The organism is Pantoea sp. SGAir0430, from assembly GCF_043549295.1.
In genome coordinates this window covers 565,258-622,495 of sequence record NZ_CP039428.1, presented here as the reverse complement: position 1 = coordinate 622,495, position 57,238 = coordinate 565,258, and the positions used below count along the sequence as shown (strand labels likewise).

The window sequence follows — 57,238 nt, the reverse complement described above, 5'->3', positions numbered from 1 at the left end:
GGCGATACGGCTGGTGCTGGAAAATGCCGGACATCGTATTTCAGCAGAGGCTGGCGACGGCGACAATATATTTAGCCTGGTCAAAGAGTATGGTGCCGATGCGGCAATTATTGATATTGATCTGCCCGGCATTGGCGGTATTGAAGCGGTCAGGAACCTTCGCACCGCCGGATCGTTAATCCCTGTGATTGTCATGAGCGGGAAAAACGCTGAGTTTTATGCTTATGAGAGTAAAAAAGCCGGTGCCAATGGCTTTATCAGTAAAAAGAACAATCTCAATGATCTGGCCCACGCCGTCGACGCGGTGCTTTCCGGCTACGGCTATTTTCCACTGCGCCTGAGTCATCAGGCGGAGGGCGATCAGCTGGTGCAGGACAGCGACAAGCTGCTGCTGCTGTCGCATCGCGAATACGAAGTGCTGCGCTACCTCGGTGAAGGCACCGAGATTGTCAAAATCGCCAACCGCATGAAGCTCAGCAATAAAACGGTCAGCACCTATAAAGCCAGACTGATGGAAAAGTTATCGCTGAAAAATCAAAAGGATTTACTCGATTTCACTCGCCGGAACCAGATTAACTGATGCGACTTTTTTCCCTGTGCACGCTGTGCTGCGCGCTGCTGCTGGTCGCCCCACTGCGCGCGGCGGTGCAGCAGCTTAACTATCAGCCCAACGATTTGCCGGCGATGCCCGCGCCGATGCTCAATGACGCCGACTGGCACTGGCTGGGGCAAAAGCGCGACAGCATGATTGGCATCTATGGGCCGGATCGGCCACCGATGCTGCGCACCAATCCTGAGGGCAGAGTGTTTGGCTACATTCCCGATGCGGCTTACGCTGCGCTGCACAGCCTGGGTATCAGTTTTCGCGTCAAACATTACGACACCGCGCCCGAAGCCTTTGCCGCGCTGGCGCGCGAAGAGCTGGATATGATATTTGTGCCGGCCGGTGAAGCGGTGCCGGCGCATGTTAACGACACCATTAGCGTAACCGCGCTGAAAGCCAGCCCGGTTCGGGTGGTACGCAGCAGCAGTAACCCGCTGGCCGGTCAGGAGTTTTTACCCGGCCCGGCGATAACTTCCCCTTACAGCCAATTGCCGCAGGTCGCAATGGGTACGCTGCCCTATGCCGATGTGCCGGCGGTGGAAGCCTATTACCTGATTGAACGCAACTACCTGAATACGCTGACCATCGATCACATTCTGCCCGATCTCAGCTCGCCGTATCGCTTTGTGGTTAACAGCAAAGAGCACGTGCTGGCGCGGGCGATGCGTATTGCCTTTGACGCGCTGCAGCGCCACGCGGCCGGCGAGATCATCGCTGCGCGCTGGGATATTGCCAACATCACGCGCTTTGTTACTACACCGCTGTCGCTGACGCCCACCGAGCAGGCCTGGCTGCAGACGCACAACCAAATCAACATGGCGGTCACGGACCTGGTCGCACCATTCTTTATTAAAAACGCGCAGGGCGAAATCACCGGCATCGTGCCGGAGTTGCTCAACCTGATTGAAATGCGCACCGGACTGAGCTTCAACTTTGTTGAAATCAGCGACAGTCGCGATCTTACCGCGCGGATGAAACGCGGCGATGTCACGATTGCTGCACCGCTGATCTGGAGCCAGCAGCGCAGCCGTGACTTTTTGATGACCACACCGTTTATGTTCACGCCGGAAGTGCTGGTGACCAACACGGCCGCGCAGGATGCGCCGCCAAAACGCGCCGCGCTGGTACGCGAGCAGGATGCCTCCCACTGGTTTCTGAAAAAATATCCCGATGTGCCAGTTGATTATGTTGGCAATCCCAGTCTGGCGATGCAGTGGGTGGCGGATGGGCAAACCGACGCCACCATTAATACGCTGGTGGGCGCACGCTATCTCTCCGAAGGTCTGTATCCCGGCAAACTGCGTTTAACCGAGCTGAAACCGGCGCAGGAAGCGGCTATCGCCTTTGGCATCAGCCGCAGCGAGCCGGAACTGCAGGACATCATGAACAAAGCGCTGGCCGCGATTCCGGCCGGCATGATGACCGATGTATTAACCCACTGGCAGGCCACGCCCGCCGCGCATTTCGACACCTGGAAGCTGTACCGCAAAGAGTTTTATGTTGGCGCGCTGGGCGCAGCCACCATCATCGCCGTTACCTTTGTCTGGGCGGTGCTGCTGATGCGGCAGGTCAAACGGACACGCCGCACCAAAGCGCTGCTGCGCCAGGAAATTCAGCTGCGCGATCGCCTGATCAATGGTCCGCCGCGGCCGTTTTATGTCGCCTCGCTGGATGGGATGATCGTGCACACCAATCCAGCGTTTACCCAGTTTTTCACCCCGGAAGAGCAAACCCATCTGGGCTATTCACTGTATGACTGTCGCCATCCGCTCTATCACGTGTGGCAGCAGATCGACAAAAATATCCAGCCTGGCGACATTCCGGAAGAGGCGGAATTTGTTATTGATGACGGGCGGCAGAAGCGCCATATCCGTCACTGGATGACGTCGTACACCGGCGATGAAGTCGGCAGCGGCGGGCTGATTTGCGGCTGGCAGGACGTCACCGACTACCTGCAATTGCTGGAAGATCTTTCGCTGGCGCGCGAAGCCACCGAGCTGGCCAGCCAGAGCAAAAGCGACTTCCTCGCCACCATGAGCCATGAAATTCGCACGCCGCTCAGCGCAGTGATTGGCCTGCTGGAACTGCAGACGCAGGAAGGCCGCGCCGATACCGAACTGATTCGCGTGGCGCACGAAGCGGCGGTCAGCCTGATGGATATCGTCGGTGATATTCTGGATATGGCGAAAATTGAGTCCGGCCGCATGACGCTGCAGCCGCAGTGGGTTAGCCTGCATGCGCTGGTGCGCCCGGTGATCTGTGCCTTTGACGGACTGGCGCGACAAAAAGGCATCAACCTGAACCTGATGCTGCCGGTCGGCGATGACGATCTGTTTTGCGATGCCAGCCGCGTACGCCAGGTGCTGTCTAACCTGGTGGGTAACGCCGTTAAGTTCACCGATCAGGGTGAAGTGAAGGTGACGGTGGGTCTGACGCCGCTGGAAAGTCATACCGAGCTGCGGATTCAGGTAGCCGATACCGGACGCGGCATCGATAAAGCGGCGCAAAATGCGCTGTTCCGCCCGTTCGAACAGGCGGGCCTGTCGGATAACGCCGGCACCGGGCTGGGCCTGTTTATCTGCCAGGAGATCACCCGCCTGATGGGCGGCAGCATCGAACTGGAGAGCGAACCCGGCGTCGGCACCGTGCTGAACGTCGCCGTGCCGGTCAGCGTGCGTGATATCGCTACCCCGCTGCCGTCTCCGGTCGCGGAACCGTTGCCCGCTGCGCCGCAGGTCGCGCTGAATGTGCTGATCATTGACGATCATCCGGCCAACCGCCTGCTGATTTCGCGTCAGCTGACGCTGTTAGGTCATCGTTTCCGCGAAGCGAACAACGGTGAAGAAGGCCTGGCGCAGTGGCGGCAGCAGAAGCCGGATGTGATCATTACCGATTGCAATATGCCGGTGATGAACGGTCTGGACATGACGCGCAACATCCGCCGGGAAGATAAGAGCACCTACATCATCGGTATCACCGCCAACGCGCAGCAGTCCGAACGTCAGCGCTGTCTCGAAGCGGGGATGAACGAATGCGTGTTCCGGCCGGTTAAGCTGGCGCAGTTAACCACGATTCTGAGCCAGATTCACAGCGCCAGCGCGCTGTCGGTCGGTGATGATTTTTCTGACTGGGTCGACATCGCCGAAATCGAGAAATATATGCCCAACAGCCCCGGCGCTATCGCGGATTTTCTCGACATCGTGATTAATGAAGCACGCACCGATCTGACGCAGGCGATTGACGTGGTGCAAAGCGGCGATCTCGCCACTGCCGCCAGCCTGTTTCATCGCATCACCGGATCGCTGCGCGTCACCGGCATCCGTCAGCTGACGGAGCAGTGCGAAATGCTGGAAGAGCTGGCGGAAATGCAGGAGGACCGGGAAATTATCCTGCTGCATTTACGGGAAGCACTAACGCTGGTGGACAGGATGGAAGCTTCGTTCCGAAATCAAACCACACCCGCCCAGGCCGGCGCGCACTGATTGTGCGCCGTCAGGCGGTTTTGATCAGCTTATGCAGCAGCGGATGAGTAATCTGCTCAAACATCCCGGCGTTATTAAATGCCCGCGCCGCCAGCATCGCGCCGTGCACGCTGGCCATCAGCGTTTTGGCTTCGTTTTCAGCGCTGTCGCTGAGCTGGAAAACGCCGCTGGCGGCGCCTTTACTCAGCTGGCGCGCTAACCAGCCGGAGAGATCGCTGAAGTGGCCGCTGACTTCCGTGGCAACATCCGGCGGCAGCGTGGGCATTTCCGCCGCCAGCATCGCGCAGATGCAGAAAGGTGAAGTTCCCTCTTTAATGCAGTGCGCCCAGTAATCGACGTAGGCTTTCACTTCGTTCAGCGGATCGTTGATCTGTTCATCCATCGCCTGCATGCCCGCCTGCGCCTCAGCACGATATTCCTCCACCACCGCTTTCACCAAATCGGCTTTGCCGGGAAAATGGTGGTGGATGCTGGCCTTGCGGATATCCACCTGGGCGGCAATATCGGCATAGCTAAAGCTTTTATAGCCGCCGGCAGTGAGCAACTGGCGGGTGCAGGCCATGATTTCGCGGGCTTTAGAGGAACGGGCAGTCATAACGCAATCCGGTAGAACAACAGAGATCGGTCAACCTACTGGCAGGCAGGGAAGAAGTCAAGCCAGCGGCCTGACGCGCAGCGCGCACTTTTTTCATTTTTTCAGCAATATTTTCGTCGCTGATTCGTCTACCTCATCACCAACCCTGTTTATCACCGTAATGAGGAACCCCAATGAGAGATTTTGACAGGCATCAGCATTCACGTGGTCACCACTTTGGTCATCACCGCATGGCGAAACCGCTGCTGCTCGGCGTGGTGCTGTTTGCTGCCCTTGGCCTGCTGGTGATGTCGCTGTGGAATGCGCTGCTGCCGGAACTGACCGGCGTAAAAAGTATTGGCTTCTGGCAGGCGCTGGGACTACTGGTGCTGTGTCGCATCCTGTTCGGCGGGCTGGGCTTCCATCCCGGTATGTTTGGCATGGCGCGTCGCCGCATGCATGAACGCTGGATGCAGATGACGCCGGAGCAGCGTGAAGCCTTTATGCAGCAGCGGCGCGAGCGGTTTGGCGGCCGTGGTCATCATGGCGGACGCTGTGACTGGCACGATCGCCGCAGCCAGCGTGACGATCCGCGCCCGCCCGCAGACGATGCGCCCGCCAAATCCCCGGATGCAGAGTAAACAGCATGGCGCAGGATTCGCGGCTGCTGGCGGCCCTCGGCGCCTGCCGCACTAAGCTCAGCGCCTTTATTCGCGGCCGCAGCGAGCGGCACGATGAGGCCGAAGATATCCTGCAGGAGATCAGCTGGAAACTGCTGCAGGTGGAACAGCCGGTGGAGAACGTCAGCGCCTGGCTGTTTCGCGCCGCGCGCAACGAGATCACCGATCGGTCACGAAAAAAACGCGAGCTCTCGCTGTTTAACGCCGCCGGAGACGAAGATTTTCCCGAGGATGAAATTGCCGAAACGCTGTTTGGCGTAGCGCAGACGCCGGAGGATGAGTATCTGAAGACGCTGCTGTGGGAAGAGCTGGACGATGCGCTCGCGGAACTGCCTGCTGCGCAGCGCGAGGTATTTGAAAAGACCGAGCTGCTCGGCTTCAGCTATCAGGATCTGGCCGCCGAAAGCGGCGACAGCGTGCAGGCGCTGCTGTCGCGCAAACATAAAGCGGTTCTGTTTCTGCGCACCCGGCTGCGCAGCCTGTACGATGAACTCACTGCCTGACCTGCACAACCCGATAGCCAAACGGCCATCGGGTTGCGTGCTTTACCACCAGGCCGCGGTGGACTGCGGCTGTAACAGATCGACGCCCTCGCCCAGCATCGGCAGACACAGTGCAACCTGATGCTCCGCCGCCAGCTGGACGATTTGGGTAAACGGATCGTCCCAGCGGTGAAAAGCTAAATCAAAAGCCGCGTTGTGAATCGGAAACAGCCAGCGCGCGTTGAGGTCCTGAAACGCGCGCAGCGTGTCCTGCGGCAGCATATGAATGTCGGCCCAGCGCGCATCGTAAGCGCCGTTTTCCAGAAACGCCGCATCAAACGGACCGTATTTTCGGCCAATCGCTTTGAAACCGTCAAAGTAACCGGAGTCACCGCCAAAAAACAGGCGGAACTGGTCAGAGATCAGCGTCCACGAACACCACAACCGTTTGTTGCTGTCGAACAGGCCACGGCCGGAAAAGTGCTGCGACGGCGTCGCGACAAAATGGATGCCGTCGATATCCCGCGACTGCCACCAGTCGAGCTGGATGACTTTCTCTGGCGCAACACCCCACTTAATCAGCAAATCGCCGACGCCGAGCGGCGTGAGAAAGTGCTTCACCCGATCTTTCAGCTGCATTATGGTGTGGTAATCGAGATGATCATAATGGTCGTGCGACAAAATAATGCCTTCGATCGGCGGCAGATCGGCCACGGCAATCGGCGCTGGCTGAAATCGCTTTGGTCCCAGTCGCTTAAAGGGTGACGCGCGCTCGGCGAACACCGGATCGGTCAGCCAGAACTGGCCATTGAGCTTCAGCAACAGCGAAGAGTGGCCGAGGCGAAAGACGCTGGTGGGCGCGGCCTGTGCCAGCGCGGCGGCCGTGATGGGCTGCACCGGCAGCGCGGCCGGTGGCTGGGTATCTTTCGGTTTATTGAACAGGAAATCCCACAGCATTTTGCGGTAGTCGCCAAAGCTCAGCGACTGACGCGGCTGGACATTGCGAAACTTTTTGCCATCAAACTGAGCGGAGTACGGATACTCCCTGATTGCACCCCGGCAGAGGCTGGAACCCTTCAACATAGCGCGGATACCTCGAAAAAGAGAAAGCTGGCTGGCAGCAGCGGTAAACATCTGCGGCTACGTTAACCGTTTTATGCCGCGCGCGTCCTCACATTACGAGCCATCGCACCACCGGTAACGCAGAATTTCGCTGCCGGTGTGGCCTTCTTCTGGCGGATGACAGGGCGGCAGCAGGCAGGTAAAGTAGCGCTTTTGCATGATTTTACGAGGGAAAATGAACACGCTTTTCGTTTACGGCACGCTGCAGCCGGGCCAGTGCAATGCGCATATCCTGGAAAACATCGGCGGTGAGTGGCTGGCAGGGACAGTCGCCGGCACTTACTATGCCAACGGCTGGGGCGCGGCCGCTGATTTTCCCGGCATCGTACTTGATGAGCACGGCGCGCGCGTGCCGGGTTATCTGTTCATCTCGGACCAGCTGGCGCTGCACTGGCCGATGCTGGATGAGTTTGAGGATGGTTACGACCGGGTGCCGGTTGAGGTCACCACGACCGACGGCCAGCAGCGGACGGCGTGGATTTATCAGCTGCAGCCACAGCAGGACGTCGCGCGCTAACCTCGTACCTTGCCTAAACTGATCCTCACCGGACTGTGAGGAGAAGCCATGATCACCATTTGTACCGCCTGCGGCACGTCTTATCAGCAGCAGCAACCTGCCCTTACGCAGTGTCGCATTTGTCAGGATGAACGCCAGTTTGTGCCGCCCGGCGGGCAGCAGTGGATCGATCAGTCTGCGCTGCGCGCCTCGCATCAAAACCAGTGGCAACAGCTGGCGCCCGGGCTGCTCAGCCTGCAAACCGTACCGGATTTTGCCATTAACCAGCGCGCCATTGTGCTGCAAACGCCGCACGGCAATATCCTGTGGGATTGCATCGCGCATCTGGATGACGCCACCGTCACGTTGCTGCGTGCGCTCGGCGGCCTGCACGCCATCGCCATCTCCCATCCCCACTATTACAGTACCATGCAGGACTGGGCCGACGCCTTCGACGCGCCGGTGTATCTGCACGCCAGCGACAGCGAGTGGATTATGCGCGCATCGCCCCGTCTGCAGCCCTGGCACGGCGACAGCTGTGATCTGCTGCCGGGCGTGCGGCTGTTACGTCTGGGCGGCCACTTTGCCGGCGGCACGGTGCTGCACTGGTCGCACGACGGCGGCATGCTGCTGAGCGGCGATATTCTGCAGGTAACGCCCGGTGCCAGTGCGGTTTCGTTTATGTGGAGCTATCCCAATATGTTACCGCTGGCCGGCGCCACGGTGACGGCCATGCTGCAGCGGTTGCAGGGCGTGAAGTTTACGCGCCTGTACGGCGCGTTTGCCGGCCGCGAAATTCTCGCGCGTGCCGATGAGGCGGTACAGCAGTCGGGCCGTCGCTATCTGGCCTGTCTGCAACATCCACAGCCGTAGCGCTTACACAGCCGCGCTGGATAAATACCAGGCGATCGCACCGCACACGGATGTACAGACGTCTGGACGTATACTATAGTCGGTTTCCTGCAAACATAAGGAAACCTGCAAACAATGAATAAAACATGGCTTACCGCCCTGCTGGCGGCCTCTGTCACCCTGCTCAGCGCTTGTGACAACCACAACGACAACAAAATCAAAGTGGCGATCAATACCGGACCGGATGAGGCGCTGTGGCAGACCGTGAAGCAGGTGGCACACGATTAATATCAGCTCGATGTTGATGTGGTGGCGTTTAACGATTACGTGCAGCCGAACGAAGCGCTATTCAATAAAGACGTGGACGCCAACGCGTTCCAGAGCCTGCCTTATCTGGAGATGCAGTCCAAAGAGCGCGGATATAAATTTGCCGTCGTGACCAATACCTTCGTGTTCCCGATTGCCGGTTATTCACGCAAGATTAAATCACTGCAGGATCTGCCGGATGGCGCTACCGTGACCGTGTCTAACGAAGCGACCACTCTGGGGCGTAGCCTGCTGCTGTTGCAGGCGCAGGGTCTGCTGAAGGTGAAACCCGAAGCCGGTCTGCTGCCGACCACGCTGGATATTACCGATAACCCGAAAAAGCTGAAGATTGTGGAAGTGGATACGCCGCAGCTGGCGCGCACGCTGGACGATCCGCAGGTTTATCTGTCGATCATTAATAATAACTTTGCCGCGCTGGTGAATTTATCCGCCTCGCGTGACGGGATGTTTATGGAAGGCAAAGCGTCGCCGTACGTGAATGCGATTGTGGCGCGCGAAGATAATAAAGACAGCCCGAACGTGCAGAAGCTGAAAGAAGCGTTCCAGTCCCAGCCGGTGCTGGATAAAGCCAACGAGATTTATAAAGGCGATATTATTAAGGGTTGGTAAGCGTATGCGGTCGCCATAAATGGCGACCCTATATCAATCGCGGTTCTCATTAATCGCGAACCCGCCACAATATTGTAGGGTGCGCATTCATGCGCACCTGGACATCTCCCACCACCGCAAAGCCCCCGCTCCCCCATCCCATTTTCTGCCAGCCAGCCCGCTTCTGCTGCTGTCTGAATCGTCTACACTTCAGGTTGAAAAAGGCGCAGCGGTGTAAAAATGGCGTAAAAATTTGGTCGATTGGTATAAAAATCGCGTACAAAAAAACGCCAACCCCTACCGATTACGCCGCTGAAACGCTATCTTCGCCAGCATAAAAGTGGGTGATTGCGACACGCCAGTGCGGTTGATGGCGCTCGCCCTTTCTCCCTGAAAAAACAGGAAATGTATGAGTCAATCAGAGAAACAGTCTCTGCCTGCTGGCATGCTGGCCGCCGCCGGCATCGTGTTTGGTGATATAGGTACCAGCCCGCTGTATACCCTGAAAGAGTGTCTGTCGATTTTGCCGGACGGCGCGCCGTCGGCGCTGGCGGTGATGGGCTTTCTGTCGCTGATCTTCTGGGCGCTGACGCTCATCGTCACGTTGAAATATGTCTGCTTCGTGATGCGCGCCGACCACGACGGCGAAGGCGGCATACTCACCCTGATGTCACTGGCACGCCGCAACGTTGGCCGCAAAGCCGGGCATATCATCGTGCTGGCCGGTCTGATTGGCGGCGCATTTTTCTATGGGGATGGCGTGATCACCCCGGCCATCTCGGTGCTGTCGGCCATTGAAGGGATTCAGGTGGTCTCGCCCGGGCTGGAAAAATATGTGGTGCCGCTGGCGCTCACCATTCTCGCGCTGCTGTTCATTATCCAGAAACACGGCACGGAAAAGGTCAGCCGGGTGTTTGGCCCGGTGATGTTTGTCTGGTTTGTGGCCATCGGCGCACTTGGCATACGCGGTATTCTGCTCAACCCGGAAGTGCTGCAGGCGCTCAGTCCGTCCTATGCACTGACCTTCCTGCTCAGCCACAAAGCGCTCTCGCTCGCGGCGATGGGCATGGTGGTGCTGGCGGTGACCGGCGCGGAAGCGCTGTATGCGGATATGGGCCACCTGGGCAAAGCGCCGATTCGTCTCGCCTGGCTGGTGATCGCCATGCCGGCGCTGATACTGAATTACTTCGGCCAGGGCGCGCTGGTGATCGCCGATGCGCAGGCGCTGAACAATCCGTTCTTTAATCTGGCCCCCGGCTGGGCGCAGATTCCGCTGATTGTGCTGTCAACGCTGGCCACGGTCATCGCGGCGCAGGCGGTGATTTCCGGCGTCTATACCCTGACGCATCAGGCCATTCGCCAGGGCTTTTTACCGCCGATGCGCATCATTTTTACCTCGCATACTGAGTCCGGGCAGATTTACATTCCGGTGGTGAACTGGCTGCTGTTCACCGCCGTGATGCTGATTGTGCTGGCTTTCCGTCAGTCGTCAGCGTTGTCCTCGGCGTACGGCATCGTGGTGACCGGCACCATGGTGATCACGGCCTGTCTGGCGGGCGTGGTGGCGCTGCGTAACTGGCGCTGGCCGCTGCCGCTGGCGCTGTTGTTCCTGCTGTGTATGCTGGTGGTTGACGTGCCGCTGTTCATCGCCAACCTGATGAAACTGCTGTCCGGCGGCTGGGTGCCGGTGCTGCTGGCGCTGACCATGATGGGATTGATGCTAATCTGGAGCAGCGAGCGTAACCGCCTGATTCGCCGTTTGAATAACGATCAGGACGGTTTACTGGCGCTGGTGAAATCGCTGGAGAGCAATCCGCCGAACCGCGTCGAGGGCACCGCCATCTTCCTCGCGCGCAAGGAGTTTGAAATTCCCCAGGCGCTGTTGCACAACCTTAAGCATAACCGCGTGCTGCACCGCCGCGTGGTGCTGTTGCATATCCGCACCACCGACACGCCGCGCGTTTATAACCAGCAGCGCATCAGCATTACGCAATTGTCGCCGTCGTTCTGGCAGGTCACTGCCGCCTACGGCTGGCGTGAAGTGCCGTCGATGGCCGAGATTCTGCATCTGTGCGGACTGGAAGGTTTTGGCTGCACGGTGAATGAAGCATCATTTTTTACCGCGCACGATACGCTGGTGATGAAAAAACGCCGCGGTCTGGCGCGGGTGCGCGGCGGGATTTTTCACTTCTGCCAGCGCAACGCGCTGCGCGCCCATGAGCAATTTCATATTCCGCCCAACCGGGTGATCGAACTGGGCGGCCAGCGCGAGTTTTAAGCCGCAGGGCCACGGATGGCCGGATTTGCCCGCACATGACGCACCGACTTTTTTAATGGCAAATGTAAGCAGATGAAAAAATATTAGCGAAACATTACCGGAGTTGTGGCGGAACTTTTCTTAACATCTGATTAGCAATTAAAGCTAAAACGCATAACCTCAAAAGGTGTTTATTAACCCTACCGGCATGATGATTCACCGTGCGCTTTGCCGGAATGTATAAACCAATAAACAACGATCTCAGGATCGGTTAATTCACTTCCGGCTCTGTTGTTATTTTTGAGGAGTAAGACCATGAAAGCGTTAATTAACGATGTGATTTCCATTTTTACGCCGCAAAATGTTAAACCGGTTTTAATTCGCGCCGATTTGACGCACCGCGAATTATCTTCAATCCATCCGGCGGGTGTCACTACTGTAAGCTGGGCCACGTCAATGGAAGAGTTAACAGACGCCATTGTGAAAAAAGCCCAGGCGGCCGGAGCCGTCGGTTATCACATCACCGACGTTGAATCACATGAGCCGGGCCACGACGGCCAGCACGTGATGGCCGCCACTGCCACGCTGTATCACATCAATGACAAAGTGGCTTACGGCTGATGCCGGGATTAACGCGTTTTTCTGTTTATGGCCTGCCCGTCATTTCCGGCAGGCTTTTTTCATTAAAATAGGCGGCGAGAAAATCGAGAAAAACTTTAATACGCTGCGATTCTGCGGCGCGTTGCGTATACACCGCCCAGATATTGGCTTCCTGATACCACTGCGGTAATACCGCCACCAGCTCGCCCGTCGCCAGATACGGCGCCACATCCCACGCTGAACGCAGCGCAATACCATGCCCCTGCAACGCCCAGTGCAGAATCACCTTGCCGCTATTGGAAGAGTAATGGCTGTTCAGGCGACACAATACCTGCTGCTCGCCATTGGTCAATGCCCAGTTTCCAAATGAATTATCGCGTTCATTAATGATCAGACAGCTGTGATGAATTAACGCATCCAGCGAGGCTGGCATACCGGCGCGGGATAAATACGCCGGCGCGGCACATAAAATGCGCCGGTTGGCAATCAGCCGGCGGGCAATATAGGAAGGATTGAGATCGTCGCCAACGCAGATTTCCACATCCGTGCCGCTCTGTAGCAGGTCGAATGCCCGATCGCTTAGCATCAGTTTAATATTCAGCGACGGATGCTGGTGAATAAATGCCGAAACCGCATCCGATAAATAGTCCTGACCGAAACCAAATGAGCAGCCGACGGTAATTTCCCCGGTCAGCTCGCCGCGCCACTGACGGAAATTATTGAGAAAGCCATCCATTTCCTGCACTACCTGCAGCGCGCCCTCCAGCGCTTTTTCACCTTCCGGCGTCAGGCGCATCACGCGGTTAGTGCGGAAAAACAGCCGCGTCTCCAGCTGTTTTTCCAGAATGGCGATGCGTTTACTGATGTAAGACGGTGACTGACCCAGCTCAATCGCCGCACGGCCGAAACCGTCATGCCGCGCCACGCTGATAAACACGTACAGGTCTTCAATCGACGGCCAACCCTGTAACGGCTTCTGATAACTTTTTCCGGCAAGCAGTATTTTCATAACAGCACATGGTGAGTGAACGCCACGTGGTTATAACACAGATCCCAGGAAGCGCTGAAGCGAGTGCAGAAACCGCTCTGGCACCTCTTCTTGCGGTGAATGGCCGCACGGTAACGCCTCGCCCTGCACCTGCAGCGCCTTGTCCTGCCAGGTGTGCACCACATCATACAGCTGACCGACCGTGCCCTTTTCGCCCCACAGCAGTAACAGCGGGCAGGCAATGCGCCGGTTGCTGTCAGCGGCATCGTGTTGCAAATCGATGCTGGCGGCGGCGCGATAATCTTCACATACCGCGTGGATCATCGCCGGATCCCGATAGCAGCGCAGATAATCTTCGAATATCGCCGCTTCGGTCGCTCCCGGCGTTTTCAGCTGGCCATCAATGTGTTTACGCAAAAAGAACGCCGGATCGTGACCAATCATGGTTTCCGGCAGCGGATGCGGCTGAATCAGGAAGAACCACCAGAAGTAGCGCGTGGCGAACGCCTGATCGGTCAGCGCGTACATGGTGGCAGTGGGTGCGATATCGACAAACACGCAGCAGCTGACTTTCTCCGGATGATCGAGCGCCAGCCGGTGCCCGACGCGCCCGCCGCGATCGTGGCCGACAAACGCCACGCGCTGCAGGCCAAGCGCGTCGATCAGCTGACTGATATCCTGTGCCATGCTGCGTTTGGCATACGGCAGATGTTCAGCGTCACTGGCGGGCTTGTCGCTGTCACCGTAGCCGCGCAAATCCGGCAGGATCACCTGATAATGCTGCGCCAGCTGCGGTGCGATTTTACGCCAGGCCAGATGATTTTGCGGATGGCCGTGCAGCATCAGTAAAGGCGAGCCCTTGCCGCCGCTGGCCACGCGCAGCGTAACGCCATTATCCAGCGTCACATCCTGCAGGGTAAAACCGGCGATAAACGGCGACGGGCCGCGATCGATAATCTTACTCATGGTTGCTCCCTGGTGCGCTGCAGCCACGGACGCTGCGCAAAGTGCTGCGCTTCAAACTGGCTGATATCCGCTTCATATTGCAGCGTCCAGTCCACCGCGCTGCCGCCACCGATTAGCATTTCGCGCTTCAGGGCACTCACCGTAAAGTGAATCACTTCATCCGCGAACTGAATGGTTTGCTGCTCCAGCGACACGCTGATGGTGTTGCGCTGCGCATCGGCGGCCACCGCGCTCAGACGCTGATAATCCGCCTCGCTCAGGCTCAGCGTCAGCACGCCGTTACGCTGGCAGTTGTCGTCAAAAATGCCGGCGAAGCTGGTGCCGATAATCGCGCGGATGCCCAGCTGATTCAGCCCCCACACTGCATGTTCGCGGCTGGAGCCGCAGCCAAAATTGGCGCCGACTAGCAAAAACGTCGCGTTCTGCCAGCCCGGCTGATTGAGGATGAAATCAGGGTTTGGTGCACCGTCGGCCAGAAAGCGCAGGTCAAAGAACACGCCGCGGTCCAGCCCCTGCCGGTCAATGCCTTTGAGAAACTGCTTGGGCATAATCACATCGGTATCGATGTTAGCAGCCGGCAGCGGTGCCAGCTTGCCGGTGATGGTAGTGAAAGCTTGCATATTAAACCCCGGATTGCAGATAGTGACGAACATCAACCAGATGGCCCGCCAGCGCAGCGGCGGCAACCATCGCCGGACTCATTAAGTGAGTACGCGCGCCCGCGCCCTGACGGCCGGCAAAGTTACGATTGGTGCCCGATGCGCAGCGATCGCCCGGTGCCAGCACATCTTCGTTCATCGCCAGACACATCGAACAGCCCGACTGACGCCACTCGAAGCCGGCGTCGATAAAAATGGCAGCCAGCCCTTCCGCCTCCGCCTGCTGCCGTACCTGGGTTGAGCCCGGCACGATGATGCCGCGCACGTGCGGCGCGATTTTGCGGGTACCAATCACCGCTGCCGCAGCGCGCAAATCTTCAATGCGCCCATTGGTGCAGGAGCCGATAAACGCGTGGGTGATGGCAATGTCGGCCAGCGGCGTGCCGGCTTGCAGCCCCATGTAATGCAACGCATTTTTCATCGCCTGCTGTTTCACCAGATCGGGTTCGTCAGCCGGATTAGGCACGTGGCCGCTGATGGCGCAGGCCTGATCCGGGCTGATGCCCCAGGTGACTTTCGGTTCCAGATCGCTGCAGTCAATGGTCAGTTGCCGGTCAAATACCGCATCATCATCGCTGCGCAACTTGCGCCACTCGGCCAGCGCCTGCTGCCACAGTTCGCCCACCGGCATTTGCGGTTTGCCGGCAATATACGCGTAGACCTTGTCATCCGGCGCGATAATCGCTCCGCGCGCACCGGCTTCTACCGCCATGTTACACAGCGTCATACGCCCTTCCATGCTCAGCGCATCGATCGCGCTGCCGGTAAACTCAATCGCATACCCCGTAGCGCCGGATGCGCCAATCTGTTCGATCAACGCCAGCACGATGTCTTTGGCGGCGCAGCCAAACGGCAGCTCGCCGGTGACTTCAACGCGCATGGTTTTCAGCGTGCGATAAATCAACGTCTGTGTCGCCAGCAGGTGCTCGATTTCCGAGGTGCCGATGCCGAACCCCAGCGCGCCAAACGCCCCGTAAGTGGTGGTATGGCTGTCGCCGGCGGCAATCACCATCCCCGGCATCACCAGCCCCTGCTCGTGCGCCACCACATGTTCAATGCCCTGTCGCGGGTCGAGCACGTCAAACAGCTCGATGCCAAAGTGTTCAGCATTTTTGCGGAAGTAATCGACCTGCAGCTGACCGCCAGCGTCGGTCATCGCCGCATCGCGCACTGGCCGCGTCGGGTTCACATGGTCGACGTTGAGTAAAATAGTGGCCGGATGGCGCACGCGCCGCGACCGGTCGCGCAGACCGCTAAACGCCTGCGGGCTGGTGTACTCATTGAGGATTGACCGGTCGATGTAGAGCAGCACGTGCCCCTCATCGTCCAGGTGACGTACCACATGCTGTTCGATCAGCTTTTCATACAGGGTTTTGCCCGCCATGCTCATGTCCACGCGAAAGTTAAACAAGTCATCAGAGACCTTAGGGTAAACCCATTCGGCGTCAGATCATCAACACGCTCCGTGCAGTGATAGTGCATGATTTGTCATCGCGGCAGCGGATTTAATTTGACCTAAGTCGTGCCCGTCGTTATAAATAATAACCGCGCTCCGTTAGCGGATATATTGTTGCTTTTTCCCGCATTTCTGCTGTATTCCTGCCGTTTATTTCGCCATCCCGCTTTTATGAAAGTTAATTAATTGCCATCAATAGTTAATTAACTAAAAACAAGTTAATCTTTTCGTAACAATCTTTTAATTTGCCAACCGAATTTTTAACGTTCATCTGCAAAGAATAAACAGGACTGGCATGACTCAGACCAAAAAACTTGTGTCCGCGCTTTCGCTGACGGCACTGCTTGTCTCTTCAGCGGTTCACGCTGAGAACGCACCAGAAAAAACCGACGTGCTGCTGATTGGCGGCGGTATCATGAGCGCCTCGCTCGGTACCTGGCTGCAGGAGCTGCAACCGGGCTGGAAACAACTGATGGTTGAGCGTCTCGACGGCGTCGCGCTGGAATCCTCTAACGGCTGGAATAACGCCGGTACTGGCCACTCTGCCAACATGGAGCTGAACTACACGCCAGAGCGTGCAGACGGTTCCATCGATGTGAGCAAGGCGCTGGAAATCAATGAATCGTTCATGATTACCCGCCAGTTCCTGACCAGCCAGGTACAGCGTGGCGTGCTGCACGATCCGCGTTCGTTCATCAACTCCACCCCGCACATGAGCTTTGTCTGGGGCGACAAAAATGTCGAATACCTGACCAAACGCTATGCGGCGCTGCAGAAAACTACCCTGTTCCAGGGCATGAAGTTCTCTACCGATCACAAACAGATCGAGCAATGGGCACCGCTGGTGATGGAAGGTCGCGATCCGAATCAGAAAGTGGCCGCCACCTGGACGCCGGTGGGTACCGATGTGAACTACGGTGAAATTACCCGTCAGCTGATCGGCAGCCTGCAGAAAGATCAGAACTTCAAGCTGGAAACTTCCTCTGAAGTCACCGATTTCAAACGCAACAGCGACAACTCCTGGCACGTCACCATCAAAGACGTGAAGAGCGGCGCAAACCGTGAAGTTGATGCGAAATACGTATTCATCGGCGCGGGCGGTGCGGCGATCAAGCTGCTGCAAAAAACCGGTATTCCTGAAGCCGATAACTACGGCGGTTTCCCGGTGGGCGGTTCGTTCCTGATGACCGAAAACCCGGAAATCACCAGCCGTCACCTGCAGAAAGTGTATGGTCAGGCTTCCGTAGGCGCACCGCCAATGTCGGTACCGCACATCGATGCCCGTAACCTCGACGGTAAAAAAGTGGTGCTGTTTGGGCCGTTCGCCACGTTCTCAACCAAATACCTGAAGAACGGTTCGCTGTTTGATCTGCTGAGCGCCACCACCACCAGCAACTTCATGCCGATGACGCACGTGGGCATCGATAACTTTGACCTGGTGAAATACCTGATTGGTCAGGTGATGCTGAACGATGACGACCGCTTTGCCGCGCTGAAAGAGTACTACCCGAACGCGCGTAAAGAGGACTGGAAACTGATTCAGGCCGGCCAGCGTGTGCAGATCATCAAGAAAGATGCTGAGAAAGGCGGCGTGCTGAAGCTGGGTACCGAAATCGTGACCGATCAGCAGAAAACCGTGGCGGCCCTGCTGGGTGCTTCACCGGGTGCATCTACCGCGGCACCGATCACCCTTAACGTGATGCAGAAGCTGTTCCCGCAGCAGTTCGCGTCACCGGAGTGGCAGCAGAAGATCCGCGCTATCGTGCCAAGCTTCGGCCAGAAGCTGAACGGCAATACCGCGCTGACCCAGCAGGTATGGGATAATACCGCATCCGTGCTGCAGCTGACCAAACCGCCAGTGATTAACATGGACGATCAGCAGTCGGCACCTGCGCAGGCCAAACCGCGCGAAGAGTCCGCGAAGCAGGATATGGCGCTGTAATAGGCCATCGCTGAGTCAATCGAACCGATGCCGGTGCGCGAGCCATCGCCCACCGGCATTTTTTTGTCTCAGGATTGGCTGAATGCTGTGTCAGATTGCGCAATAAAATTGCGCTGCTACGGTTTGTACGCGCTGTGATTACTGTATCTTCCAGCCGCACCTGGTGTAGCGGCACGATTTATCGTGCTGGTTGTCCATCGCACTGCTGCCTGTTGCGCAATAAATTGCGCCGCTACGGTTTGTGCGCGCTGTGATTACTGCACCTTCCAACCGCACCTGGTGTAGCGGCACGATTTATCGTGCTAGTTGTCCGCCGCGCTGCTGCCCGATGCGCAATAAATTGCGCCGCTACGGTTTGTGCGCGTTGTAATTACTGCGTCTTCCAACCGCACCTGGTGTAGCGGCACGATTTATCGTGCTATTTGCCCGCCGCGCTGCTGCCCAATGCGCAATAAATTGCGCCGCTACGGTTTGTGTGCGCTGTGATTACTGCATCTTGCAACCGCACCTGGTGTAGCGGCACGATTTATCGTGCTGGTTGTCCATCGCACTGCTGCCTGTTGCGCAATAAATTGCGCCGCTACGGTTTGTGCGCGTTGTGATTACTGCATCTTGCAACCGCACCTGGTGTAGCGGCACGATTTATCGTGCTAGTTGTCCGCTGCGCTGCTGCCCGATGCGCAATAAATTGCGCCGCTACGGTTTGTGCGCGTTGTGATTACTGCACCTTCCAGCCGCACCTGTTGTAGCGGCACGATTTATCGTGCTGGTTGTCCATCGCACTGCTGCCTGTTGCGCAATAAATTGCGCCGCTACGGTTTGTGCGCGTTGTGATTACTGCATCTTGCAACCGCACCTGGTGTAGCGGCACGATTTATCGTGCTGGTTGTCCGCTGCGCTGCTGCCCAATGCGCAATAAATTGCGCCGCTACGGTTTGTGCGCGTTGTGATTACTGCATCTTCTAACCGCACCTGGTGTAGCGGCACGATTTATCGTGCTAATTCAAAGGTTGCAAGGCAACAGTACGTGCGGGCTTTGTGAATCTTCCGTAGGGTGCGCATTCATGCGCACCTGGAAAATAATTACGACTTCACGTAATCCGAATAGGCATTTTGCAGCGCGATGTGGTCGGCAATATATTTCGCATCGTGCCACACGCCGTAAATAAACGACGACGCCCGGTTGACCAGATTGGGCAGGCCAAGGAAATAAATACCGCGCTCGGCAGAAATACCGCGCTTGTGGAATGGCAGGCCCTGTTCATCAAACGCATCCACCTGCAGCCAGCTGAAATCAAATTTAAACCCGGTAGCCCAGATAATGGTGCTGATGCCCGCCGCCTGCACGTCCAACTGCATCAGCGGATTTAACAGGCAGTCCGGATCCGGCAACAGCTCCCACGCCTGCGGCTCGGCCGGTAAATCCAGCCCGTTGCGCTCAATGTACGCATCCGCATCGCGCAGCACCTCGAAATAGGCTCTGTCACCTTCAGCGATATTCTCTGCCAGCCCCGGCGCAAAGCGCAGCACGCCGTTATCCCAGCGCTCGGTGATGCCGACCAGCGTAATGCCCATATGGGCCAGCCGGCGGAAATCCACGGTTTTACCGCCTTCATAGCCGCTCACGGCAAAGGCCACGTGCTGTTTCTTCGGCTTGATTTTCACTTCGTCCCACAGCCCCAGCGCGCCAAGCCACCAGCAGTAATCACGGTCGCGATAGGCGCGTGGCGGGCGGTAGTGCTCACCGACCGACAGAAACACCTCGCGGCCGGCCTGACGCAGCTCCTCGGCAATCTGGGTGCCGGACGCACCCGCACCGACCACCAGCACCGCACCGGGCGCCAGCTGCTGTGGATTCTTGTACGCCGATGAGTGGATCTGCTGCGGCACCGCGCCTTCAGGCACGATGGCCGGGAACGCGGGCTTCTGAAACGGCCCGGTGGCAGCCACCACATTGTCCGCGTCGAATTCTCCCACTGACGTCACCACCCGGAAGCCGCTGCGTCCGGGCAGCCGCGTTACCTGCTGTACCTCAACCCCGGTGCGCACCGGCGCGTCGAGCATCTTTGCGTAATCCTCGAAATACTGCGCCATGCGCTCTTTCGGCGGAAACGCCTCCGGCGAAATGTTATCAAACTTCAGCGAAGGAAAGCGGTCGTGCCACGCCGGGCCGTTGGCCACCAGCGAGTCCCAGCGTTCGGAGCGCCAGCGCTCGGCAATGCGGCTGCGCTCCAGCACCACGTGCGGGATCTGCATCTGCGCCAGATGTTCGCTCATGGCGATACCCGCCTGGCCCGCTCCGACGATCACGGTATTGATTTTTTCTACTGACATAGGTCATCCCCGAATAGTTGGCATGCCACCAGCGCGGCGCAAATATTGCGCCGCTGGCGATTAACACCAGGTTGTCATGTTTAACGGCGGCTTAATGGCACAGCGAAATTAATGCCCGGCCTCAACGTTTAATATTTTTCCCAGCCCGAAAAACTTATTGGCGATAATTAACATCGCGGCGGTCACCACAATATAAATAACCGACAGCGCCGCCAGCGTCGGGTCGGCAAATTCACGCACGTAGTTGTACATCGCCACCGGCAGCGTCTGCGTCGCCTGGGTGGTAATAAACAGCGAGGCGGTAAATTCATTGAAAGAGAGAATTGCCGCGAACAGCCAGCCACCAAACAGGCCCGGCAGAATCAGCGGCACGGTAATGGTCCATACCACGCGCAGCGGCGATGCGCCGAGGCTGGCCGCCGCCAGTTCTATCCGCTGCTCGAGATTTTTCAGCGATACATAGACGCTGCGCAGCACGAACGGCAGCACCAACACCACATGGCAGAAAATCACCAGCGCGTAGCCGCGTCCCAGATTGAGCTGCGACACCAGCATCAGCAGGCCGAGGCCAATGGTGAAATGCGGAATAAACAGCGGCGACAGCAGAATACTCTCCAGCACCTGTTTGCAGGGAAAGCGATAGCGCTCGATGGCAATCGCCAGCGTGGCGCCGATGACCACCGCCAGCGTTGACGCCCATGCTGTGACAATCAGTCCGGACCAGAAGCCGTGACGAAAATCGTCGTAGCTCAGCGCCCGCTCAAACCAGCGCAGCGACCAGCCTTTCGGCGGGAAAAACAGCACGGAGGTGCTGCTGAACGACGAGATAAACACCACGACGGTGGGCAACATGACAAACGTCAGAATGGCGATCACCAGCAGTTTGCCCAGCAGCGCAATCAGTTTGTCGTTGTGAGAACGGGTCATATCAGTGCCCTCCCATGGCATGCAGGAAGCGCGTCATGCGCTTCAGCGCCAGCAGCAGCAGAATGGTCAGCAGCAGGCCAGCAATGCTCAGCGCTGCGGCAAACGGGAAGTTCATCGAGGAGAAGCCCAGCTGATACACCAGCGTAGCCACGGTACTGACGCGTCCGCCGCCAATCAGTTGCGGCGTCGCGAAAGCGCTAAAGGTCCAGGCAAACGCGGTGGTCAGGCTGGCGATGATGCCGGGAATCGACAGCGGAATGGTCACCGTCAGCAGCGCGCGTACCGGCCCGGCGCCAAGGCTGGTAGCGGCTTTTTCGTAGTCCGGATTGATGTGTGACAGCGCCGTCGCCAGCATCAGCACCATGATCGGCATGGTGACATGCACCAGCGCGACCACCACACCGGTCTGGGTAAACATAAACTGGATCGGCTGGCTGATGATGCCCAGCGCCAGCAGCAGGCTATTAAGAAAGCCGCTGTTACCCAGCACGATAATCCACGAATAGGTGCGCACCACTTCCCCCAAAAATAGCGGAGTAATCGCGATGATCAGAATGGTGGATTTGATCCACGCAGTGCGGGTGCGCACCAGCGCATAGGCCAGTGGGTAACTCATCAGCAAACCAAATAAGGCCGTTTTGGCGCTGAGCAGCACGGTATTGAGAAACGCATCGCCGTAGATGCGTTTGAACAGGCCACTGAAATTGGCCAGCGTAAAGCCGCCGACATCCAGCGAGCCGGGGATGTACGCGCGCACGCTGAACTGCATCACCGCAAACATCGCGACGACCAGCCCCATCGCGGTCAGCGTGGCGGGAAGAATGAACCAGGGTAAAAATGTCGGTTTTTTCGTCATGGACGTTACTGCCTGCATAGGTGTTACCGGCTACGGTGAGGCACCCGCCCCGCCGCAGTACCAGGACAATCAGTGAGACATGATGTTTTCAGAGAACCACTGACGCCACTCGGCGGTTTTCTCCGCACGCAGTTGGGGATCGGTATTGATGGTGGCATTCCACTGCGCCGGCGTGGTCAGCATGCCTGGCAGCTTCGCCAGCTCCGGATCGATATGCGCGTTGGTCACCGTCGGGCTACCGCGATAGATCTTCGCCACCTGCTGCTGAATTTCCGGTTTCAGCGCGATGTTGATGAACTTGTACGCCAGATCGGCATGTTTGCTGCCTTTATTGATGCCGACGGTATCCACGCCGAGGATCGCACCCTCTTTCGGTATCGCCAGCTTAATGTTAACCCCTTCCGCAATCATGCTGTAGGCGTTCATCGACAGCATCACCTGCACCGGCGTTTCTCCGGTGGAGATCAGCTGCTGGCTGTTGGCATCATCGGTGTAGAACGATTTGATGTTAGGAATCAGCGCTTTCAGCTTCGCCTGGCCCTGCTGCCAGTGCGCCGCATCGCTGCCGGAGAGTTTGGCGGCCACGGCGATGATGTGGCTTGGATCCCAGTCGGGCAGCGCCAGCGTGCCTTTCAGCTCCGGCTTCCACAGGTCGTTCCAGCTGGTGAAGGTTTCCCCTTTCGGCACCAGATCCGGACGGTAGCCGATGGTGTAGACGTAGCCCCACACGCCAAGATGATACGGGCTGACTTTGGCCTGCTGCACCAGATTGACCGCGTTAGGGATTTTGCTCATATCGAGCTTCTCAAACAGGCCGCTGTTGGCATACAGATAGCCGACGTGCGCGGTGGTGAAAGTCACGTCAGTTTCCGGCGAACCGCCCGCCAGTTTGGCTTTGTTAAGGCGATCGATGGTGCCGCCGGTGACGAACTGGACTTCGACGCCGGTCTCTTTGGTGAACTCTTTGGCGATGGTTTGATCGATCAGATCTTTAAAGCTGCCGCCCCAGGTGCTGACAATCAGCTTGTCGGCGGCCATGGCATTCCCTGCGCTCAGAATTCCCGTGGTTAACAACGTTAAGGCACACATCTTACGCAACATATTTTTGTCCCCAGTGAATGAAAAGGCTGTTATCGCTGCTCTGAACCACCGTTGATTCGCCACGGCGCGCTGCGCCAAAACAGTGCGAAAGTGAAAAGCAGGTGTCACAGCGATTCTGCCGCTGGCCGCTGCTGCGGTAAAACAGCCTTTTCCTCGCCGTTGCATCGGAATTTCTGACGCTAAAAAAGTCGCTGCTTTGCAACGGATTTTCTTAAGCCTTAGTGAGGCAGAAGCGAATGGGCGTGAAGGGTCAGGCAGGGGATTATGCTGCTATTCGCTGTCCGGCATGATAAATGCATGGAAACAGGGGTAAATAGAAAAGCCGGCGCGACAAGATCGCGCTGGCGACACCAGGAGAATCTGCATGCTCAGTCGCATCACCCAGCGCCAGCTGGAATACTTCGTCGCGTCCGGCGAAGCCGGCAGCATTATTGGCGCATCCGAACGTATTCACGTATCGTCACCGTCGATCTCTGCCGCCATTACCCACATCGAATCCGAGCTGGGGGTGCAGCTGTTTGTGCGCCACCACGCGCAGGGCGTGTCGCTCACCGCCATTGGCCATCAGGTTTTAAAAGAGGCGAAGCTGATTCTGGAACAGATGTCGAATCTGTATACCATCGCCTCAGAGTCGCTGAACAACGTGCGCGGCCCGCTGCGCGTCGGCTGTCTCGACACGCTGGCCCCGATGCTGACGCCGGAGCTGGTGTTTGGCTTTGGCCGCGCCTTCCCCGGTGTGCGCATCACGCTGGTGGAGGGCAATCATGAACAGCTGCTGAAACAGCTGCGCGCCGCCGATATCGATATCGCGCTGACCTACGATCTGGTGCCGGCCAGCGACATCGCGTTTCAGTCGCTGGCGCAGCTGCCGCCGTATGTGATGGTCGGTGAACATCACCCGTTTGCCAGTCAGTCTGCGGTGACCATTCAGGATCTCGCTACGGTGCCGATGGTGCTGCTGGATATGCCGTGGAGCCGCGAATATTTTCTCAGCCTGTTTAGCGAAGCAGGCGTTACGCCCAACATTGTAATGCGCTCCGGCAATATGGAAGTGGTACGCGCGATGGTGGCCAACGGCGTGGGATTTGGCATCGCCAATGTGCGGCCCAAAGCCAATCTGTCGCAGGATGGCAAACGGGTGATCCGCGTGCGCCTTGCCGGCGTGAACCGGCCGATGTTGCTGGGATACGCCACGGTGGCCCACGTGCAGCAGTCGATGGTGGTCAACGCCTTCGCCGAACGCTGCCGCATGTTCATCTCCGATCAATACATTCCCGGCATGGCCGCGCCAAGCTACTTCGACCCGCAGGTGGTGCGCGTCGCCTGACGCGCTCAGTAACCCCGCGCGGGAAACACCTGGTTGAGCACCGGCTCGCCGCGCATCACTCGCTGGATGTTATCAGCCACCTGACGCGCGGCGCTGGCCGGGATCGCTACCGACGCCAGATGCGGGGTGATCAGCACATTCTCCATGCCCCACAGCGCATCGTCGGGCGGCAGCGGCTCGCGATCAAACACGTCTAATGTGGCGTGCCCGATCTGTCCGCTCTGCAGCGCCGCAGTCAGCGCGGGCTGATCGACAATCGCGCCGCGCGACACGTTGATCAGCGCGCAGCCCGGCGGCAACCGTGCCAGACGCTGCGCATCCAGCAATCCGTGGGTTTCAGGCGTGAGCGGCAGCATCACCACCAGAATGTCGCTGCTGGCCAGAAACGCATCCAGCGTCTGTATGCCGCTGACGCAATGAATGCCGTCCAGCGCTTTGGGCGACCGCGACCAGCCGCGCACGTCAAAGCCCTGACGCGCCAGTTCGCGCGCCGCATACGCACCCAGTTCGCCCAGCCCCAACACGCCCACGCGAATCGACGCCGGCTCGCGCGGATGCAGATAATGCCAGCGACGTTCACGCTGTGCGCGCTCAAATGCCGGTATGTTACGCGCGTAACGCAGCACGGCAAACAGCACGTAACCGGCCATCATGCGCGCCATATCCGGGTCCGATAGCCGGACGATCGGGATGTCAGGCAGGTCGTCGCGCCCTACCAGCGAGTCGACGCCTGCGCCCAGATTCACCAGCAATTTCAGCTGGCGATACGGGGCAAAAAAGCCGCGCGGCGGCTTCCACGCCAGCGCAAACTGCACGCTATCGGCATCCGCAACCTGATCGGCACGGCAGATAGCGACATCCGGTAACTGCGGTGCCAGCAGCGCCGACCACGCCTCAAAGCTGTCGAACTCGCTGTAAAACACCAGAGTCGTCATGTGCTGGACTCCTGTAGCAGCGTCGCCAGCGCATCAATAGCCAGTTCATAACCCAGCGCGCCCAGCCCGGCGATCACGCCGGTGGCGGCTTTCGACACCAGCGACTGATGACGAAACGGCTCGCGCTGCCAGATATTGCTCATGTGCGCTTCGATGATCGGACCATCGAACATCAGCAGCGCATCCAGAATCGGCACCGAGCGATACGACAACCCGGCGGCATTGATGATCAGCCCGTTTGCCTGCTGGCGCGCTTCCTGAATCCAGTCCACCAGCACCCCTTCATGGTTGCTCTGACGAAACTGCAGCCTGAGGCCGCGCGCGTCGGCGCGCCGCTGACAGCGCTCACCGATGCTGGCGAAACTGTCGCTGCCGTAAGTACCGTGGCGATCCATGCCGTACAGATTGGCATTAGGCCCATTGAGAAAGAAAATCTGAGACATTGCGGCTCCGTTAGAGGTGCGGGCGCGTCGCGGCCATCGCCGGATGCGCGTCAAAAAGGGCAAACCAGGCGGCGCTCTGCGGATGCGTGGCGCGCCAGTTGAGTTCAGCAAAACGGAAGTCGAGGTAGCCCAATCCGCAGCCGATGGCGATCAACCCGAGATCGTCGGGCGTGCGGCTGAACGCCTCCGCCTGCTGCTCAATGGCCGCCAGCGCAGCCGCCACTTTGGTCAGCTGCGCATCGCGCCACGCTGACCACTGCTTTTCCAGCGGGCGGGCGCTGGTTTCGTAGCGCGCCAGCAGCGCGGCGTCCAGCAGTCCATCACCCAGCGCCTGGCGCGTAAGGCACAGCCAGCGCGCCTCGCCGTCTGCCGGCAGCAACTGGCCCGCGGCGCGGTGGTTAAGGTATTCGCAGATCACCCGGCTGTCGTATAAACATAGCCCCTGTTCGGTGCGCAGCGCCGGCACTTTAGCCAGCGGATTAAACGCGGCAATGCGCGCATCGCGCTCGATGGGGTGCGCCGCCGACGCCAGCAGGGTGATCTCCGGCGCCAGACCCAGCAGCCGGGCGCACACCATCACTTTTCGCACGTAAGGCGAGGTAGAGGCGTAATAGAGTTCCATCATGGCATGGCCTCCGCATCTGGCAGCAGCAGCACTTTGCCGATATTGGCATTGGCTTCAAGGATGCGGTGCGCCTGCGCGGCGGCCGTCAGCGGCAATCGCTGATGCACGCGCGGCGTGATACGCCCGGCGGCCAGTAAAGGCAGCAGATGGGCGCGCACGCGCTGCGCCAGACGCGCTTTTTCCGCCGCGCTTTTCGGTCGCAGCGTGGAAGAGGTCAGGCTTAAGCCTTTGCGCATGATCAGCTGTAAATCGATCTCCACCGTGGCCCGCTGCATAAAGGCGAGGCTGACGTGCCGCCCGCCCGCTGCCAGCACGCTGAGGTTGCGCGCAATGTAGTCGCCGCCGACGTTATCCAGCACCACATCCACGCCGCGTTCCCGGGTCAGCGTCTGAATCACCGCCACAAAATCTTCGCTATGGCGATCGATGGCGCGCCACACGCCCAGCTGCTGCAGCGCGGCAATTTTCTCCGCACCGCCAGCGGTGGCAATCACCCGTGCGCCACAAGCCTGGGCGCACTGGATCGCCAGCGTGCCCACGCCGCTGGCCGCGCCGTGAATCAGCACGCTGTCGCCCGGCATCAGACGGCCCAGCTCAAACAGGTTGTGCCAGACGGTAAACGCGGCTTCGGGAAACCCCGCCGCGTGGCTGAGCGGCAGCGTGTCCGGCACCGGCAGGCACAGGTCGGCGCGCGCCACGCAGTATTGTGCATAACCGCCGCCGCTCAGCAGCGCCATCACCGCCATGCCCGGCTGCAGTTCGCTGACGCCTGCGCCGAGCGCAACGATGACGCCCGCCGCTTCCAGCCCGAGGATATCGCTGCAGCCTGGCGGCGGTGGCATGCCGTTGCGCTGCAGAATATCAGGCCGGTTAACCCCTGCGCTGACCACGCGCAGCAACACTTCGCCCGGTCCCGGCTGCGGCACCGGACGCTGCACCGCAGTCAGCACCTCTGCACCACCCGGCTGTGCGGCGATGATCGCCGTCATGGTTTCCGTTGTCATGCGTTAACCCTGTGCGTCGCTGGCGAAGGCACAAACGCCCTCATCATCAAAAGTCAGCCCCACCACGCTGCCGACCGGCCAGCGCGTCAGCGCCTCCAGTCCGGACTGACGGGCAAACAGTGAGGCACTGCCGAGCGCCGGGATATCGAGGTGCACGTCAACGTGATCGCCCTGAAACACGTGCGTCAGCACCGTGGCGCTGAGCAGCGCCTGCGGACCGAGCGGCGTCAGCTGCACATTTTCCGGACGCACATACACATCGAGCCGGTCGCCGACGCTGGCCTGCACCCGTTTGGCCGGCAGGCGCAGCGTGTTGCCGCCCAGCTCCAGCAGCGCGCTGGTGTCACGGCCGGCGTAGCGGCCCGGCAGAATATTCACGTCACCGACGAAGCTGGCGACAAACGGATCCTGCGGGCGGCGATAAATCTCATCCGGCGGCCCAATCTGGCGCACGTGTCCGGCCGACATCACTACCACGCGGTCGCTCATGCTCAGCGCTTCGCCCTGATCGTGGGTGACGAAGACCGTGGTCACGCCGAGTTTACGCTGAATCGCTTTCAGCTCGACCTGCATGGATAAACGCAGATTTTTATCCAGCGCGGAGAACGGCTCATCCAGCAGCAACACTTTGGGACGAATCACCAGCGCGCGTGCCAGCGCCACGCGCTGTTGCTGCCCGCCGGACAGTTCACGCGGCTTGCGCTGGCCGTACCCCGCCAGCTTCACCAGCGCCAGCGCCTGCCCGACCCGCTCGGCGATTTCCGCTTTCGGCACGCCGCGCATACGCAAGCCGTAGCCGACGTTTTTCTCCACCGTCATGTGCGGAAACAGCGCGTAGTTCTGAAACACGATGCCGATCTCGCGCTGATAGGGCGGGATTTCCGTTACCAGGTCGCCATCGATAAAAATCTCACCGCCGTCGGCTTCGGCAAAGCCGGCCATCAGGTTCAGCAGCGTGGTTTTGCCGCAGCCGGACGGGCCGAGCAGCGTAATGAACTCACCTTCGTGGATGGTGAGAGAAATTTTATGCAGCGCGATGGCATCACCAAAGCGCTTCAGGACGCCATCCAGCTGCACCGCCACGTTGGCCTTATGCGGTGCCGATGACAGCGGCTGCGGAAACGGGGTTACTTCTGCACTGACCATACAATCTCCGGATTCGGACGGGGTGGCTCGTCGCGGGTTCATTCGCACATCCAGGTCGCCAGCCGGCGTAACAGGCTGTCACAGGCGTCCAGCTGTGCGAGGGTGATAAATTCGTCGGGCTTATGGCCCTGCTCCATACTGCCGGGACCGCACACCACGCAGGGGATGCCGGCGGCGGCAAACAGTCCGCCTTCAGTGCCAAACGCCACGGTGCCGAAGCTGTCGCTGCCGCTCAACCGGGCAATCAGCTGTGCCGCGGCACTGTGCGCGGCGGTATCCAGTCCTGGATAGGCGCTGAGCGGCGAGAAGCGGATGGCGCTGGCGGGCTGCACCGCGCGCATCTGCGGCTCCAGCGTCTGCTGCGCATACGCCACCAGCTCCTCTGCCACCTGCTGCGCATCCTCCTGCGGCAGCGTGCGCACTTCGAAATCAAAACTGCAGGCGTCAGGCACGATGTTCAGCGCGCGTCCGCCGTGGATCACCCCGGTTTGCACGGTGGTAAATGGCGGATCGAAGCGCGCATCCTGCCGATCCGGCGCCGCCAGACGTTCACCGATGACGGTTAAGCGCTGGATCAGCTTCGCGGCGTATTCAATCGCATTAACGCCCTGCGGCGCGTAAGCCGAGTGGCAGGCCGCGCCCTGCACTTCGCAGCGCATTGCCAGCTTGCCTTTGTGGCCCAGCACCGGACGCAGTTCTGTCGGCTCGCCAATCAGGCAGATCGCCGGTCGATCGCTGCGCTGCGCCAGCGCCTTCACCAGCGAGCGCACGCCGAGGCAACCCACCTCTTCGTCATAGGAGATAGCCAGATGCAGCGGCTGACGCAGCGGCTGGGCGAGAAAATGCGGCACAGCAGCCAGCATGCAGGCGAGGAAGCCTTTCATGTCTGCCGTGCCGCGTCCGTACAGCTTGCCGTCACGTTCGGTGAGCGCAAACGGCGGCACCGTCCACGTCTGGCCATCAACCGGCACCACATCGCTGTGGCCCGATAGCATCACCCCGCCGCTGCCGGCTGGCCCGAGCCGCGCATAGAGATTGGCCTTGCTGCGTTCTGCGTTGTGCATCAGTTCACAGGTCACGCCCAGCCCGCTGAGGTAGCGCCAGCAGAAATCGATCAGCGCCAGGTTGGATTCGCGGCTGGTGGTGTCGAAAGCCACCAGATGTTCGAGCAGGTTACGGCTGGTCAGCATCGCGTCTCCTCACGCTTATTCATCACCCGGCACGCCGTAACGGGGTGCCAGCGTGGGATTGAGCGCGCGCGTCAGGTAATCCTGCATCTGCGGCTGATAGGCCAGCCACAGCTGATGAAGTTCCGCGATGGGATCGCCCTCCGTCCAGTCAACGCGCAGATCAACCAGCGGCCACGACGGTTCGCCCACCACTGCCAGCGCCGCCGAATGAACCGGCCCGGCTTCGCCTCCGGCGGCCATCCCGGCCTGCATGGCCACGATTAACCGTGCGGCCAGTTCGCCCGGCTGCTGCGCAAACGCGCTGACCATCGCCGCAATCACCTCGGGATTCGCCAGCAAATTACCGGCCGCTACGCAGTCGCTGCCGCACAGCGCGTGATTCACCCCCAGCGTGTGCGTTCCGCTGAAGCAGGCACTGCTGCCGTCGGCCGCCAGCACCGTAACCTGGCGATAATCAAAAAAGTCATCGCTGGCAAGACCGCTCTGCAGCGCCTGCTGCGCCGTCTCGCCCTGACTCAGCCGATCAAGGATGCGCGGCCCCAGCGCCGGCAGCGTGATGTTCTGCGTGGAGACCGCGCCGACGCCGGCGCGCAGCCACGGACAGCGTGCGCCGACCGCAATACTCGACGAGCTGACCGCAATGCCCAGCTGGCCGGTTTGCGCACAGCGTCCAACAATCGATAACGTCATGATGCGGCGCTCCTTATTGCGGCTGCCAGTCGTCGGGGATCACCGCAATCACGTCGATCTCCATCAGCCACTGCGGCTGGCCCAGTCCCGAGATCACCAGACCGGTGGAGATGGGAAACACGCCTTTCAGCCACTTGCCGACCACCTGATACACCGGCTCGCGATAGCGCGGGTCGATGATGTAGGTGGTGGTTTTCACGATGTGCGACAGGTCGCTGCCCGCTTCTTCGAGCAGTTGCTTCACGTTTTTCATCGCCTGCTCGGCCTGCGCTGCCGGATCGCCCAGCCCCACCAGGTTGCCTTCGAAGTCGGTGCCAATCTGGCCACGCACGTAAACGGTGTTGCCGGCGCGCACGGCCTGACACAGGTCGTTGTCCAGCGACTGATTAGGATAGGTATCTTTGGTGTTGAATTTGCGGATGCGGGTATGGGTGCTCATGGTGCCTGCCAGCGTTTAATTGGTTTCCGCAAGGTATACCGGGCTTAGCGCAGCAGGGAAAACAGCATTAACTGAGGTGTTGCTTTAAAAAATCCGAAGGAGTGCGGCAGGCCTGCTGGCCCGCCGGTGAGTGATTAATGCGCAGCCTTATTTGGCCGCATAAACCGCATCACAAAATGCTTTGCGCGCACCCAGTTTGGCTGACAGGCGTGCAGCCGCTTCGCGCATCAACACGCCTAACTCTTCATCTTTGCGATTCAGCGTCAGACGCGAAACCGGACCGGTCAGCGCCAGCGCAGCGGTTAGCCGGTCATTTTCGGCGAATACCGGTACGGCAAAGGCCGCGATGTGCGGATCGCGCGCGCCCGAACTGAATATCGGCAGCGACGGCAGCGCATCGAAGAGATTTTCATTCATGCCCCAGAAACGCAGCACCTTACTGATGGCTGAGTTATCGAGCGGAAAAATCGTCCCCGGCAGGCGCGTATGACGCAGGCCATCAGACGATTCAGCACGAAACAGGCACAGACGCTGGCCGTTATCCAGTACGTACCAGCTGGCGCTCTCGTTGGTCGCCGTTGCCAGCGCCTGCAATTCCGGCTGCACCACGCTGGCCAGATGGAATGATTGCTCATAAAGCTTGCCGAGGTATAACAGACGCGGGCCGAGCGTGTAGACCCCGCTGTCACTGCGCACCACATAGCCCATCCTTTCCAGCGAGTTCATCAGACGATAGACAGTGGTTTTGTGATAGCCGGAAAGCTGCGACAGCGCAGTCAGCGACAGGCTCTCTTCGCCCGGCTTAAAACAATCCAGCAGCGACAACGCCTTCTCCACCGCATTAACGCCTTCATTTCCCATTTTTTCCTCCTGATTTGTGCCGTCCTGAGTGTACCTGAAAACTGTGAGTCACATCGTGTTTACATCACAAACACCTTCGTAACACTGGCATGCGGCGTCAGATCGTCGATATAGTTGTTTTATATTGTACAACATTGCTGTACCAGGTAAAACAAACCACGAGGTGAATTATGTCTGTCTCTGTAAATAACCTGATCAACCGCAACATTGAGCGCGTCAGCGCCCTGTCCGTCAGCCAGGCCGCCGCATTCCAGGCGGCGATTCTGGCCGATGTCGCCGGTCGTCGCGGCACCCTGCATGGCCGCGTTAAGCCGCTGTCGCCGCAGATGAAAGTCGCCGGGCCGGCCATCACGGTGGAAGTGCGTCCGGGCGATAACCTGGCGATTCACGCAGCGCTGGCTATCGCCCAGCCGGGTGATGTGCTGGTGGTGGACGGCAAAGGCGACATCAGTTGCGCGCTGCTGGGTGAAATCATGGCTACCCAGGCCGAAGCGTCCGGCATCGCCGGCATCATCATTGATGGCGCGGTGCGTGATGCTGACGCCCTCGCGCAGGGCAGCTATCCGGTGTTTGCGGCCGGCCTCAACCCGAGCGGCCCAACCAAAAGTATTCCCGGACGCGTGAACCATCCGGTGTCAGTGGCCGGTGCGTCGATTGAGCCGGGCGACCTGGTGGTCGGCGATGCCGATGGCGTGGTGGTGATCGCTAAACAGGATGTGGAACGCATCATTGCCCTGGCGGCGAAGAAGCTGGACGCCGAAACGCGCCGCATCGCGGGTATTAAGCAGGGCGATTTGCGTCCGGGCTGGCTGGAAGGTGCCCTGCGCGCGGCAGGTATGTTAGCAGAAGGAGAATCTCTGTAATGAGCAACGTAAAAACTATCCTCATCACCGGCAGCGACCTGGCTGCTGAAGCCGTCGAGCTGCTGCAGGACTATCAGCTGATTTATGCCGGACGCCAGCCGCAGGAAGCCGATTTGATCGCGCTGTGTGAGCGCCATAACCCTCAGGCGATCATTGTGCGCTACGGCAAAATTAACGGGCGCATCATGGACGCCGCGCCGGCGCTGCGCGTGATCTCCAAGCACGGCAGCGGTATTGACGTTATCGATCAGCAGGCAGCGGCGGAACGCCAGATTGCGGTCCGCGCGGCAGTGGGTGCCAATGCCGCTGCCGTGTCGGAGCATGCCTGGGCGCTGATCCTCGCCTGTGCTAAATCCGTGCCGCAGCTGGACCGCCGGATGCGCGATGGACACTGGGATAAAGCGCAGCATAAGTCGCTGGAGCTGGAAGGACGCACACTCGGCCTGGTCGGTCTGGGCGCCATCGGCAGCCGCGTGGCGCGCATCGGCCAGGCCTTCGGTATGCAGGTGCTGGCCTACGATCCTTATGCGCAAACCTTGCCGGCTGGCTGTGAAGCGGTTGAATCACTGAATGAACTGTACAGCCGTGCCGATGTGGTGTCGCTGCACTGTCCGCTGACGGACAGCAATCACCAGATGATCAACGCGGCCGCCCTCGCCCGTTTTAAGCCTGGCGCGATTCTGGTCAACACCGCGCGCGGCGGACTGATTGACGATCAGGCGGTGGCGACCGCGCTGCAAAACGGCACGCTGCGTGCCGCCGGGCTGGACAGCTTCACCAGCGAGCCGCTGACTGCACCGCATTTGTGGCAATCGCTCAACAACGTGATTATTACGCCGCACATTGGCGGCGTGAGCGACAATGCTTACGTGCGCATGGGCACCGGTGCCGCGCGCAACGCGTTGCAGGTTCTGCAGGAGCAGGAGGCGGTATCATGACCGTGCTCACCGTACCGGAGGTGCGCGAGTTAACGCTGTTTTCGCGCCTGCCTGAAGCGTTTCGCCGGCCGGACGCCGGCAATGTCTGGGCTGCCGCCAATCGCGGCGGCCAGCTTACCGACTCCTTTCTTGAAGGCCCGGTGTGGCATCCCTCAGGCTGTCTGTATGTCACCGACATTCCCTATGGCCGCATCTTTCGCGTCGATATGAGCGGCAACTGGGAGCTGGTGGTGCAGTATGACGGTGAGCCCAACGGCATGAAGCTGACCGATCCGGACACGCTGATCATCACCGATTACCGTAACGGCCTGATGAAACTGTCAATCAGCAGCGCCACTATCACGCCGTGGCTGACGCGGCGTAACAGCGAAAGCTTTCGCGGCGTCAACGACTTAACCCCCGACAGCCGCGGCAATCTCTATTTCACCGATCAGGGCCAGACCGGGCTTCACGATGCCAGCGGACGCGTCTATCGGCTCAGCCCGGATGGCCGGCTGGATCTGCTGCTGGATAACTGCCCGAGCCCGAACGGCCTGGTTCTGTCGCCGGATGAGAAAATCCTCTACGTGGCGATGACGCGCGGCAACTGCGTGTGGCGCGTGCCGCTGCTGGCGGATGGTTCGGTAAGCAAAGTTGGACTGTTCTTTACCTCGCACGGACCCAGCGGGCCGGACGGGCTGACCATCAATCAGCGCGGCGAACTGCTGATCGCCAATCCCGGCCTGGGGCGCGTCTGGCGTCTTAACGATCTGGCTGAACCGGAAGAGATTCTGCTCAGTCCGCTGGGTCGCTCCACCACCAACCTGTGCTTCGGCGGGGCCGACCTTAACCAGCTGTTTATCACCGAATCGGTCAGCGGCAGCATCCTGACCTGCACCCAGAACACGCCAGGCCGCGCGTTGCCGGCCATCGATACCTCGTTTCTCTGACTACAACTCTGCGTCATCCGAACGCACCGGAGATTACTATGACCCTGCACTCAACATCCAGCCCTGCGCCGGCTCAGCCGGCTGCGGTGCCACCCCGCCATGAAACGCTCAGCGAACAGGATTTCCAGGACAGTGAGCAGGCGGCCGCCAAAGCCTTTCGTCGCATTCTGCCGTTTATCTTTATCTGCTATGTGGTCAGCTACCTTGACCGCACCAACGTCAGCTTTGCCGCGCTGGGCATGAACGCCGATCTCGGCATCACCGCCGAACAGTTTGGCTTCGGCGCGGGCATGTTTTTTATCGGCTATTTCCTGTTTGAAATTCCCAGCAACCTGATCATGCAAAAAGTGGGCGCGCGCATCTGGATCGCGCGCATCATGATTTCGTGGGGGTTGATTTCGATGGCGACTGCGTTCATCAGCGGCCCCGTCAGCTTTGCCGTTGCGCGCTTCTGTCTCGGCGTAGCAGAGGCCGGCTTTACCCCCGGCATCTATCTGTTCTTTACCTACTGGTTTCCCGGCAGCTGGCGCGCCAAAATCACCGCCGCGTTCCTGGTCGGCATTCCGGTGGCCAATATCATCGGCTCACCGATTTCCGGCGCGCTGATGCAGATCACCGGCCATGAGCATATCCGTAACTGGCAGTGGCTGCTGTTGATTGAAGGCTTACCGGCGGTGATCCTCGGCGTCATGTGCCTGTTTGTGCTGAGCGACCGGCCGGAGAAAGCGCGCTGGCTGGCACCGCGTGAACAGCAGTTGCTGAGCCGCCGGCTGGCCGATGAGCAGCAGCAAATCGCGGCAACGCACGGTTCCCAGATGCGCGACGCGCTGCGCAATCCGCTGCTGTATCTGCTGGCGTTTATTAACTTTTGCGGCATTGTGGGTTCGATCGGCGTGGGACTGTGGATGCCGCAAATCATCAAACAGCTCGGTGTGAGCCATACGGCAACCGGCTTTCTTGCCGCGCTGCCCTATGTCTGCGGTGCGGTGAGCATGCTGGTGTGGGCGCGCCGCGCCAATGCGTCTGCGCACCGCATTCGCTGGATCAGCGGCGCGCTGGTGATCGCCGCCTTAGCCCTGATGTGCAGCGCGCTGAGCGATGCGCCGGTGATCAAAATGCTGGCGCTGTGCTGCACCGTTAGCGGTATTCTGGCGTTTCAGGCCTCGTTCTGGGCGCTGCCTTCCGGCTTTTTAACCGGCAATGCCGCGGCAGGCGGCTTAGCCATGATTGTCTCGATTGGTAATCTCGGCGGCTTCTTCGGCCCGTCGCTGATCGGCTATGTGCGTCAGTCTACCGGCGGCTTTATGTGGGCGCTGCTGGCGGTGGCAGCAGTCCTGATGATTGGCGCACTGGCGGTTGCCATGGTGAAAGATCCGTGGCGCCAGCGCAGCGCTGAGCAGAGATAATAACGCCGCGTTTCCCGGTGTGCTGTGGCGCATCGGGAAACGAATGTTTTAAAGGATGAAAGCAGGATAACGTCAGACGTGATGAGCCAGATGCGTGCCCTCCCTGGCACAGGCTCATGAGATTATTTCCCGGTGCTGGCCACCGGCTGTTCCGCTTCAACGTGCAGCTTTTTGCTGCGTCCCATCAGCAATACCGCAATCCCTCCCGCCGCGCACAGCAGCGCCAGAGGAATCATCGCCATCGCATGGCTGCCGGTTTTCTCATTAATGATGCCGTAAACGTTCACCATCAGCCCGCCACCAATCAGGTTGGCCATCGCGCCGATAGCAGCCAGACCGGCCGCTGCGGTGGTTGAGGACATCCAGCCCGAGGCCAGCGCCCAGAACGGCCCTTTCATCGAGTAGGCACCAATCAGCACCAGTGACAGAATCACCACGCTGCCCGCCAGCGTATCGGTCAGGAACGCCGCCAGCAGTCCACCGGCAATCAGGAACAGCGTCAGCGCGGTGTGCCAGCGACGCTCACCGCTGCGGTCAGAGCTGCGGCCCCAGACAATCATCAGAATCGATGCCAGACCGTACGGAATCGCATTCATCAAACCGGTGGTGAAGTTATCCAGACCAAATGATTTCAGCAGCTGCGGTGACCAGACGCTCAGCGTCGAACCCGCTGCCGACGCGCCGGCGTAAATCAGCGCCATCACCCAGATATGCTTGTGGCGCAGCAGCTGCCACAGGGTGATATGACCAATTGCTTTACGCTGGGCATTCTCTTCAGCCAGTTTGCCGCTTAGCCAGTTGCGCTGTTCGCTGGTAAGCCAGTGGGCATTTTCCGGACGGTTGCTGAGCAGGAAGAAAGCCAGCACCCCCAGCACAATCGCCGGGAATCCTTCGATGATAAATAGCCAGTGCCAGCCGCGCAGGCCGAACCAGCCGTCCATCGTCAGGATTGCGCCCGAGATCGGCGAGCCAATAAAGTTGGCTGCCGGGATCGCCACCATAAAGGTCGCAATCACGCGCGCGCGATATTTCGCCGGAATCCAGTAAGTCAAATATAGGATCACGCCGGGAAAGAAGCCGGCTTCGGCAGCGCCCAGCAGAAAGCGCAGCACGTACAGCATTTCCGCACTGCTGACGAACGCGGTGCACACCGAGACAATGCCCCAGGTCACCATGATGCGCGAAATCCAGATTTTGGCGCCAATCTTCTGCATCGCGAGGTTGCTTGGCACCTCAAACAGAAAATAGCCAACAAAAAACAGGCTGCTGGCCAGGCCAAACACCGCTTTGCTCAGCCCGAGGTCTTCATTCATTTGCAGGGACGCCATGCCGATGTTGCCGCGATCAATAATGGCGATCAGATAGCAGACGATCAGGAACGGCAGAATGCGCCAGATGACGCGTTTTACGGTCTGCTGCTCAATATCGGGCACAGCGGCCGCGCGGGTTATCTTGTCAGACATAGAGTTCCTCACAGAGTCATGGCTTAACGCAAATCGGCCAGTGTTATTGTTTTACTCTGTACAACATGTGTGTACATAGTAAAACCATTATGTTTGGCCGCGCGACCCTGCGCAGAAAAATGTGTCCGGGCTGCGTGATTTGTCACAAAAAGGTAGCCAGTTGATTATGGATATGTGATGCAGCTGTCAGTTTCTGCTGCAGCACGGGAAAATACCAGCATTCATTCCGTCAGGCGACAGTGGAATTACTTTGCAACATCTTGCCGTTTTCCCGCGGCGTCATTCTGCGGTATACCCATTGCCTCACCGCATAACGCGCTTATCAGGATGCAAAAATGTTCGTAAAGCACTATGACGTAGATGAAAGCCATATCGATTTTCAGGGCGTGGTCGACGGGCTGTACTACCCGTTTTACATGGAGTGGACGCGCCACGCTTACATGCGCGAGGCGCTGGGTATCGACATTGAAGAAGAGTTCAGTCAGGGCAAGATTTACATGGTGCTGGAGTACACGCTGCGCTTCCGCAAGAGCCTGGTGAAAGGCGATAAGGTGGAAGTCACCTGCGCGCTGGAGCAGAACGAGAAGCGCAATCGCGTGAACTTCGTGCAGCAAATCAAGGTCGACGGCGTGGTGTATGCCGAGGCCACGTTTGTCGCCACCTGTCTCGCCAATGGGCGTCCGTCAATGCCGGAAGCGGTAACGCGCGCGCTCGGCCTGTAACGTTAGAATACGTGGCAGCAGCCTGCTTTATGCCTGCTGCCACTCTGCAACCAGCGTCTCCACCAGCTGTACCGCCGGCAGCGCGCGCACCCGCGCCACCCCCTGACCCGCCCACTGCGCACCGAAGCCGTCCTCGCCGTGCGCTGCTGCCGCCGCCGCCAGGGCTTTTCCCAGCGCATAGGTCAGCGGATAGTCGGGAATCTCCTCCGGCTTTACGTCATGGCACAATTCACAAAATGCGTTGCGCACGCAGCGCGCCTGACGCCCGGAGATCGCCGCCGTCATTACCGTGCCACGCTCGCCAGCTGCCAGCAGCGCGCGACGATAGGCCGCACTGGCCGCCGACTCCGGACACAGCACAAACGCCGTACCGAGCTGTACACCGCTGGCACCGAGTTTCATCATCGTCGCGATGCCGGCACCGTCCATCACGCCGCCCGCTGCCACCACCGGCAGCGTGGTGTGCTGCCGAATCGCCTGCACCAGCGCAACGGTCGAAAGCTGCTGGTCTGGCGCGCCCGGATCAAAATGGCCGCGATGGCCACCGGCTTCATAACCCTGCGCCACAATGATATCGATACCGCTGCGTGCAATTGCCCGCGCTTCCTGCGGACTGGTGGCGGTCGCTAGCGTGACAATGTCACGTTGCTTTAGCCGGGCGATGGCCGTGGCATCGGGAAGGCCGAAATGGAAACTGACCGCCGCCGGCCGCGCCTGCTCCAGTACCGCCAGCATCGCCTCATTGTGCAAAAAGCTCTGATAGATCTCCGTTAGCGCTGGCGGCAGCGCCGTCTGGTACTGCGCAAACTGCGGGCTGAATCGGCTGATCCACGCCGCCTCGCGCGCGGCATCCCGCCTTGCCGGCGCGTGACAAAATACGTTGACGTTGATCGGCTCGCTCGTCAGTGCCTGGGTGTGGGCAATCATGTCTGCCGCCTGCTGCGGCGTCACCGCGCCGACGCTAATCGATCCCAGCGCCCCGGCATTGGATACCGCTGCGGCCAGCTGCGGCGTGGCGACACCGGCCATCGGTGCCTGAATCAGCGGATACTGCAGTTTTAACAGCTGGCACAGCGCGGTCGTCATGGTGGTTTTTCTCCAACCCGTCATCGGGCGTTGATTACGTCACGTCTCGGGCATTAACATACATTTAACATGCATCTTTTAACAAGTCTGCCGGGCACTTTTGTTACCCGCACGCGCGGCGTTGATCACTTTTTTCTCACATTTTTAACGCCACGGTCGATAATCAAAGTTGCATAGCAAAATCAGCTTTCAGCTTGCGCTGTAACAACATCAGGCAGGTAACACTATTACACACCCCACCTGCACACATCGGTGCGCAGCGAGACAGCAGCCTGTGCCTGTGGCACGGCTGTAATGGACAACCGGGGAAATCATGCGGTGCCGTCCACTGGACGCGCCGAATGCGTTAGCACGCGCGCATCTGCGCCTGCATTTCGTTCAACAGCATACCAAGCGCCTGAGGTCTCTCATGTTCGGGGTGAAAAAATCGAGCCTTTCTCTGCCATTTGCCAAAAGTGGCGACGTTGCTAAGGATATTGAAGCGATAAAGCAGCATGTTGCGTGGATTGAGTTTTCACCGGCCGGTGAAATCCTCAGCGCCAATGCACAATTTTTACAGGTCACCGGCTATCAGCTGCATGAAATTCAGGGACAGCATCACCGGATTTTCTGCAGCCCTGCTTATAGCCAGTCTTCCGACTATTACGCCTTCTGGCAAACGCTGGCCGCCGGCGAATCGGTGAACGGCATTTTTGAGCGTTTCAACAAGCAGCATCAGCGCTTCTGGCTCAGCGCGACCTATTTTCCGGTGAGCGATGAGCGCGGCAAAGTGTACAAAGTGATCAAGGTTGCGAGCGACATCACCGCCCGCCATCAGGAGCTGGAACATAAAGAGGCGGTGATAACGGCGCTGGACCGATCAATGGCGGTGATTGAATTCACGCCGGACGGTCACATCATTACCGCCAACGCCAACTTCCTCACCCACATGGGCTATACCCTGCCAGCCATCGCCGGCCAGCATCATCGCCTGTTCTGCTTCGACAATTTCTACCGCGAGAATCCGGACTTCTGGCGCAAAATCGGCAACGGTCAGCATTTTGTCGGTCGTTTTGAACGTAAGACCGCCAGCGGCGAGCGCATCTGGCTGGAGGCGAGCTACAACCCGGTGTTTGACGGCGATGGTAAGGTCTACAAAGTGATTAAGATCGCCTCGGATATCACCGCGCGCGTTGAGGCGGCGAAGCGCGTGGCGGATATCGCGCTGACCACCTCTGAGCAGACCTCACAAATTACCGATAACGCCAATGAAGTGCTGGATGAAACGGTGCGTAACTCCGGGCTGGTGGCGCAGCAGGTGAATGCCGCCGCCGAAATTGGCGCGCAGCTCACCGCCTCAGCCAGGAGCATCAGCGACGTGGTGGAAACCATCAACCTGATTGCCTCGCAGACCAACATTCTGGCACTGAATGCCGCCATCGAATCCGCGCGTGCCGGCGAGGCCGGACGTGGCTTCAGCGTGGTGGCAGGTGAAGTACGCCGCCTGGCGGCCTCGACCGCCAGCGCCACCAAACAGATTTCCGTGGTCGTGGAGCAAAATGCCGACCTGATCCAGCAGATGTATCAGCAGCTGGATGAGGTCAGGCAATTTGTGGTGACCGAACAGGAGAAGATCAGCGTGCTGTCGCGCAGCCTGCGGGAAATCAACAGTGGCGTACACGAGTTTGTGAACGTCATTCACCGGCTGGATGTGTGACAGCGTACGCGGGAGCGCTGGCTCCCGCGCGTTTACAGCCCACTGCCCGCCTGCGGCGCGGGCTGCCGCTTCCACTTCAGCGCATTACGCAGCGCCGGTTCGGCATATTTACTGATCAGCCAGGCAACGTAATACAGTACGCTGGCCACCACCACCGGCAGCATCGTCATCACCGCCTCATTTTTGATATAGCCATTAAGCTTAATCAATATCGCGATCATTAAATTTTCATGAATCAGATACAGTGCGTAACTGACAAATCCGATGGCGGTGAAAAAGCGCAGGGAAAGCCAGCGCTCAATCTGTCTGGAATAAAAGCTGGCGATAAAAAACAGCATTACCAGTAACAGCGGCACCACGGCGACCACGCCGCTGTTTTTAACGTAGTAGCTGAAATTAATCAGCAAGGCCAGCGCGGTCAGCGCGTAGTGATAACGTTTATCGCGCCCGTGCAGACGTTCATAAACCAGACAGCCGACCATAAACCAGGCATAGTGAATAAAACCGAATTTTGAAATTACATCGATTAATAATGGATGGCCGAGTGATTTCAATACCGATGAGGCGGAAAGTAATAACATCGGCACAATCAGCGCCGGCAGACAATATTTACGTCCAAAGGTAAAATAAACCGCGCCAATAATCAGATAAAACAGCGCTTCAACATAGAGAGACCAGAACGATCCGGCCATGGAGCGGAATTCAATGCCGGTCAGTTGCGTCAGCGTTTCAGGATTAACAAAGATCAGGCCGGGCAGCAGGTTGCGGCTTTCCGGTGTCATCAGCGACCACTCCGGAAAAAAGCCGCCGGCAACGTACAGCAGCAGACTGGCTATCAGCATCGCCGGAAACAGGCGCAGCCAGCGTTTTTTGAGAAAACTGAGGTAGCCGGACGATTTATCCAGCGTCATAAATATGACAAAGCCGGAGATCATAAAAAACAACTGCACGCCGACCCAGCCAAATGCCAGCAGCGGAATATGCTGGGTAGTGGCGGCATACGGCAACAGTTCGGGCCAGCGGGCATAGGCGTGATAAGCAATCACCAGCAGGATCGCTAATCCGCGCATGCCATCAAGATGCGTGATACGTGGTTGCATAAGTGGTCTCTGGAAAGAGGAGCAGATGGGTTTCAGCAAATTAGCACTGACAAAGATTTACACTCAACAAGAATAGTCCTGGATAACGCAGCATTAATTAAAGATAAAACTCTGCCAGCCTGAACGTTAAATCATGCTCTGATAAATTATGGCTGTAATATATTCACAGTCATAATTCTTAAATAAACACTAAGCTATTAGCGCAACGGGAAAAATTTACCGGCACTCGCCGAATTGCCCTGGTGCAAACGCAGCGGCAGGGCCTTTTATTAACAGACCTTATGCAGATCTGATTGCGCCACGGCATCGTCGGGCTTCTGGCCGAATATGCGATCTGTTTTTGCCGCTCCGCTCACGCTTTTTTTACTTTTTCGCCCAGGTTCGGCGCAGTCATGCCGATACTCATAACGTACTTATGAAATATCATTTTACTGGTTTGTGATAAGTCTATGATGGCGAAACGTTCACTGATGGATTTCCCGACCGATGATCGGATGCGCGGACTGATGCGCCAGCCGATGCTGCTGATGGTGCTGCTGATTTTTCTTTCCTTTATGGTGGCGCTGGTGACGCTGTGCTTTATCGCCAGCGATCTCAACCAGCAGGAGGCGCGGCAAAACCGCCTGCTGCTGGAGAAGGCGTTGCAGACGCGTCAGGAAGTGATGCAGTTTCACCTCTCCGATAATGCAGAATGGGGCGAAGCCTACCAAAACCTGCACCGCACGCTGAATACTGACTGGGCGTGGACGCGGCAGAATCTGGGTGAGTCGCTGTTCCAGACCTTTGCCTACGAGGGCGTGTTTGTCATCGCGCCGCGCGGCGATACGGTTTACAGCGTGATCGACGGTCAGCTGCAGCAACGCGATTTCACCGACTGGCTCGGTCGCCAGCAACTGCCCGCGCTGCGTCAGCAGTTACAGCACAATGACGGTAAGGCGCTGTCGCGCTTTGAGGTGGTAAACCAGCAACTGGTGCTGCTGTGCGCCGCATGGATCACCACCGGTGGCGATAACAGCGTGCCGCAGGAGCCCGGCCCGCCATCGCTGATGATCTTTGCCGATCGCCTGACGCCGGACAAGCTGCTGCAGCTGGGGCATGAATACGGCATCAACGCGCTGCGGGTGGAATTCGCTGCACCCCGCGCGCCAGTGGCGGAAAGCCTGCGCCTCGCCGCCGACGGCCATGACGCCACGCTGCGCTGGACCAGCAGCAACCCCGGCGGTAAATTGCTGACCGCCCTGCTGCCGCTGCTGGTGATCGCCATGCTAATCACGCTGTATGGCGCCATCATGCTGATGCGCAACGCGCTGCGTAAAGCGCAGCTCAATGATGAAAATACGCTGCTGCTGGCGCAAAGCCAGCGGGCGCTCAGCGCCAGCGAACGCCGCTTCCGTGATATCGCCGAAATTACCACCGACTGGATTTGGGAGATGGACGAACAGCTGCGCTTCAGCTGGGTTTCCGGCCGTTTCCCGGTAGTTACCGGGTTTACCAGCGAGGAGTGGCTGCAGCGCACGCTACTGGATTTCCTGCTGTGCGATGAACACCAGCGCGCCCGGCTTTTGCAGCTGGCAGACTCTGGCGGTCAGCTTACGCTGAACGGCTGCCGCTATCTCTCCGCTCAGCATCAGCCGCGCTACTGCAATCTGACCCTCAAGCGCGTCAGCCTGGCGCATGGCGTCAGCGGCTTTCGCGGCAGCGCCAGCGACGTAACGCTGGAAGTTGAAGCGCAGGCGCGCGCGCACTATCTGTCGCACTTCGATGAACTGACCGGACTGGCCAACCGCGTGCAGATGCGCGAATTCCTCACGGGGCAGCTGAGCCTGCCGCTGCCGGCGCAGCCGCTACTGGCGATGATTATGATCGACCTGGATAAATTCAAACCGGTCAATGATCTCTACGGTCATGCGGCGGGCGATCAGGTGCTGCATGCGGTATCAGATCGTATCCGGCGCACGCTCAACGGCAACGGCCTGGTGGCGCGGCTCGGCGGCGATGAGTTTGTGGTGATTCTGCCGGAGGCGGGCAGCCGCGAGCAGGTCGACGCGCTGTGTCAGCAGCTCATCGCCCAGCTCAATCTGCCGTTCCCGGTGTACGACAACGACATCCACATCGGCGGCAGTCTCGGCATCGCGCTGGCCCCGCAGGATGCCGACAACGCCAGCGATCTGCTGCGCTTCGCCGACATCGCGCTGTATAAAGCGAAAAACAGCGGCCGCAACCAGTGGATATTTTTCGACCGTGACATGGAAGAGAAAATTGTGCAGCGGCGCGAAATGGAGCATGAGCTGCGCGCAGCGCTGCAGGAGAACCAGCTGCGGCTGGTGTATCAGACGCGCTATGACCTGATCGCGCAGCACATCAGCGCGGTCGAGGCGCTGGTACGCTGGCAGCATCCGCGGCTGGGCTTACTGATGCCCGATCAGTTTATTCCGCTGGCCGAAGAGACCGGCCTGATCAGCGCACTGAGCGACTGGGTGCTGCTCAATGCCTGCGAGGATATCGCCCGTTACCGGCCGGAAATGGCGGTTTCAGTGAATATTTCCGCCAGCGAGTTGCAGGATAGCGCCTTAGCCGAACGCATCACCCGGGTGCTGCAGCTCAGCGGCTTGCCGAGCCAGCGGCTGGAAATTGAAGTCACGGAAAACGCGCTGCTGAGCGATCCGGATAAAACCCTGGCGGTGATGCAGGCGGTAAAAGCGCTGGGGGTGAGATTTCTGATTGATGATTTTGGCACCGGCTATGCGTCGCTGTGCTACCTGCGCGCCTTCCCGTTCGACGGCATCAAAATCGATAAATCCTTTATTTTTCCGCTGGCCGATTCGCCCCAGGCGCGCCAGGTGGTGGAAAACATGATTGGACTCGGCAAAGCCTATTCCCTCTCGGTAACCGCGGAAGGCGTGGAAACGCCGGTGCAAATGTCGCAGCTGCAGGAGCTGGCGTGCGATGCCATTCAGGGTTACTACATCGGACGACCGCTGCCGCTGCCGCAAATCTCGACCGAGCCGCCGCAGAGTGAACCGGCGCTGCACATGAATATTTGATAAAAGGTGGCGATCCTTCGCCAGAGGTGATTACAGCGACTGGTGCGCGGTTTCTTTGGCTTTCCATAAGGCAAACAGGGTGATCGCCAGCGCCAGCGTCACATATAGCGACACCCACAGCGTGCTGCCCAGCTCTTTATACAGCGAGGTAATGATCAGCGGGGCAAAACCGCCGCCGATGATGCCGGCCAGCGTATAGGCCAGTGACGAACCGGCATAGCGCACGTGACTCGGGAACTGCTCGGTGACAAACGCCGCCTGCGGACCGTACATCATGGCGTGAATCAGCAGGCCAATCACCACCGCCAGCACAATCAGCCACGGCTGAGTGCTGTCGAGCAGGACAAAAAACACAAACGACCAGACAATAGCCAGCAGCGCGCCGGCAATGTACACCGGACGGCGGCCGAGGCGGTCGGACAGCGCGCCAAACAGCGGCACCGTCAACGCGTTGCCAATCGCGCCGACCATCGTCGCCATCAGCGCCAGCGGACGCGGCAGCTGTAACACGGTGGTGACGTATGTCAGGGTGAACACCACCACCAGCGCGTACAGCACGTCAGAGCCGATGCGCGAGCCGCCGGCGATCAGCAGTTCACGTGGATAGCGCAGGAACACCTCTTTCAGCGGGGTGTGGCTGGTTTTCTCCGCCTGCTGCATCGCCACGAAAGTCGGGGTTTCTTCCACGCCACGCCGCAGCCACAGGCCAAACATCACCAGCAGCAGACTGAGCAGGAACGGGATGCGCCAGCCCCATTCCTGAAACTGTTCGCCGCTGAGTGACAACGTCACTAAAGTGATAAAGCCGGTGCCAATCAGCGTACCGCAGGAAGGCCCGACCTGGGCGAACGAGGCGTTACGCCCGCGCTTACTGGCTTCGCCGTGCTCCATGGAGAGCAACACCGCGCCGGCCCATTCGCCGCCCAGCGCGATGCCCTGCACAAAGCGCAGCGCCACCAGCAGAATCGGGCTCCAGATGCCCCATAGCGCATAACCGGGCAGCATGCCCATCAGCGCCGTGGTCACGCCCATGATCACCAGCGTGGTGATCAAGACCGCCTTGCGTCCGGCGACATCCCCGAGATGGCCAAAGATAAAACCACCCACCGGACGTGATACATAACCGACCGCGTAAGTTGAAAACGCCAGAATGGTGCCGACCAGCGGGTCGAAGCTGGGGAAAAACACATGGTTAAACACCAGCGCCGCCATGATGTTGTAAACGGTAAAGTCGTACCACTCCAGCGCGGTGCCGATGGAGCTGGCCGCAGCAAGACGGCCGGTGTGGGTTTTCCCTGCTGCGGCACGCGCGGCGTGCGGCAGAGTAGAATCAGTATTCGCCATGAGCCATCTCCTGTTTAGTGAGCTGCCAGCTGAGCGCATAAAATTCAGCGCGGGCATTGAGCGCCTGTGACGCGGCCGCCGCCAGTGTCTGGCAGGCATCGGCGCACGAACAGCTGAGCAGCAGCATCGGCTGCATGGCACGCTGCGCCCGATCTTCCTGCGGCAGCGGCGTGCTCAGCGTGGTGTCCGGCGTAAGTAAGCGCGAGGCGATATAGCCCGGCACCGTAGCAACCTGCTGCTGCCAGGCGTTGAGCGTTGCAGTTTCAATGCCAGCCTGTAGCGTCAGCACCGCAAGGTGGCTGCCGCTGCCCTGACCGTGCTGCTGAGTGATGGCGCACACGCGGCGCATCGGTTCGATCATCCGCTCCAGGTTTTTAACCGACCACGGCGTCTGGCGCGTGAAGGCGGCGTAGTAATCGGCGCTGGTGAAGGTTTCCAGCGAGCGGGTTTCATACAGTCCGAGGTACTTGCGTTCAGCCTCCAGCGCCTGATAGCGCGTGCCGCTGAGAAAGCCGTCAATGGCGACGCGCTCGGCGACATGTTCATGGTCATACCATTGATTGAAATCAGCTTCGTTTTCAGCGGCGACGTTGGTGGCGACAAACAGCATGCCGTGAGGATGTGTCATTTTCAGAGACTCCGTTGCAGGATGGATTCAAGCGCCAGCGCCCAGCTGAGCAGCGCGGCATCGTGGCCATGGGTGGCGGCCAGCATCAGACCCACCGGCGCACTGCCGGGCTGATGACAAGGCAGGGAGATGGCGCAGCCGTCCAGCATGTTGATCACGCTGGTGTTGCGCAGCATCAGCAGGTTGACCTGGCGATAGCGCTCCGGGTCGTCGAGTTCGGCGATGGTCGGCGCAATCAGCGGCACGGTGGGCAGCAGCAGGCCATCGAACGGTGCCACCGCCTGCTCCACCCGCTGCCGCCAGTCGGCGCGCTGCTGATACAACAGTTGTGCGTCAGCCTCATTCAGCAACGCGCCGCGCTCAATGCGCATCCGCACCTGCGGGTCATAACCCGCCGCGTGCGACTGCAGCAGCGACTGATGCCACTGCCAGGCTTCCCAGGCGGTGATGCCGCCTCGGGCGTTCATGGTTTCCAGTTCCGCCAGTTCAGGCAGCGGCAGCTCGGTGAGCGTGGCACCCTGCGCGCGCAGCTGTGCCAGCGCGTGGTGCCACGCCTGGCTGACCGCGAGATCCAGCCCGTCCAGCACCCGGGTCTGTGGAATCGCAAAGTGCGCCCGCGTGATATCACGCTCTGCCAGCTGCAAAGGCCGATCGGCGATGACGCTGTCGAGCAGCCAGCAGCTGCGCACGTCATGGGCAATTACGCCAATACTGTCGAGTGCCGCCGATAGCGGTAGCGTGCCAGCCTGATTGATGCGGCTGGCGCTGGGTTTGAAGCCGGTCAGCCCACACAGCGCCGCCGGTATCCGCACCGAGCCGCCGGTGTCCGTGCCGACCGCCGCGAGGCACATGCCGTCGGCCACCGCCACCGCCGCGCCGGATGAAGAACCGCCGGGAATGCGTTTTTCGCCGCGCTGCCATGGGTTAGCTGGCGTGCCGTAGTGCGGATTGATACCGAGCCCGGAAAAAGCGAACTCGGTCATGTTGGTTTTGCCGACGATAGCGGCACCGGCCTGTTTCAGCTGCTGCACGATATGCGCGTCGCGCGCGGCGGGCGGCGCATCCGCCAGCACGCGCGAGCCGGCGCAGGTGGGTTCGTCCGCCACATCAAACAGGTCTTTGATGCTGACTGGCAGTCCGTCAATCGGGCTGCGCGGCTGCTGCTGTTGCCAGCGCGCATCAGCCTGCTGCGCCTGCTGAACGGCGTTGTCAGCGTAGGTCCGCGTAAACACGCGTGCGCCTTCGCCCGATGGCTGCTCGGCGGCGCGTAGTGCCTGTTGCGTCGCGGCGCTTGCGGTAAGGTCTCCGGCGCGCAGTTGCTGGCTCGCCTGCCATAAGGTGGTCATACGCGTCTCCTCAGGCAATCACCGGCAGCGCGCCGGTGACATAGTGGTGTTCCAGCGTGCGATTCAGCAGCGGATCGTGCAGCGCCATGCGGAACTCGCTGGCCGGACGGATGCCGCCAATCGCGCTCAACGTGCCGCATGACATCGCAAAGCCTTCGCTGACCGGGCGATCGCCGAAATAGCGCGCCAGCAGATCCATCGGCGTGAGCAGAGACGCCAGCGTGCCCTGCTGATAAGTCACCCAGTCGCCGTTGACTTTGATCCACGCACGCAGCTCCAGCCGATCCCAGTGCGGCTCAACCTCTGCCATACGCCACGCATGACCGGCGACCGGCTTAACGCAGGCCTGTTTCGACAGTGCCACGCTGAAGGTTTCCAGGTGACGGTCAGTGTGATCGGAAATCAGCGACACCCAATATTCGCCGCGATGGAAAAACACAAACGGCTCGGCTTCGCCGGAGGTTTGCTCGCCCACCACTTCCAGCGGGCTGTGCTGCGCCAGCTGCTGGGTGGCTACGCGATAAAACAGCGGGACTGCACCAGGTGCGGGCACGCCCAGCGCCTCCAGCTCCCTGATATGGTGCAGCACTGCCGCCTGGTCGCGGCCAACCCATCCGGCAATGACCAGCTGCTTAATGTCGACATCCAGCACCGGGGCGGCTTGTGAGTCGGTTGTAAAGCGTAAATGCATGCGATGATCTCCTGATGAAAAATGCGTGTGAAATTTCACTGCAATTTCAAGATAGCCATTTTCATGCCAGGTTTTTGTGTAAGATGTCTCAGTACCCAAATAAGGATCTGCGTGATGAGTGATTCAGTTGCTGAAAATGTGAAGTCACAGGCCGGACAAAAAAGCGTTTCATTGAATGAACAGGCCTATCTGGCGTTCAGGCATCGCCTGATTACGCTGCGCTATAAGCCAGGTGAATATCTCAATACCGCGCAGGTGATGGAGGATCTGGCAATGGGCCGCACGCCGGTTAACCAGGCAGTACATCGGCTGGCGACTGAAGGGTTACTGCAGATTATCCCGCGTAAAGGGGTGATGGTGGCACCGCTGTCGATTGACGATGCGCTGGAGCTGATTGAAGTGCGGCTGGTAAATGAAGCGCTGTGCCTGCGGCTGGCGACGCAGCGCGTGAATCCGGCGCAGATTGCCCAGCTACAGGCGCTGAATCAGCGCATCGCCGCCGCCAGCGTGGCGCGCGATCGTGAGCAGATGATGCTGCTGGACCGCGAGTTTCATCAGGTGCTGGCTGACATCGCCGGCAACGGTCGTCTGTCAGATATTCTCAGCATCATTCACGCCCAGGCGCAGCGCTTCTGGGCAACCACCCTGTCGAGCGCGCAGCACATGCAGGAGGTGATTGCCGAGCATGACGCAATCATTGCGGCGCTGGCGCAGGGTGACGTAACACGGGCAGAAGACGCCGCGCGCGTGCACATCTATTCGTTTAAGCAGGCGCTGCTGAACGCCTGATTTCAGCCAGGATAAAACGGGCCGGGACCGATAGATTCGCGCAGAATCAGCTCGCCGGCAAAGGTTTTGCGGTTACGCATTTCGCCGCCGTCGAGCATCGACACCAGGCGTTCAATGGTCTCCTCGATCATGCCGGTCACCGGCATGCGCACGCTGGCCAGCGCCGGAATGGTATAGGGCGCCAGCGGTATATCGTCGAAACCCAGCACCGCCACCTGCTGCGGCACGCGGATGTTATGCGCCGCCAGCGCTTTCAGCGCGCCCACCGCCATCTCATCGTTACTGGCGACCAGCGCGCTGAACGGTTTACCGCGCGCCAGCAGCGCTTCCACCGCCGCTGCCCCGTGCTGCGCCTGCCATTTGCCTTCCACTACCAGTGCGTCATCCGCCACCAGCTGATGCTGCGCCAGTGCCGCGTGATAACCCGCCAGCCGCTCGCGCCCGGTCGGCGAGTCGAGCGATCCGGTGATAAAAGCGATATCGCGATGGCCGAGCGCAATCAGCTGCGCCACCGCCTCGGCGCTGGTGCGCTGCTGATCGGAGTAGATGCAGTAACTGTCGTGCTGACGCAGCCGCCGGTTGATCACCAGAATCGGATGGCGGTGCTGGGCAATGATGCTGTCCATCTCATCGATGGTGAGAAAACGCGGATAGATGATCACGCCATCGCAGCGCAGATCGAGCAGAAACTGAATCGCCGCACGCTCCTCTTCGGCGCTGTGTTTGCCGTCCACCAGCAGTAGCTGACGGCCCTGCTGCTCAAGAATACGCGCCGAATGCTGCATCATTTCGCTGAAATAGCTGCCGGTATACAGCGTGTTGGTGATCACCAGGCCGATGGTCTGGCTGGATTTAGTCGCCAGATTGCGCGCCAGCAAATTCGGCCGGAAGCCGGTCTCGGCAATCGCCTGGTACACCCGATCGCGCTTCTCCTGGCTGACGTAGCCGTTACCGGACAACACGCGCGACACCGTCGCTTTTGACACGCCGGCCTTTTTTGCCACCTCAAGTATGGTTGCCATGCTTCACTCTGCTTCGCTGCTCATCGCCTCAGTGTACCTAAGCGATGAATAAGACGGGGAATTTTCTTGTCGCCCTGCGCCTGCGGGTGAAGATCCCGCCGCACGCCAGCCGATCAATATCACAAAATTAAAACGAAGATAGTGATTTTTCTTGCCTGAATGAATGCGCCTGTTCATGATTTTGTGAAACCGGTTTCTCATGAACACATAACAGCCAGACGAAACCGACGTTTCCTCTACCCTACAATCAGAGACAAACATTCATGGCGACCAACTACGCTGACGCCGCACGAGCCATTGTGGCCTCGCTCGGCGGATTAGAGAATATTGAAGCCGTTACCCACTGCATGACACGCCTGCGCTTCGTGGTGAAAGACAGCGCGCGCGTCGACAACGCCACACTGAAAGCCATTCCCGGCGTAATGGGCGTGGTGCACACCGACAGCCAGTGTCAGGTGATCATCGGCAACAACGTCAATCTCGCCTTTCATGAAGTGATGAAACTTGGCACGCCAGGCAACAGCGGCAGCGCGCCGGTGAAACGGAAAATCACGTTGCGCAGTATCGGCGCGGGCATTCTCGATGCGCTGGTCGGCACCATGTCACCGCTGATCCCGGCGATCATTGGCGGATCGATGGTGAAACTGCTGGCGATGATGCTGGAGATGAGCGGCGTGCTGCCCAAAGGCTCGTCGACACTGATCATCCTGAATGTGATTGGTGACGGCGCCTTCTTCTTCCTGCCGGTGATGGTGGCGGCTTCGGCGGCGCTGAAATTTAAAACCAATATGTCGCTGGCGATTGCCATTGCTGGCGTGCTGGTGCATCCCAATTTTATCGACCTGATGGCCAAAGCGGCGCAGGGTCAGGTGGTGGAATTCGCCTCGGTGCCGGTCACCGCGGTGAAATATACCTACACGGTGATCCCCGCGCTGGTAATGACGTGGATTCTGTCGCACATCGAATACTGGGTCGATCGCTTTACCCCGGCGGTAACCAAAAACTTCCTTAAACCGATGCTGATTGTGCTGATTGCTGCCCCCATCGCCATCGTCTTTATTGGCCCACTCGGTATCTGGATCGGTAGCGGCATTTCGGCGCTGGTGTACACCATTCACGGTTATCTCGGCTGGCTGTCGGTAGCGATCATGGGCGGGCTGTGGCCGCTGCTGGTGATGACCGGCATGCATCGCGTGTTTACCCCGACCATTATTCAGACCATCGCTGAGACCGGCAAAGAAGGCATGGTAATGCCATCGGAAATTGGCGCCAACCTGTCACTGGGCGGCTCATCGCTGGCGGTGGCGTTCAAAACCAAAAATCCGGAACTGCGGCAGACGGCGTTCGCGGCGGCAGCTTCCGCCATCGTCGCCGGCATTTCCGAACCGGCGCTGTACGGCGTGGCGGTGCGCCTGAAACGTCCGCTGATTGCCAGCCTGATCAGCGGCTTTATCTGTGGCGCGGTGGCCGGCATTGGCGGCCTCGCCAGCCACTCGATGGCCTCACCGGGCCTGTTTACCAGCGTCCAGTTTTTCGATCCCACCAACCCGATGAGCATCGTCTGGGTGGCTGGCGTGATGGTGCTGTCAGTGGTGCTGTCGTTCATTCTGACGCTAATTCTTGGCTTTGAAGATATTCCGGTGACGGAGACCGCGCCGCGCCCCGGCAAGCCGGAAGCGGCAAAGCCGCTCAGCGCGAATTAATAATGGACTGTGATTGAGGTGAGTGATGTCTGAAGTGACATTTCCTGCGGGATTTTTATGGGGCGGCGCGTTAGCCGCCAACCAGTCAGAGGGGAGTTATCGCGCCGGCGGTAAAGGCTTAACCACGGTGGACATGATTCCCCACGGCGAGCACCGTATGGCGGTTAAGCTGGGGCTGGAGCCGCGCTTTACGCTGCGCGACGATGAGTTCTATCCGAGCCACGACGCCATCGATTTTTATCACCGCTATAAAGAAGATATCGCCCTGATGGCGGAGATGGGCTTCACGGTGTTTCGCACCTCCATCGCCTGGAGCCGCATTTATCCCAACGGCGATGAGCTGACGCCGAACGCGGAAGGTATCGCCTTCTATCGCAGCGTTTTTGAGGAGTGCCGCAAATACGGCATCGAACCGCTGGTCACGCTGTGTCACTTCGATGTGCCAATGCATCTGGTCACCGAATACGGCTCGTGGCGCAACCGTAAAATGATCGATTTCTTCGCCCGCTACGCTCGCACCTGCTTCGAAGCGTTTGATGGGCTGGTGAAGTACTGGCTGACCTTTAATGAGATCAACATTCTGCTGCACAGCCCGTTCTCCGGTGCCGGTCTGGTGTTCGCGCCGGATGAACATCACGAACAGGTGAAATATCAGGCAGCGCATCATGAGCTGGTCGCCAGCGCGCTGGTAACCAAAATCGCCCATGAGATCAATCCGCAGAATCAGATTGGCTGCATGCTGGCCGGCGGCAACTTCTATCCGTGGTCCTGCAAGCCGGAAGATGTGTGGGCCGCGTTACAGAAAGATCGCGAGAACCTATTCTTTATCGACGTCCAGGCGCGCGGCGCTTATCCCGCTTATGCCGCCCGGGTATTCCGCGAGAAAGGCGTGGAGATTGTCATGGCGGAGGGCGATAGCGAACTGCTGCGCCACACCGTCGATTTCATCTCCTTCAGCTATTACGCCTCGCGCTGCGCATCGGCAGAGATGAATGAACAGAACAGCAGCGCCGCCAACGTGGTGAAGTCACTGACCAATCCGCATCTGGCGCGCAGCGCCTGGGGCTGGGGCATTGATCCCCTTGGCCTGCGCATCACCATGAATATGATGTACGACCGCTATCAGAAGCCGCTGTTTCTGGTGGAAAACGGTCTCGGCGCGCACGATGAAATCAATGCCAGCGGGGAAATTGCAGACGATTACCGCATCAGCTACCTGCAACAGCACATTCGCGCCATGGGTGAAGCGATTGCTGACGGCGTGCCGGTGATGGGCTACACCACCTGGGGCTGCATCGATCTGGTCGCGGCGTCGACCGGTGAAATGAGTAAACGCTACGGATTTGTCTATGTCGATCGCGACGACCACGGCAACGGCACGCTCAACCGCCTGCGCAAAAAATCCTTCTGGTGGTATCAGCGGGTCATTGCCAGCAACGGCCGGGATTTGGATTTTAATTAAAAAAATGCGGTGAATGGCGCTGAATGATTGTTCAATTCAGGGCCATTGCGCCACAAAGGGAATATCCGGCGTCGCCGGACAATTCATTTTGCGAAAAATCGCGCCGCTGCGCTAATTTTGCTGCGGGAATATCCGGCAGAAGTCAGCCTTAATACGCTTATTCTGCTGCGTTTTTATTCATTACTCTTTTAACTCTCTATTTAAATCCGGTCCTGACGAATTTATTCTAACCTGCCTGATCGCGGTATCAGCGCCTGTACGGCGGTACTCTTTTGTACAGCGCGATGGTACTATTTCCCGGTTGCTGTTCAGAGATAGCGCTATGTTACAACTACAATTAAAGGTGAAGGGCGACAGCCAGCTGCTCTATTTATTGCAGGGCTTACGCGCATTTCTTCCCGTATTTTCTCTCATTTATCTCCTCTGTTTTCCTGCTGCTCAGGCGGCAAACAGTGCGGTTCAGCGTGACGATCAGGCTAACCGCATCGTCAGCGGCATCATCAGTTTTAGCCACTGGCCACAGTTAACACAGCCGCCACAGCTGTGCGTATTCGCTTCAGCACAGCACCTTGCGCAGCCTCAGGGCCCGACGCCGTTCAGCGTGGTGTGGATTAACCAGACCAGCGAACTCAGCCGCCAGCGCTGCGATGCCATTTACTTCGGCGATCAGACGCCGCAGCAGCAAACTGAACTGCTGGCGATGCTACAGGGTAAAGCCGTCCTGTCCATCGCGGAAAACAACCCGGACTGTGCGGTTGGCGCGGCCTTTTGTCTGATCTTTAACCGCGATCACACCGCATTTTCCGTCAACCTTGACTCGCTGGCGCGCAGCGGTGTCAGAGTGAGCCCGGACGTGTTGTTGCTGTCCCGCAAAGGAAGCAAATAAGATGAAGTTTGATAGCATAAAAAAAGATAAATCATCGATTCGCAATAAGTTGCGTCGTATCAGCACCGTCAATGCCGCCGTGATATTACTGCTGTGCTGGCTGCTGCTGACATCGACGTCTTTACTGTTTATTAAACGCTATGAGAAAAGAAACCTCGAACTCATTGCCGCCACACTCAGCACCAGCCTGACCGCCGCGACGGTATTTGAAGACAGCTATGATGCCCGCAACAAAATAACCCTGCTCGGCAATGAAGGGATGTTTGCCTCCGCGAAGCTGGTCACGGCGGGCAATACCGTACTGGTGGACTGGCACGATCGCCAGCAAGAGAGCGGCTGGTATGAAACGCTACTGCGTCGCTGGATTTATCAGCAGCCGCTGGCGGTGGAAATTAATCACGCCGAAACCCAGGTCGGCCATTTAATGCTGGCTGGCACCGTCAGCGGTGCGGCCGATTTTATTCGCTATTCGGTGATGATTTTATCCATCGGTATGCTGTGCGTGCTGGTGATTTCCTGCCTGCTGAGTGAATTTCTGCATCGCGGTATTCTGCGCTCGCTGCGCAATATCACCAGCGCCATCCATTACGTGATTCGCTCTGGCGATTTCTCGACGCGCGTACCGCAAAATCCGACCAAAGAGTTTCAGCTGTTTTCCGAAGATCTCAACTCGCTGCTGAGTGAAATGCAGACGCTAAAAGCCTCGCTGCTGCGTGATAACCGTTCACTGGCGGCCAAAGCGCTGGAGGATCCGTTAACCGGACTGGCCAACCGCTCGGCGTTTGTTGGCCGCCTGTCGCAGTTGCTGGATCAGCAGCTGGCGCATGAGAATTTTGTGCTGCTGTTTCTCGACGGCGATCGCTTCAAGAGCATTAACGACAACTGGGGCCATGCCGCCGGTGATGAAGTATTGAAGGCCATCGCGGCGCGCCTCAGCGCGCTGGCGTATCAGGACGATCTGGTGGCGCGGCTGGGCGGTGACGAGTTTGCCATGCTGATCACCAGCCGCACCTCAGAAGCCGATCTGCAGCAGCTGACGGAAGATATTCGTACCGCAATCGCGCAATCGATTGTGATTTCGGAAGGCACGCAGATCACCACATCGGTGACCATCGGCTACGCCTGGTCGCAGCATGGCGATTCGGTGGCGTCGATTCTGGAGCGCGCCGATATGCACATGTATAAAAACAAAGGAATGAGTAAGGTACGCGTATGAAACTGAAATCATGTTTGCTGGTTATGGTGCTGGCCTGTGTCGGCTGTCAGTCAACCGGGCGTTTTAGCGACGCGCAGATTAAAGCGATGCGCGACGCCGGCTTCAGCGAAAACACCGAAGGCTGGGGACTGGGCCTGTCCGATAAAATCCTGTTTGGCATCAATGAATCTGACCTGACGCCCGCCAGCAAAGCCAGCATTGCGCTGATGGCGAAAAACCTGGCCGCCACCGGCATTGAACATCTGCGCGTTGACGGCCACACCGATAACTACGGCAAAGCGGATTATAACCAGCAGCTGTCGCTGAAACGCGCCAACGCGGTGGCCGATCAGTGGGCTACCGGCGCGGCGATTCCACGGCAAAACATCGTGACGCGCGGGCTGGGCATGAGCGCGCCGGTCGCCAGCAATAACACTGCGCAGGGCCGGGCGCAAAATCGCCGCGTCGCCATTGTGATCACGGCGCCGTAAGCAGTTAATCAGCGCGTCTGCGCATAGTCATACAGGCGATCGCGCGCGAGGTTCTTCATTTTGACTTCGCACATGATGTCGAAGCGATCAAACGACAGCGCCCAGTCATTCAGCGTCTGGTTGAAATAGTAGTCAGAATGGGCGCGCAGCTTCGGCTTTGAGGCGGCGAGTTGCTCCTGATCGGGAAAGCCGCTCTCCGGGATCAGCCCTTCCTGGGCGATCGAATAGTGCAGCACCGGCCGCACGCCGCGCCACGACTCCAGAATCAGCGCCACGCGCGCATCGCTGGCCTGAATAAACTGATTCTCTTTCACCCAGTGATGGTGAATATCCAGCACCACCGGACACAGCGCACGCGCCTGCAAGACGTCATCCAGCGAGCAGGAAATTTCGTCATTTTCCACCGTCAGCATATTGCGGGCTTCCGGGCTGAGGCGCATAAACGCCGCGCGAAAGCCCTCAATACCGCGTTTGCCGTTCA

The 57,238-nt window shown here is 59.0% G+C and carries 51 protein-coding genes and 1 pseudogene (2 of these 52 running past the window's edge); 24 read left to right on the top strand and 28 right to left on the bottom strand.

All coding sequences use genetic code 11. The annotated features are described in order from the left end of the window. Positions 1-580, top strand: partial view of a response regulator gene (locus tag E7738_RS21895; RefSeq protein WP_394516454.1) — the 3' portion only. 44 nt of this gene lie to the left of the window's left edge; only the last 580 of its 624 coding nucleotides appear in the window; the start codon falls outside the window, past its left edge; it ends in the stop codon at positions 578-580. Then, positions 580-4,086 carry a response regulator gene (locus tag E7738_RS21890; protein ID WP_394516453.1) on the top strand — a complete coding sequence of 1,169 codons (3,507 nt, stop codon included), beginning with the start codon at positions 580-582 and terminating at the stop codon, positions 4,084-4,086. Before E7738_RS21895 ends, E7738_RS21890 begins: the two co-directional genes overlap by 1 nt. A 10-nt stretch (positions 4,087-4,096) precedes the next feature. Here the strand turns inward: E7738_RS21890 and E7738_RS21885 are convergent, their stop codons facing one another. Beyond that, the gene (locus E7738_RS21885) at positions 4,097-4,681 is read right to left on the bottom strand and encodes a TetR/AcrR family transcriptional regulator (RefSeq protein WP_021509474.1); all 585 of its coding nucleotides are present in this window, start codon (positions 4,679-4,681) and stop codon (positions 4,097-4,099) included. Between the two features lie 173 nt (positions 4,682-4,854). On the opposite strand from E7738_RS21885, the gene E7738_RS21880 reads away from it, so the two are divergent. Beyond that, positions 4,855-5,301, top strand: coding sequence for a hypothetical protein (locus E7738_RS21880; RefSeq protein WP_058775047.1), 447 nt, complete (start codon positions 4,855-4,857; stop codon positions 5,299-5,301). 5 nt (positions 5,302-5,306) lie between these two features. Next, positions 5,307-5,843, top strand: a complete 537-nt coding sequence (locus E7738_RS21875) for an RNA polymerase sigma factor (RefSeq protein ID WP_021509476.1) — start codon at positions 5,307-5,309, stop codon at positions 5,841-5,843. Between the two features lie 42 nt (positions 5,844-5,885). Here E7738_RS21875 and E7738_RS21870 read toward each other — a convergent pair whose 3' ends face one another. Beyond that, on the bottom strand, positions 5,886-6,905 hold the full coding sequence (locus tag E7738_RS21870; RefSeq protein ID WP_394516452.1) for an MBL fold metallo-hydrolase: 1,020 nt from the start codon (positions 6,903-6,905) through the stop codon (positions 5,886-5,888). 214 nt (positions 6,906-7,119) lie between these two features. Between E7738_RS21870 and E7738_RS21865 the strand changes: the two genes are divergently transcribed. The 5 genes and pseudogenes from E7738_RS21865 to E7738_RS21845 all read left to right on the top strand — a co-directional run bounded on the left by E7738_RS21865 (position 7,120) and on the right by E7738_RS21845 (position 12,085). Continuing rightward, a complete protein-coding gene (locus E7738_RS21865) occupies positions 7,120-7,461 on the top strand; it encodes a gamma-glutamylcyclotransferase family protein (protein ID WP_394516451.1) in 342 nt (113 codons plus the stop codon). 48 nt (positions 7,462-7,509) lie between these two features. After that, positions 7,510-8,313: an MBL fold metallo-hydrolase gene (locus E7738_RS21860; RefSeq protein WP_394516450.1), complete on the top strand. Its 804-nt coding sequence runs from the start codon at positions 7,510-7,512 to the stop codon at positions 8,311-8,313. A 114-nt stretch (positions 8,314-8,427) separates the two neighbouring features. Then, positions 8,428-9,228, top strand: a pseudogene (locus E7738_RS21855) (MetQ/NlpA family ABC transporter substrate-binding protein). Positions 9,229-9,616: 388 nt separating this feature from the next. Next, a complete protein-coding gene (kup, locus tag E7738_RS21850; RefSeq protein WP_215787831.1) occupies positions 9,617-11,485 on the top strand; it encodes a low affinity potassium transporter Kup in 1,869 nt (622 codons plus the stop codon). A 294-nt stretch (positions 11,486-11,779) separates the two neighbouring features. Continuing rightward, complete coding sequence (locus E7738_RS21845; RefSeq protein ID WP_058770126.1) at positions 11,780-12,085, top strand: YdgH/BhsA/McbA family protein; 306 nt, start codon at positions 11,780-11,782, stop codon at positions 12,083-12,085. A 25-nt stretch (positions 12,086-12,110) separates the two neighbouring features. On the opposite strand, the gene E7738_RS21840 is transcribed toward E7738_RS21845, so the two are convergent. The 4 genes from E7738_RS21840 to leuC are packed head-to-tail and all read right to left on the bottom strand — an operon-like array spanning position 12,111 to position 16,061. Next, positions 12,111-13,073 (bottom strand): LysR family transcriptional regulator, encoded by a 963-nt coding sequence (locus E7738_RS21840; protein WP_021509484.1) that lies wholly within the window; start codon positions 13,071-13,073, stop codon positions 12,111-12,113. A gap of 30 nt (positions 13,074-13,103) precedes the next feature. Continuing rightward, positions 13,104-14,018 carry an alpha/beta fold hydrolase gene (locus E7738_RS21835; RefSeq protein ID WP_394516449.1) on the bottom strand — a complete coding sequence of 305 codons (915 nt, stop codon included), beginning with the start codon at positions 14,016-14,018 and terminating at the stop codon, positions 13,104-13,106. After that, positions 14,015-14,638, bottom strand: a complete 624-nt coding sequence (leuD, locus tag E7738_RS21830; RefSeq protein WP_058775054.1) for a 3-isopropylmalate dehydratase small subunit — start codon at positions 14,636-14,638, stop codon at positions 14,015-14,017. The genes E7738_RS21835 and leuD overlap by 4 nt, the downstream gene beginning before the upstream one ends. A gap of 1 nt (position 14,639) precedes the next feature. Continuing rightward, the gene (gene leuC / locus E7738_RS21825; protein ID WP_264240625.1) at positions 14,640-16,061 is read right to left on the bottom strand and encodes a 3-isopropylmalate dehydratase large subunit; all 1,422 of its coding nucleotides are present in this window, start codon (positions 16,059-16,061) and stop codon (positions 14,640-14,642) included. Positions 16,062-16,428: 367 nt separating this feature from the next. Here leuC and mqo point away from each other — a divergent pair, with 367 nt between their 5' ends. Further along, positions 16,429-18,075 carry a malate dehydrogenase (quinone) gene (gene mqo / locus E7738_RS21820; RefSeq protein WP_021509488.1) on the top strand — a complete coding sequence of 549 codons (1,647 nt, stop codon included), beginning with the start codon at positions 16,429-16,431 and terminating at the stop codon, positions 18,073-18,075. Between the two features lie 1,083 nt (positions 18,076-19,158). Here the strand turns inward: mqo and E7738_RS21815 are convergent. The 4 genes from E7738_RS21815 to E7738_RS21800 form a co-directional block, all read right to left on the bottom strand. Next, the gene (locus tag E7738_RS21815) at positions 19,159-20,409 is read right to left on the bottom strand and encodes a flavin-containing monooxygenase (RefSeq protein WP_394516448.1); all 1,251 of its coding nucleotides are present in this window, start codon (positions 20,407-20,409) and stop codon (positions 19,159-19,161) included. A 108-nt stretch (positions 20,410-20,517) separates the two neighbouring features. Next, positions 20,518-21,336, bottom strand: coding sequence for an ABC transporter permease (locus E7738_RS21810; protein ID WP_058775057.1), 819 nt, complete (start codon positions 21,334-21,336; stop codon positions 20,518-20,520). Between the two features lies 1 nt (position 21,337). Beyond that, entirely contained in the window at positions 21,338-22,192 is an 855-nt protein-coding gene (locus E7738_RS21805) for an ABC transporter permease (RefSeq protein WP_021509491.1), read from the bottom strand. A 69-nt stretch (positions 22,193-22,261) separates the two neighbouring features. Then, positions 22,262-23,293, bottom strand: coding sequence for a polyamine ABC transporter substrate-binding protein (locus E7738_RS21800; RefSeq protein ID WP_058758799.1), 1,032 nt, complete (start codon positions 23,291-23,293; stop codon positions 22,262-22,264). Between the two features lie 364 nt (positions 23,294-23,657). Between E7738_RS21800 and E7738_RS21795 the strand changes: the two genes are divergently transcribed. After that, positions 23,658-24,620 (top strand): LysR family transcriptional regulator, encoded by a 963-nt coding sequence (locus tag E7738_RS21795; RefSeq protein WP_021509493.1) that lies wholly within the window; start codon positions 23,658-23,660, stop codon positions 24,618-24,620. Between the two features lie 5 nt (positions 24,621-24,625). Here E7738_RS21795 and E7738_RS21790 read toward each other — a convergent pair whose 3' ends face one another. The 9 genes from E7738_RS21790 to E7738_RS21750 form a co-directional block, all read right to left on the bottom strand. Then, positions 24,626-25,555, bottom strand: coding sequence for a 2-hydroxyacid dehydrogenase (locus E7738_RS21790; protein WP_394516447.1), 930 nt, complete (start codon positions 25,553-25,555; stop codon positions 24,626-24,628). Then, positions 25,552-25,998, bottom strand: coding sequence for a type II 3-dehydroquinate dehydratase (locus E7738_RS21785; RefSeq protein ID WP_394516446.1), 447 nt, complete (start codon positions 25,996-25,998; stop codon positions 25,552-25,554). The genes E7738_RS21790 and E7738_RS21785 overlap by 4 nt, the downstream gene beginning before the upstream one ends. 10 nt (positions 25,999-26,008) lie before the next feature. Beyond that, positions 26,009-26,623 carry a glutathione S-transferase gene (locus E7738_RS21780; RefSeq protein WP_394516445.1) on the bottom strand — a complete coding sequence of 205 codons (615 nt, stop codon included), beginning with the start codon at positions 26,621-26,623 and terminating at the stop codon, positions 26,009-26,011. After that, complete coding sequence (locus E7738_RS21775) at positions 26,620-27,627, bottom strand: NAD(P)H-quinone oxidoreductase (protein ID WP_394516444.1); 1,008 nt, start codon at positions 27,625-27,627, stop codon at positions 26,620-26,622. Before E7738_RS21775 ends, E7738_RS21780 begins: the two co-directional genes overlap by 4 nt. A 3-nt stretch (positions 27,628-27,630) precedes the next feature. Continuing rightward, the gene (locus E7738_RS21770; protein ID WP_394516443.1) at positions 27,631-28,773 is read right to left on the bottom strand and encodes an ABC transporter ATP-binding protein; all 1,143 of its coding nucleotides are present in this window, start codon (positions 28,771-28,773) and stop codon (positions 27,631-27,633) included. Between the two features lie 38 nt (positions 28,774-28,811). Further along, on the bottom strand, positions 28,812-29,963 hold the full coding sequence (gene argE, locus E7738_RS21765) for an acetylornithine deacetylase (protein WP_058775061.1): 1,152 nt from the start codon (positions 29,961-29,963) through the stop codon (positions 28,812-28,814). Positions 29,964-29,978: 15 nt separating this feature from the next. Then, positions 29,979-30,653 (bottom strand): DUF1028 domain-containing protein, encoded by a 675-nt coding sequence (locus E7738_RS21760; protein ID WP_394516442.1) that lies wholly within the window; start codon positions 30,651-30,653, stop codon positions 29,979-29,981. A 13-nt stretch (positions 30,654-30,666) separates the two neighbouring features. Continuing rightward, positions 30,667-31,092: a RidA family protein gene (locus E7738_RS21755; RefSeq protein WP_021509501.1), complete on the bottom strand. Its 426-nt coding sequence runs from the start codon at positions 31,090-31,092 to the stop codon at positions 30,667-30,669. A gap of 147 nt (positions 31,093-31,239) precedes the next feature. Continuing rightward, entirely contained in the window at positions 31,240-31,953 is a 714-nt protein-coding gene (locus E7738_RS21750) for an IclR family transcriptional regulator (RefSeq protein ID WP_021509502.1), read from the bottom strand. A gap of 170 nt (positions 31,954-32,123) precedes the next feature. On the opposite strand from E7738_RS21750, the gene E7738_RS21745 reads away from it, so the two are divergent. Genes E7738_RS21745 through E7738_RS21730 form a run of 4 tightly spaced genes read left to right on the top strand, consistent with a single transcriptional unit; the run spans position 32,124 to position 36,089 of the window. Continuing rightward, positions 32,124-32,816: an RraA family protein gene (locus E7738_RS21745; protein ID WP_338671309.1), complete on the top strand. Its 693-nt coding sequence runs from the start codon at positions 32,124-32,126 to the stop codon at positions 32,814-32,816. Beyond that, entirely contained in the window at positions 32,816-33,754 is a 939-nt protein-coding gene (locus E7738_RS21740) for a hydroxyacid dehydrogenase (protein ID WP_394516441.1), read from the top strand. The genes E7738_RS21745 and E7738_RS21740 overlap by 1 nt, the downstream gene beginning before the upstream one ends. After that, positions 33,751-34,683 carry an SMP-30/gluconolactonase/LRE family protein gene (locus E7738_RS21735; RefSeq protein ID WP_021509505.1) on the top strand — a complete coding sequence of 311 codons (933 nt, stop codon included), beginning with the start codon at positions 33,751-33,753 and terminating at the stop codon, positions 34,681-34,683. Before E7738_RS21740 ends, E7738_RS21735 begins: the two co-directional genes overlap by 4 nt. A 38-nt stretch (positions 34,684-34,721) precedes the next feature. Continuing rightward, entirely contained in the window at positions 34,722-36,089 is a 1,368-nt protein-coding gene (locus E7738_RS21730) for an MFS transporter (protein ID WP_058770551.1), read from the top strand. 122 nt (positions 36,090-36,211) lie between these two features. On the opposite strand, the gene E7738_RS21725 is transcribed toward E7738_RS21730, so the two are convergent. After that, on the bottom strand, positions 36,212-37,552 hold the full coding sequence (locus E7738_RS21725; protein ID WP_021509507.1) for an MFS transporter: 1,341 nt from the start codon (positions 37,550-37,552) through the stop codon (positions 36,212-36,214). A gap of 335 nt (positions 37,553-37,887) precedes the next feature. Between E7738_RS21725 and E7738_RS21720 the strand changes: the two genes are divergently transcribed. Then, complete coding sequence (locus tag E7738_RS21720; protein ID WP_021509508.1) at positions 37,888-38,274, top strand: acyl-CoA thioesterase; 387 nt, start codon at positions 37,888-37,890, stop codon at positions 38,272-38,274. A 27-nt stretch (positions 38,275-38,301) separates the two neighbouring features. Here the strand turns inward: E7738_RS21720 and E7738_RS21715 are convergent, their stop codons facing one another. Beyond that, a complete protein-coding gene (locus E7738_RS21715; protein ID WP_159377760.1) occupies positions 38,302-39,360 on the bottom strand; it encodes an NAD(P)H-dependent flavin oxidoreductase in 1,059 nt (352 codons plus the stop codon). A gap of 409 nt (positions 39,361-39,769) precedes the next feature. Here E7738_RS21715 and E7738_RS21710 point away from each other — a divergent pair, with 409 nt between their 5' ends. Continuing rightward, entirely contained in the window at positions 39,770-41,056 is a 1,287-nt protein-coding gene (locus E7738_RS21710) for a methyl-accepting chemotaxis protein (RefSeq protein ID WP_215800954.1), read from the top strand. 32 nt (positions 41,057-41,088) lie between these two features. Here the strand turns inward: E7738_RS21710 and E7738_RS21705 are convergent, their stop codons facing one another. Then, on the bottom strand, positions 41,089-42,156 hold the full coding sequence (locus tag E7738_RS21705; RefSeq protein WP_136545543.1) for an acyltransferase family protein: 1,068 nt from the start codon (positions 42,154-42,156) through the stop codon (positions 41,089-41,091). Positions 42,157-42,605: 449 nt separating this feature from the next. On the opposite strand from E7738_RS21705, the gene E7738_RS21700 reads away from it, so the two are divergent. Further along, on the top strand, positions 42,606-45,200 hold the full coding sequence (locus E7738_RS21700) for a bifunctional diguanylate cyclase/phosphodiesterase (protein ID WP_394516440.1): 2,595 nt from the start codon (positions 42,606-42,608) through the stop codon (positions 45,198-45,200). 30 nt (positions 45,201-45,230) lie between these two features. Here the strand turns inward: E7738_RS21700 and E7738_RS21695 are convergent, their stop codons facing one another. Genes E7738_RS21695 through E7738_RS21680 form a run of 4 tightly spaced genes read right to left on the bottom strand, consistent with a single transcriptional unit; the run spans position 45,231 to position 49,209 of the window. Beyond that, on the bottom strand, positions 45,231-46,544 hold the full coding sequence (locus tag E7738_RS21695; protein WP_021509513.1) for an MFS transporter: 1,314 nt from the start codon (positions 46,542-46,544) through the stop codon (positions 45,231-45,233). Next, a complete protein-coding gene (locus E7738_RS21690; protein ID WP_394516439.1) occupies positions 46,531-47,172 on the bottom strand; it encodes a hypothetical protein in 642 nt (213 codons plus the stop codon). The genes E7738_RS21695 and E7738_RS21690 overlap by 14 nt, the downstream gene beginning before the upstream one ends. A gap of 2 nt (positions 47,173-47,174) precedes the next feature. Then, a complete protein-coding gene (locus E7738_RS21685; RefSeq protein WP_394516438.1) occupies positions 47,175-48,518 on the bottom strand; it encodes an amidase in 1,344 nt (447 codons plus the stop codon). A 10-nt stretch (positions 48,519-48,528) separates the two neighbouring features. Continuing rightward, on the bottom strand, positions 48,529-49,209 hold the full coding sequence (locus E7738_RS21680) for a DUF2848 domain-containing protein (RefSeq protein ID WP_127834846.1): 681 nt from the start codon (positions 49,207-49,209) through the stop codon (positions 48,529-48,531). A 114-nt stretch (positions 49,210-49,323) separates the two neighbouring features. Here E7738_RS21680 and E7738_RS21675 point away from each other — a divergent pair, with 114 nt between their 5' ends. Further along, entirely contained in the window at positions 49,324-49,998 is a 675-nt protein-coding gene (locus E7738_RS21675; protein WP_058770544.1) for a GntR family transcriptional regulator, read from the top strand. A gap of 2 nt (positions 49,999-50,000) precedes the next feature. On the opposite strand, the gene E7738_RS21670 is transcribed toward E7738_RS21675, so the two are convergent. Continuing rightward, positions 50,001-51,020, bottom strand: a complete 1,020-nt coding sequence (locus tag E7738_RS21670; protein ID WP_394516437.1) for a LacI family DNA-binding transcriptional regulator — start codon at positions 51,018-51,020, stop codon at positions 50,001-50,003. Positions 51,021-51,283: 263 nt separating this feature from the next. On the opposite strand from E7738_RS21670, the gene ascF reads away from it, so the two are divergent. The 5 genes from ascF (at position 51,284) to E7738_RS21645 (ending at position 56,757) form a co-directional block, all read left to right on the top strand. Further along, the gene (gene ascF / locus E7738_RS21665; RefSeq protein ID WP_394516436.1) at positions 51,284-52,723 is read left to right on the top strand and encodes a PTS cellobiose/arbutin/salicin transporter subunit IIBC; all 1,440 of its coding nucleotides are present in this window, start codon (positions 51,284-51,286) and stop codon (positions 52,721-52,723) included. Between the two features lie 25 nt (positions 52,724-52,748). Further along, positions 52,749-54,185, top strand: coding sequence for a 6-phospho-beta-glucosidase (locus E7738_RS21660; RefSeq protein ID WP_278426915.1), 1,437 nt, complete (start codon positions 52,749-52,751; stop codon positions 54,183-54,185). Between the two features lie 322 nt (positions 54,186-54,507). Further along, positions 54,508-55,071, top strand: a complete 564-nt coding sequence (locus E7738_RS21655) for a YfiR family protein (protein ID WP_058775074.1) — start codon at positions 54,508-54,510, stop codon at positions 55,069-55,071. Position 55,072: 1 nt separating this feature from the next. Further along, positions 55,073-56,287 (top strand): diguanylate cyclase domain-containing protein, encoded by a 1,215-nt coding sequence (locus E7738_RS21650; RefSeq protein WP_241798489.1) that lies wholly within the window; start codon positions 55,073-55,075, stop codon positions 56,285-56,287. Further along, on the top strand, positions 56,284-56,757 hold the full coding sequence (locus E7738_RS21645; RefSeq protein WP_325924273.1) for an OmpA family protein: 474 nt from the start codon (positions 56,284-56,286) through the stop codon (positions 56,755-56,757). The genes E7738_RS21650 and E7738_RS21645 overlap by 4 nt, the downstream gene beginning before the upstream one ends. 8 nt (positions 56,758-56,765) lie before the next feature. On the opposite strand, the gene E7738_RS21640 is transcribed toward E7738_RS21645, so the two are convergent. Next, positions 56,766-57,238: the 3' portion of an apurinic/apyrimidinic endonuclease family protein gene (locus E7738_RS21640; protein WP_394516435.1), read on the bottom strand. 484 nt of this gene lie beyond the right edge of the window; the window shows 473 of its 957 coding nt (coding positions 485-957); its start codon lies off the right edge, out of view; the stop codon is at positions 56,766-56,768.

Coding starts and splice junctions, on each gene's coding strand:
- leuC (WP_264240625.1), bottom strand. CDS start 16,061: ATGGCGGGCAAAACCCTGTATGAAAAGCTGATCGAACAGCATGTGGTA.
- E7738_RS21835 (WP_394516449.1), bottom strand. CDS start 14,018: ATGAGTAAGATTATCGATCGCGGCCCGTCGCCGTTTATCGCCGGTTTT.
- E7738_RS21695 (WP_021509513.1), bottom strand. CDS start 46,544: ATGGCGAATACTGATTCTACTCTGCCGCACGCCGCGCGTGCCGCAGCA.
- E7738_RS21705 (WP_136545543.1), bottom strand. CDS start 42,156: ATGCAACCACGTATCACGCATCTTGATGGCATGCGCGGATTAGCGATC.
- E7738_RS21755 (WP_021509501.1), bottom strand. CDS start 31,092: ATGAGCACCCATACCCGCATCCGCAAATTCAACACCAAAGATACCTAT.
- E7738_RS21800 (WP_058758799.1), bottom strand. CDS start 23,293: ATGTTGCGTAAGATGTGTGCCTTAACGTTGTTAACCACGGGAATTCTG.
- E7738_RS21740 (WP_394516441.1), top strand. CDS start 32,816: ATGAGCAACGTAAAAACTATCCTCATCACCGGCAGCGACCTGGCTGCT.
- E7738_RS21775 (WP_394516444.1), bottom strand. CDS start 27,627: ATGACAACGGAAACCATGACGGCGATCATCGCCGCACAGCCGGGTGGT.
- argE (WP_058775061.1), bottom strand. CDS start 29,963: ATGCTGACCAGCCGTAACCTGCTCGAACATCTGGTGGCTTTCGACACC.
- E7738_RS21790 (WP_394516447.1), bottom strand. CDS start 25,555: ATGACGACTCTGGTGTTTTACAGCGAGTTCGACAGCTTTGAGGCGTGG.
- leuD (WP_058775054.1), bottom strand. CDS start 14,638: ATGCAAGCTTTCACTACCATCACCGGCAAGCTGGCACCGCTGCCGGCT.
- E7738_RS21785 (WP_394516446.1), bottom strand. CDS start 25,998: ATGTCTCAGATTTTCTTTCTCAATGGGCCTAATGCCAATCTGTACGGC.
- E7738_RS21645 (WP_325924273.1), top strand. CDS start 56,284: ATGAAACTGAAATCATGTTTGCTGGTTATGGTGCTGGCCTGTGTCGGC.
- E7738_RS21655 (WP_058775074.1), top strand. CDS start 54,508: ATGTTACAACTACAATTAAAGGTGAAGGGCGACAGCCAGCTGCTCTAT.
- E7738_RS21725 (WP_021509507.1), bottom strand. CDS start 37,552: ATGTCTGACAAGATAACCCGCGCGGCCGCTGTGCCCGATATTGAGCAG.
- E7738_RS21710 (WP_215800954.1), top strand. CDS start 39,770: ATGTTCGGGGTGAAAAAATCGAGCCTTTCTCTGCCATTTGCCAAAAGT.
- ascF (WP_394516436.1), top strand. CDS start 51,284: ATGGCGACCAACTACGCTGACGCCGCACGAGCCATTGTGGCCTCGCTC.
- E7738_RS21745 (WP_338671309.1), top strand. CDS start 32,124: ATGTCTGTCTCTGTAAATAACCTGATCAACCGCAACATTGAGCGCGTC.
- E7738_RS21720 (WP_021509508.1), top strand. CDS start 37,888: ATGTTCGTAAAGCACTATGACGTAGATGAAAGCCATATCGATTTTCAG.
- E7738_RS21730 (WP_058770551.1), top strand. CDS start 34,722: ATGACCCTGCACTCAACATCCAGCCCTGCGCCGGCTCAGCCGGCTGCG.
- E7738_RS21870 (WP_394516452.1), bottom strand. CDS start 6,905: ATGTTGAAGGGTTCCAGCCTCTGCCGGGGTGCAATCAGGGAGTATCCG.
- E7738_RS21780 (WP_394516445.1), bottom strand. CDS start 26,623: ATGATGGAACTCTATTACGCCTCTACCTCGCCTTACGTGCGAAAAGTG.
- E7738_RS21865 (WP_394516451.1), top strand. CDS start 7,120: ATGAACACGCTTTTCGTTTACGGCACGCTGCAGCCGGGCCAGTGCAAT.
- E7738_RS21700 (WP_394516440.1), top strand. CDS start 42,606: ATGATGGCGAAACGTTCACTGATGGATTTCCCGACCGATGATCGGATG.
- E7738_RS21685 (WP_394516438.1), bottom strand. CDS start 48,518: ATGACCACCTTATGGCAGGCGAGCCAGCAACTGCGCGCCGGAGACCTT.
- E7738_RS21845 (WP_058770126.1), top strand. CDS start 11,780: ATGAAAGCGTTAATTAACGATGTGATTTCCATTTTTACGCCGCAAAAT.
- E7738_RS21675 (WP_058770544.1), top strand. CDS start 49,324: ATGAGTGATTCAGTTGCTGAAAATGTGAAGTCACAGGCCGGACAAAAA.
- E7738_RS21660 (WP_278426915.1), top strand. CDS start 52,749: ATGTCTGAAGTGACATTTCCTGCGGGATTTTTATGGGGCGGCGCGTTA.
- E7738_RS21735 (WP_021509505.1), top strand. CDS start 33,751: ATGACCGTGCTCACCGTACCGGAGGTGCGCGAGTTAACGCTGTTTTCG.
- E7738_RS21840 (WP_021509484.1), bottom strand. CDS start 13,073: ATGAAAATACTGCTTGCCGGAAAAAGTTATCAGAAGCCGTTACAGGGT.
- E7738_RS21770 (WP_394516443.1), bottom strand. CDS start 28,773: ATGGTCAGTGCAGAAGTAACCCCGTTTCCGCAGCCGCTGTCATCGGCA.
- E7738_RS21885 (WP_021509474.1), bottom strand. CDS start 4,681: ATGACTGCCCGTTCCTCTAAAGCCCGCGAAATCATGGCCTGCACCCGC.
- E7738_RS21890 (WP_394516453.1), top strand. CDS start 580: ATGCGACTTTTTTCCCTGTGCACGCTGTGCTGCGCGCTGCTGCTGGTC.
- E7738_RS21880 (WP_058775047.1), top strand. CDS start 4,855: ATGAGAGATTTTGACAGGCATCAGCATTCACGTGGTCACCACTTTGGT.
- E7738_RS21795 (WP_021509493.1), top strand. CDS start 23,658: ATGCTCAGTCGCATCACCCAGCGCCAGCTGGAATACTTCGTCGCGTCC.
- E7738_RS21715 (WP_159377760.1), bottom strand. CDS start 39,360: ATGACGACCGCGCTGTGCCAGCTGTTAAAACTGCAGTATCCGCTGATT.
- E7738_RS21750 (WP_021509502.1), bottom strand. CDS start 31,953: ATGGGAAATGAAGGCGTTAATGCGGTGGAGAAGGCGTTGTCGCTGCTG.
- E7738_RS21860 (WP_394516450.1), top strand. CDS start 7,510: ATGATCACCATTTGTACCGCCTGCGGCACGTCTTATCAGCAGCAGCAA.
- E7738_RS21650 (WP_241798489.1), top strand. CDS start 55,073: ATGAAGTTTGATAGCATAAAAAAAGATAAATCATCGATTCGCAATAAG.
- E7738_RS21805 (WP_021509491.1), bottom strand. CDS start 22,192: ATGACGAAAAAACCGACATTTTTACCCTGGTTCATTCTTCCCGCCACG.
- E7738_RS21815 (WP_394516448.1), bottom strand. CDS start 20,409: ATGTCAGTAGAAAAAATCAATACCGTGATCGTCGGAGCGGGCCAGGCG.
- E7738_RS21760 (WP_394516442.1), bottom strand. CDS start 30,653: ATGACGTTATCGATTGTTGGACGCTGTGCGCAAACCGGCCAGCTGGGC.
- E7738_RS21875 (WP_021509476.1), top strand. CDS start 5,307: ATGGCGCAGGATTCGCGGCTGCTGGCGGCCCTCGGCGCCTGCCGCACT.
- E7738_RS21810 (WP_058775057.1), bottom strand. CDS start 21,336: ATGACCCGTTCTCACAACGACAAACTGATTGCGCTGCTGGGCAAACTG.
- kup (WP_215787831.1), top strand. CDS start 9,617: ATGAGTCAATCAGAGAAACAGTCTCTGCCTGCTGGCATGCTGGCCGCC.
- E7738_RS21690 (WP_394516439.1), bottom strand. CDS start 47,172: ATGACACATCCTCACGGCATGCTGTTTGTCGCCACCAACGTCGCCGCT.
- E7738_RS21670 (WP_394516437.1), bottom strand. CDS start 51,020: ATGGCAACCATACTTGAGGTGGCAAAAAAGGCCGGCGTGTCAAAAGCG.
- E7738_RS21680 (WP_127834846.1), bottom strand. CDS start 49,209: ATGCATTTACGCTTTACAACCGACTCACAAGCCGCCCCGGTGCTGGAT.
- mqo (WP_021509488.1), top strand. CDS start 16,429: ATGACTCAGACCAAAAAACTTGTGTCCGCGCTTTCGCTGACGGCACTG.